The sequence below is a fragment of the Candidatus Culexmicrobium sp. genome (assembly GCF_058356305.1).
The window spans coordinates 57,672-115,342 of the sequence record NZ_JBTVBB010000012.1 but is presented as its reverse complement, the minus strand read 5'-3'; the positions used below and the strand labels follow the sequence as shown (position 1 = coordinate 115,342).

General features: G+C 35.0%; 60 protein-coding genes (2 of these 60 cut by a window edge). 26 read left to right on the top strand and 34 right to left on the bottom strand.

Annotated features, from left to right (window positions below):
- The 3 genes from ACW8TM_RS02935 to ACW8TM_RS02925 form a co-directional block, all read left to right on the top strand.
- Positions 1 to 1,230, top strand: the 3' portion of a protein-coding gene (locus tag ACW8TM_RS02935) for a TldD/PmbA family protein (RefSeq protein ID WP_491531876.1). The gene continues 102 nt to the left of window position 1, outside the view; 1,230 of the gene's 1,332 nt are visible here — the last part of the coding sequence; its start codon lies beyond the left edge, outside the window; the stop codon is at positions 1,228 to 1,230.
- Positions 1,231 to 1,355: 125 nt separating this feature from the next.
- Entirely contained in the window at positions 1,356 to 1,670 is a 315-nt protein-coding gene (locus ACW8TM_RS02930) for a DUF6364 family protein (protein ID WP_491531781.1), read from the top strand.
- 13 nt (positions 1,671 to 1,683) lie between these two features.
- A complete protein-coding gene (locus ACW8TM_RS02925; protein WP_491531780.1) occupies positions 1,684 to 2,364 on the top strand; it encodes a hypothetical protein in 681 nt (226 codons plus the stop codon).
- Here the strand turns inward: ACW8TM_RS02925 and ACW8TM_RS02920 are convergent.
- From ACW8TM_RS02920 to ACW8TM_RS02885, 8 genes are all read right to left on the bottom strand, one after another.
- A complete protein-coding gene (locus ACW8TM_RS02920) occupies positions 2,326 to 3,807 on the bottom strand; it encodes an acetate--CoA ligase family protein (RefSeq protein ID WP_491531779.1) in 1,482 nt (493 codons plus the stop codon). The genes ACW8TM_RS02925 and ACW8TM_RS02920 overlap by 39 nt on opposite strands.
- A 28-nt stretch (positions 3,808 to 3,835) precedes the next feature.
- A complete protein-coding gene (argH, locus tag ACW8TM_RS02915) occupies positions 3,836 to 5,221 on the bottom strand; it encodes an argininosuccinate lyase (protein ID WP_491531778.1) in 1,386 nt (461 codons plus the stop codon).
- 17 nt (positions 5,222 to 5,238) lie between these two features.
- Positions 5,239 to 6,453: an argininosuccinate synthase gene (locus ACW8TM_RS02910; RefSeq protein WP_491531777.1), complete on the bottom strand. Its 1,215-nt coding sequence runs from the start codon at positions 6,451 to 6,453 to the stop codon at positions 5,239 to 5,241.
- Between the two features lie 70 nt (positions 6,454 to 6,523).
- Positions 6,524 to 7,228: a DUF7523 family protein gene (locus ACW8TM_RS02905; RefSeq protein ID WP_491531776.1), complete on the bottom strand. Its 705-nt coding sequence runs from the start codon at positions 7,226 to 7,228 to the stop codon at positions 6,524 to 6,526.
- A 93-nt stretch (positions 7,229 to 7,321) separates the two neighbouring features.
- Entirely contained in the window at positions 7,322 to 7,573 is a 252-nt protein-coding gene (locus tag ACW8TM_RS02900; RefSeq protein ID WP_491531775.1) for a hypothetical protein, read from the bottom strand.
- 69 nt (positions 7,574 to 7,642) lie between these two features.
- Positions 7,643 to 9,577: a S9 family peptidase gene (locus ACW8TM_RS02895; protein WP_491531774.1), complete on the bottom strand. Its 1,935-nt coding sequence runs from the start codon at positions 9,575 to 9,577 to the stop codon at positions 7,643 to 7,645.
- Between the two features lie 229 nt (positions 9,578 to 9,806).
- Positions 9,807 to 10,124 (bottom strand): cupin domain-containing protein, encoded by a 318-nt coding sequence (locus ACW8TM_RS02890; protein ID WP_491531773.1) that lies wholly within the window; start codon positions 10,122 to 10,124, stop codon positions 9,807 to 9,809.
- Entirely contained in the window at positions 10,114 to 11,328 is a 1,215-nt protein-coding gene (locus ACW8TM_RS02885; protein WP_491531772.1) for a M20 family metallopeptidase, read from the bottom strand. Before ACW8TM_RS02885 ends, ACW8TM_RS02890 begins: the two co-directional genes overlap by 11 nt.
- Positions 11,329 to 11,508: 180 nt before the next feature.
- Here ACW8TM_RS02885 and speE point away from each other — a divergent pair, with 180 nt between their 5' ends.
- The 3 genes from speE to ACW8TM_RS02870 are packed head-to-tail and all read left to right on the top strand — an operon-like array spanning position 11,509 to position 14,347.
- Entirely contained in the window at positions 11,509 to 12,483 is a 975-nt protein-coding gene (gene speE, locus ACW8TM_RS02880; RefSeq protein WP_491531771.1) for a polyamine aminopropyltransferase, read from the top strand.
- Between the two features lie 58 nt (positions 12,484 to 12,541).
- Positions 12,542 to 13,837: a hypothetical protein gene (locus tag ACW8TM_RS02875; RefSeq protein WP_491531770.1), complete on the top strand. Its 1,296-nt coding sequence runs from the start codon at positions 12,542 to 12,544 to the stop codon at positions 13,835 to 13,837.
- Positions 13,838 to 13,858: 21 nt separating this feature from the next.
- On the top strand, positions 13,859 to 14,347 hold the full coding sequence (locus tag ACW8TM_RS02870) for a hypothetical protein (protein WP_491531769.1): 489 nt from the start codon (positions 13,859 to 13,861) through the stop codon (positions 14,345 to 14,347).
- A gap of 47 nt (positions 14,348 to 14,394) precedes the next feature.
- Here the strand turns inward: ACW8TM_RS02870 and ACW8TM_RS02865 are convergent, their stop codons facing one another.
- Positions 14,395 to 14,958, bottom strand: a complete 564-nt coding sequence (locus ACW8TM_RS02865; RefSeq protein WP_491531768.1) for a pyruvate kinase alpha/beta domain-containing protein — start codon at positions 14,956 to 14,958, stop codon at positions 14,395 to 14,397.
- Positions 14,959 to 15,024: 66 nt separating this feature from the next.
- On the opposite strand from ACW8TM_RS02865, the gene asnS reads away from it, so the two are divergent.
- Positions 15,025 to 16,338 (top strand): asparagine--tRNA ligase, encoded by a 1,314-nt coding sequence (asnS, locus tag ACW8TM_RS02860; RefSeq protein WP_491531875.1) that lies wholly within the window; start codon positions 15,025 to 15,027, stop codon positions 16,336 to 16,338.
- A gap of 12 nt (positions 16,339 to 16,350) precedes the next feature.
- Entirely contained in the window at positions 16,351 to 17,184 is an 834-nt protein-coding gene (gene udp / locus ACW8TM_RS02855; RefSeq protein ID WP_491531767.1) for a uridine phosphorylase, read from the top strand.
- 10 nt (positions 17,185 to 17,194) lie between these two features.
- On the opposite strand, the gene ACW8TM_RS02850 is transcribed toward udp, so the two are convergent.
- Both ACW8TM_RS02850 and ACW8TM_RS02845 read right to left on the bottom strand, forming a co-directional pair.
- On the bottom strand, positions 17,195 to 18,130 hold the full coding sequence (locus tag ACW8TM_RS02850; protein ID WP_491531766.1) for a branched-chain amino acid transaminase: 936 nt from the start codon (positions 18,128 to 18,130) through the stop codon (positions 17,195 to 17,197).
- Between the two features lie 55 nt (positions 18,131 to 18,185).
- Positions 18,186 to 21,041, bottom strand: a complete 2,856-nt coding sequence (locus ACW8TM_RS02845) for a M6 family metalloprotease domain-containing protein (RefSeq protein WP_491531765.1) — start codon at positions 21,039 to 21,041, stop codon at positions 18,186 to 18,188.
- A gap of 39 nt (positions 21,042 to 21,080) precedes the next feature.
- Here ACW8TM_RS02845 and ACW8TM_RS02840 point away from each other — a divergent pair, with 39 nt between their 5' ends.
- Positions 21,081 to 22,001 (top strand): D-aminoacyl-tRNA deacylase, encoded by a 921-nt coding sequence (locus ACW8TM_RS02840; RefSeq protein WP_491531764.1) that lies wholly within the window; start codon positions 21,081 to 21,083, stop codon positions 21,999 to 22,001.
- Positions 22,002 to 22,023: 22 nt separating this feature from the next.
- Here ACW8TM_RS02840 and ACW8TM_RS02835 read toward each other — a convergent pair whose 3' ends face one another.
- Both ACW8TM_RS02835 and ACW8TM_RS02830 read right to left on the bottom strand, forming a co-directional pair.
- Complete coding sequence (locus ACW8TM_RS02835) at positions 22,024 to 22,245, bottom strand: 4Fe-4S binding protein (RefSeq protein ID WP_491531763.1); 222 nt, start codon at positions 22,243 to 22,245, stop codon at positions 22,024 to 22,026.
- A 96-nt stretch (positions 22,246 to 22,341) separates the two neighbouring features.
- The gene (locus tag ACW8TM_RS02830; protein ID WP_491531762.1) at positions 22,342 to 22,782 is read right to left on the bottom strand and encodes a hypothetical protein; all 441 of its coding nucleotides are present in this window, start codon (positions 22,780 to 22,782) and stop codon (positions 22,342 to 22,344) included.
- Between the two features lie 143 nt (positions 22,783 to 22,925).
- Here ACW8TM_RS02830 and ppdK point away from each other — a divergent pair, with 143 nt between their 5' ends.
- On the top strand, positions 22,926 to 25,613 hold the full coding sequence (ppdK, locus tag ACW8TM_RS02825; protein ID WP_491531761.1) for a pyruvate, phosphate dikinase: 2,688 nt from the start codon (positions 22,926 to 22,928) through the stop codon (positions 25,611 to 25,613).
- 17 nt (positions 25,614 to 25,630) lie between these two features.
- On the opposite strand, the gene ACW8TM_RS02820 is transcribed toward ppdK, so the two are convergent.
- The 3 genes from ACW8TM_RS02820 to ACW8TM_RS02810 are packed head-to-tail and all read right to left on the bottom strand — an operon-like array spanning position 25,631 to position 26,969.
- Positions 25,631 to 25,990 (bottom strand): MGMT family protein, encoded by a 360-nt coding sequence (locus ACW8TM_RS02820; protein WP_491531760.1) that lies wholly within the window; start codon positions 25,988 to 25,990, stop codon positions 25,631 to 25,633.
- Positions 25,987 to 26,415 (bottom strand): 4Fe-4S ferredoxin, encoded by a 429-nt coding sequence (locus ACW8TM_RS02815; protein ID WP_491531759.1) that lies wholly within the window; start codon positions 26,413 to 26,415, stop codon positions 25,987 to 25,989. Before ACW8TM_RS02815 ends, ACW8TM_RS02820 begins: the two co-directional genes overlap by 4 nt.
- 32 nt (positions 26,416 to 26,447) lie before the next feature.
- Positions 26,448 to 26,969, bottom strand: coding sequence for a gamma carbonic anhydrase family protein (locus ACW8TM_RS02810; protein ID WP_491531758.1), 522 nt, complete (start codon positions 26,967 to 26,969; stop codon positions 26,448 to 26,450).
- Positions 26,970 to 27,081: 112 nt separating this feature from the next.
- On the opposite strand from ACW8TM_RS02810, the gene ACW8TM_RS02805 reads away from it, so the two are divergent.
- Genes ACW8TM_RS02805 through ACW8TM_RS02795 form a run of 3 tightly spaced genes read left to right on the top strand, consistent with a single transcriptional unit; the run spans position 27,082 to position 30,013 of the window.
- A complete protein-coding gene (locus ACW8TM_RS02805) occupies positions 27,082 to 27,615 on the top strand; it encodes a 4Fe-4S dicluster domain-containing protein (RefSeq protein WP_491531757.1) in 534 nt (177 codons plus the stop codon).
- Complete coding sequence (locus ACW8TM_RS02800; RefSeq protein WP_491531756.1) at positions 27,612 to 29,492, top strand: aldehyde ferredoxin oxidoreductase family protein; 1,881 nt, start codon at positions 27,612 to 27,614, stop codon at positions 29,490 to 29,492. Before ACW8TM_RS02805 ends, ACW8TM_RS02800 begins: the two co-directional genes overlap by 4 nt.
- Complete coding sequence (locus tag ACW8TM_RS02795) at positions 29,489 to 30,013, top strand: nitroreductase family protein (RefSeq protein ID WP_491531755.1); 525 nt, start codon at positions 29,489 to 29,491, stop codon at positions 30,011 to 30,013. The genes ACW8TM_RS02800 and ACW8TM_RS02795 overlap by 4 nt, the downstream gene beginning before the upstream one ends.
- Positions 30,014 to 30,562: 549 nt before the next feature.
- On the opposite strand, the gene ACW8TM_RS02790 is transcribed toward ACW8TM_RS02795, so the two are convergent.
- The 4 genes from ACW8TM_RS02790 to ACW8TM_RS02775 form a co-directional block, all read right to left on the bottom strand.
- On the bottom strand, positions 30,563 to 30,721 hold the full coding sequence (locus ACW8TM_RS02790) for a hypothetical protein (RefSeq protein ID WP_491531754.1): 159 nt from the start codon (positions 30,719 to 30,721) through the stop codon (positions 30,563 to 30,565).
- 19 nt (positions 30,722 to 30,740) lie between these two features.
- On the bottom strand, positions 30,741 to 31,019 hold the full coding sequence (locus tag ACW8TM_RS02785; protein WP_491531874.1) for a hypothetical protein: 279 nt from the start codon (positions 31,017 to 31,019) through the stop codon (positions 30,741 to 30,743).
- A gap of 136 nt (positions 31,020 to 31,155) precedes the next feature.
- Positions 31,156 to 31,599 carry a tRNA (N6-threonylcarbamoyladenosine(37)-N6)-methyltransferase TrmO gene (tsaA, locus tag ACW8TM_RS02780; protein ID WP_491531753.1) on the bottom strand — a complete coding sequence of 148 codons (444 nt, stop codon included), beginning with the start codon at positions 31,597 to 31,599 and terminating at the stop codon, positions 31,156 to 31,158.
- Between the two features lie 136 nt (positions 31,600 to 31,735).
- Positions 31,736 to 33,403: a thiamine pyrophosphate-binding protein gene (locus ACW8TM_RS02775; RefSeq protein ID WP_491531752.1), complete on the bottom strand. Its 1,668-nt coding sequence runs from the start codon at positions 33,401 to 33,403 to the stop codon at positions 31,736 to 31,738.
- Between the two features lie 141 nt (positions 33,404 to 33,544).
- Here ACW8TM_RS02775 and ACW8TM_RS02770 point away from each other — a divergent pair, with 141 nt between their 5' ends.
- Complete coding sequence (locus ACW8TM_RS02770) at positions 33,545 to 34,171, top strand: molybdenum cofactor guanylyltransferase (protein WP_491531751.1); 627 nt, start codon at positions 33,545 to 33,547, stop codon at positions 34,169 to 34,171.
- A 423-nt stretch (positions 34,172 to 34,594) separates the two neighbouring features.
- Here the strand turns inward: ACW8TM_RS02770 and ACW8TM_RS02765 are convergent, their stop codons facing one another.
- The 4 genes from ACW8TM_RS02765 to ACW8TM_RS02750 form a co-directional block, all read right to left on the bottom strand.
- Positions 34,595 to 34,867 carry a hypothetical protein gene (locus tag ACW8TM_RS02765; protein ID WP_491531750.1) on the bottom strand — a complete coding sequence of 91 codons (273 nt, stop codon included), beginning with the start codon at positions 34,865 to 34,867 and terminating at the stop codon, positions 34,595 to 34,597.
- A complete protein-coding gene (locus tag ACW8TM_RS02760) occupies positions 34,864 to 35,226 on the bottom strand; it encodes a hypothetical protein (protein WP_491531749.1) in 363 nt (120 codons plus the stop codon). The genes ACW8TM_RS02765 and ACW8TM_RS02760 overlap by 4 nt, the downstream gene beginning before the upstream one ends.
- Positions 35,223 to 35,624 (bottom strand): hypothetical protein, encoded by a 402-nt coding sequence (locus ACW8TM_RS02755; protein ID WP_491531748.1) that lies wholly within the window; start codon positions 35,622 to 35,624, stop codon positions 35,223 to 35,225. The genes ACW8TM_RS02760 and ACW8TM_RS02755 overlap by 4 nt, the downstream gene beginning before the upstream one ends.
- An 82-nt stretch (positions 35,625 to 35,706) precedes the next feature.
- Complete coding sequence (locus ACW8TM_RS02750; RefSeq protein WP_491531747.1) at positions 35,707 to 36,924, bottom strand: redox-regulated ATPase YchF; 1,218 nt, start codon at positions 36,922 to 36,924, stop codon at positions 35,707 to 35,709.
- 108 nt (positions 36,925 to 37,032) lie between these two features.
- On the opposite strand from ACW8TM_RS02750, the gene ACW8TM_RS02745 reads away from it, so the two are divergent.
- The gene (locus ACW8TM_RS02745) at positions 37,033 to 37,407 is read left to right on the top strand and encodes a hypothetical protein (protein ID WP_491531746.1); all 375 of its coding nucleotides are present in this window, start codon (positions 37,033 to 37,035) and stop codon (positions 37,405 to 37,407) included.
- A 5-nt stretch (positions 37,408 to 37,412) separates the two neighbouring features.
- Here the strand turns inward: ACW8TM_RS02745 and ACW8TM_RS02740 are convergent, their stop codons facing one another.
- Both ACW8TM_RS02740 and ACW8TM_RS02735 read right to left on the bottom strand, forming a co-directional pair.
- A complete protein-coding gene (locus tag ACW8TM_RS02740; RefSeq protein WP_491531745.1) occupies positions 37,413 to 38,033 on the bottom strand; it encodes a translin family protein in 621 nt (206 codons plus the stop codon).
- Positions 38,026 to 38,565, bottom strand: coding sequence for a hypothetical protein (locus tag ACW8TM_RS02735; RefSeq protein WP_491531744.1), 540 nt, complete (start codon positions 38,563 to 38,565; stop codon positions 38,026 to 38,028). Before ACW8TM_RS02735 ends, ACW8TM_RS02740 begins: the two co-directional genes overlap by 8 nt.
- 155 nt (positions 38,566 to 38,720) lie before the next feature.
- Here ACW8TM_RS02735 and ACW8TM_RS02730 point away from each other — a divergent pair, with 155 nt between their 5' ends.
- The 8 genes from ACW8TM_RS02730 (at position 38,721) to ACW8TM_RS02695 (ending at position 47,355) form a co-directional block, all read left to right on the top strand.
- Complete coding sequence (locus ACW8TM_RS02730; protein ID WP_491531743.1) at positions 38,721 to 39,887, top strand: ABC transporter permease; 1,167 nt, start codon at positions 38,721 to 38,723, stop codon at positions 39,885 to 39,887.
- The gene (locus tag ACW8TM_RS02725; RefSeq protein ID WP_491531742.1) at positions 39,880 to 40,761 is read left to right on the top strand and encodes an ABC transporter ATP-binding protein; all 882 of its coding nucleotides are present in this window, start codon (positions 39,880 to 39,882) and stop codon (positions 40,759 to 40,761) included. The genes ACW8TM_RS02730 and ACW8TM_RS02725 overlap by 8 nt, the downstream gene beginning before the upstream one ends.
- A gap of 1 nt (position 40,762) precedes the next feature.
- Positions 40,763 to 42,922, top strand: coding sequence for a hypothetical protein (locus ACW8TM_RS02720; RefSeq protein WP_491531741.1), 2,160 nt, complete (start codon positions 40,763 to 40,765; stop codon positions 42,920 to 42,922).
- A 50-nt stretch (positions 42,923 to 42,972) separates the two neighbouring features.
- Positions 42,973 to 44,247: an acyl-CoA dehydrogenase family protein gene (locus ACW8TM_RS02715; RefSeq protein ID WP_491531740.1), complete on the top strand. Its 1,275-nt coding sequence runs from the start codon at positions 42,973 to 42,975 to the stop codon at positions 44,245 to 44,247.
- 137 nt (positions 44,248 to 44,384) lie between these two features.
- Positions 44,385 to 45,203, top strand: a complete 819-nt coding sequence (locus tag ACW8TM_RS02710) for a DUF6754 domain-containing protein (RefSeq protein ID WP_491531739.1) — start codon at positions 44,385 to 44,387, stop codon at positions 45,201 to 45,203.
- Between the two features lie 2 nt (positions 45,204 to 45,205).
- A complete protein-coding gene (locus ACW8TM_RS02705) occupies positions 45,206 to 45,853 on the top strand; it encodes a hypothetical protein (RefSeq protein ID WP_491531738.1) in 648 nt (215 codons plus the stop codon).
- The gene (locus ACW8TM_RS02700; RefSeq protein WP_491531737.1) at positions 45,854 to 46,711 is read left to right on the top strand and encodes a hypothetical protein; all 858 of its coding nucleotides are present in this window, start codon (positions 45,854 to 45,856) and stop codon (positions 46,709 to 46,711) included. It begins immediately after the preceding gene.
- A gap of 5 nt (positions 46,712 to 46,716) precedes the next feature.
- The gene (locus tag ACW8TM_RS02695) at positions 46,717 to 47,355 is read left to right on the top strand and encodes a hypothetical protein (RefSeq protein ID WP_491531736.1); all 639 of its coding nucleotides are present in this window, start codon (positions 46,717 to 46,719) and stop codon (positions 47,353 to 47,355) included.
- Between the two features lie 39 nt (positions 47,356 to 47,394).
- Here the strand turns inward: ACW8TM_RS02695 and ACW8TM_RS02690 are convergent, their stop codons facing one another.
- Genes ACW8TM_RS02690 through ACW8TM_RS02675 form a run of 4 tightly spaced genes read right to left on the bottom strand, consistent with a single transcriptional unit; the run spans position 47,395 to position 50,788 of the window.
- Complete coding sequence (locus tag ACW8TM_RS02690; protein WP_491531735.1) at positions 47,395 to 48,267, bottom strand: hypothetical protein; 873 nt, start codon at positions 48,265 to 48,267, stop codon at positions 47,395 to 47,397.
- Position 48,268: 1 nt separating this feature from the next.
- The gene (locus ACW8TM_RS02685; protein ID WP_491531734.1) at positions 48,269 to 49,225 is read right to left on the bottom strand and encodes a TFIIB-type zinc ribbon-containing protein; all 957 of its coding nucleotides are present in this window, start codon (positions 49,223 to 49,225) and stop codon (positions 48,269 to 48,271) included.
- 11 nt (positions 49,226 to 49,236) lie between these two features.
- Positions 49,237 to 50,265 (bottom strand): SPFH domain-containing protein, encoded by a 1,029-nt coding sequence (locus ACW8TM_RS02680; RefSeq protein ID WP_491531733.1) that lies wholly within the window; start codon positions 50,263 to 50,265, stop codon positions 49,237 to 49,239.
- 22 nt (positions 50,266 to 50,287) lie between these two features.
- Positions 50,288 to 50,788, bottom strand: a complete 501-nt coding sequence (locus ACW8TM_RS02675) for a hypothetical protein (protein WP_491531732.1) — start codon at positions 50,786 to 50,788, stop codon at positions 50,288 to 50,290.
- 81 nt (positions 50,789 to 50,869) lie between these two features.
- Between ACW8TM_RS02675 and ACW8TM_RS02670 the strand changes: the two genes are divergently transcribed.
- Both ACW8TM_RS02670 and ACW8TM_RS02665 read left to right on the top strand, forming a co-directional pair.
- Positions 50,870 to 51,589, top strand: coding sequence for a 2-phosphosulfolactate phosphatase (locus ACW8TM_RS02670; RefSeq protein ID WP_491531731.1), 720 nt, complete (start codon positions 50,870 to 50,872; stop codon positions 51,587 to 51,589).
- Between the two features lie 69 nt (positions 51,590 to 51,658).
- Positions 51,659 to 52,099: a hypothetical protein gene (locus ACW8TM_RS02665; protein ID WP_491531730.1), complete on the top strand. Its 441-nt coding sequence runs from the start codon at positions 51,659 to 51,661 to the stop codon at positions 52,097 to 52,099.
- 1 nt (position 52,100) lies between these two features.
- Here the strand turns inward: ACW8TM_RS02665 and ACW8TM_RS02660 are convergent, their stop codons facing one another.
- From ACW8TM_RS02660 to ACW8TM_RS02645, 4 genes are read right to left on the bottom strand one after another with little or no spacing between them, the layout of a single operon-like run.
- Positions 52,101 to 53,027 (bottom strand): ABC transporter permease, encoded by a 927-nt coding sequence (locus tag ACW8TM_RS02660; RefSeq protein WP_491531729.1) that lies wholly within the window; start codon positions 53,025 to 53,027, stop codon positions 52,101 to 52,103.
- A complete protein-coding gene (locus ACW8TM_RS02655) occupies positions 53,027 to 54,097 on the bottom strand; it encodes an ABC transporter permease (protein WP_491531728.1) in 1,071 nt (356 codons plus the stop codon). The genes ACW8TM_RS02660 and ACW8TM_RS02655 overlap by 1 nt, the downstream gene beginning before the upstream one ends.
- A 3-nt stretch (positions 54,098 to 54,100) precedes the next feature.
- Positions 54,101 to 55,606: an ABC transporter ATP-binding protein gene (locus tag ACW8TM_RS02650; protein WP_491531727.1), complete on the bottom strand. Its 1,506-nt coding sequence runs from the start codon at positions 55,604 to 55,606 to the stop codon at positions 54,101 to 54,103.
- A gap of 42 nt (positions 55,607 to 55,648) precedes the next feature.
- Positions 55,649 to 56,872 carry a BMP family ABC transporter substrate-binding protein gene (locus ACW8TM_RS02645; RefSeq protein ID WP_491531726.1) on the bottom strand — a complete coding sequence of 408 codons (1,224 nt, stop codon included), beginning with the start codon at positions 56,870 to 56,872 and terminating at the stop codon, positions 55,649 to 55,651.
- A 160-nt stretch (positions 56,873 to 57,032) separates the two neighbouring features.
- Between ACW8TM_RS02645 and ACW8TM_RS02640 the strand changes: the two genes are divergently transcribed.
- Positions 57,033 to 57,671: the 5' portion of a 4Fe-4S binding protein gene (locus ACW8TM_RS02640; RefSeq protein ID WP_491531725.1), read on the top strand. 1,329 nt of this gene lie beyond the right edge of the window; 639 of the gene's 1,968 nt are visible here — the first part of the coding sequence; its start codon is at positions 57,033 to 57,035; its stop codon lies beyond the right edge, outside the window.

Genomic DNA, 57,671 nt, shown 5'->3' with positions numbered 1-57,671 from the left:
GGTAATTCTATTGAGGTTAATAAGTCAAAATCTAAAGTCTACGGTGTTCGAGTTATAATTGATGGGAAGTTAGGAATTGCTTCAAGTACTAAACCTGAACTTGAAAAATTAACTAAGCTGGCTATAAAATTAGCTAAACTAAATACTGAGTCTAGAATGATGGCTGAGGGAGCGGTAGCTAAAGGTAGATTTAGAATCCCGCAATTAAAACCGTTTTCTGAAGCATCAATCTATGACGTACTAGAATATATCAAAACATTTGCCGAAAGAGTAAGAGAAAAACTATCTAGGATAATAAAATACTTGGAAGTAATAGTAACATTGAGTAAAATTAAGAGGAGCATTTTCTCAAGTGAAGGAACAGATGCTATTGAAGAGAAATCTTTAATCGACTTTGCCGCTTCAACGATTGTTTCTGGTAATAAGGAGATTTCAAATATATCTTTCGGTGGAAGTGGAGGGTTAGAAGTATTATTCAGCAACAGTCCTGAATCTTTAGCGAGAGACCTAGCTAAAAGAAGTGTTGCGGGAGCAGTTTCAAAGAGAGTAAATCCCGCCTATAGAGGATTAAGTTTCCCAGTAATATTTGAAGGAAGGGTTGCAGCTGCCTTTTTCCATGAAACAATAGGTCATACTTTAGAGGCTGATGTAGCGCTTGAAAGAGGTAAACCTATAAAGTATGGAGCAAAAATTGCTTCCAAGGAATTAACAGTATTTGATGATCCATTAATACCAGGTGGTTATGGAAGTTTCTTCTTTGATGATGAAGGAATACTGGCAAGAAGAAAAACTTTAATCGAAGACGGTTTTATAGTCGACCTTATTCATAATAGATGGAGCGCTTACATGTATAATGTTGAACCATTGGGGAATGGTAGAGGATTATTCTTTCCACCAAAGGCTCTCATGAGTAACATTAGAGTTAAGTCGGGAGACTGGAATCTAAAAGAAATGATTAATGAAACTCGAAGAGGCTTTCTTGTTAAAGATGTAGTCAAAGCTGAATTAACTGAAATAGTTACAATAATACCTGAAGAGGCATGGCTAATTGATCGAGGCGAAATCAAAGAGCCAGTTCAAATAAGGGAAATAAAGCTACCACTAAAAAGATCCTTAATGAAAATTGACGCAATTGGAAGAGAAATAGAATCAAGATTTACAATTGAAAAGGGACTTTCAATTGGAGAGTATAGTCCTCCAATTAGAATAACAGAAGCTTACATATTCTAATGTATAAAAGAATTACTAAGCACCACCCAAGTAATTTAATAAAATTCATGTAACGTCATTTTTGAGATAAGTTTAGAAACGTATAAGTATTTCCTTTTATGTATTAATATGTAAGAGGTAGTATAATGTCGAGAGTTAAATTGACTATTACCGTTAATAGGGATTTGTTGAATAATGTTAAAAGAAGAGTGAAGAATAAGGGAGTGACATTATCAAGGATAATTGAAAATTTCCTAGAATTCTATGTTAATCCTCATGTTTATTGTTTTAAATGTGGAGAGAGATTTCTTGTTGAAGATGCTGAAATATGTCCGAAATGTGGATGGTTAAAATGTGCAAACTGTAATTCATGTAGATGTGAATTAGATGATGAAACAGCTGCTGCAGTTTTCCATATGAGACGTGTTTATGAGGATTTGTTAATGAGGCGAATCAAATAGAAGGTGAAATTTAATGAATTGGAAAATGAATATGAGGAATATGAAGGTTTATAGAATATCTTTTATGGCTATGTTTTCAATAGTTTATGTTATTTGTTCTCTTATCCCTATTTCACCCTTTATTGGAGGACCTTCATTATTAACTTTGAATTTAATTATAGTTCCAACAGTTGGCTTGATTTTAAATCCTATTGAAGCATTTATTACATCTTTAATTGGAAGTCTAATAACTTTGTGGGTTGTTCCAATGGCTCTGGCTAATATTTTTGGTCCAACTGTCATTTTACTTCCAGTTTTAGGATCAGCCTTGGGGAGTCTTTCGAAATATAAAATTGGAAAAGTGGTTGTTAGTTTATATTTAGGTCTCTGTATTCTTGGCTTTGTGCTTGTGATTTCAGAATTTCCTTACTGGGTTATTCCCCATATATTAGCTCTTATATTATGTCCATTTTCCATGTTTTTCAAGAATCAAAAGATAAAAGTAGTTATAACCGCTTTTGTTTCAACTATGTGTGAGCAGGCAATAATGATGAACCTTGCAGTATATCAAGTTCAATTGCCTTGGCAAGTTTTCGCAACCGCTTTTCCATTTATGATTTATGAAAGAATTTTAGCAACAATTGGAGGTTCAATGTTAACTCTTACTCTAAGTAAACTACCCTCTTTGAAGGAGCGTTTTACATTTCCTTTCTAAATATGTGTCATAAACACCAGCCTTAACTAGATATTTTCCATACTTTATAAGTCCTATCATTGATTTAGCCGCTCTTTCAGGTGTAGGGTAAGCTGGTATACCAAATTTATCAAATTTTGCTCTAACCATTTTAGCCATTTCAGCTTCACCAACGTCACATGCAACTACTGGTTTCACACATTTCTTAATAGCTTCAACTATTCTCTCTACATAATCTGCTTCTAATGTAGGAATGTGATGTAACGGAAACAATAATATACCATCAATTTCATCTGCTTGACCGACAATTTCAATAGATCTTGCAAACATTTCGGCAGTAGCAATTCCAGTTACATCTATTGGGTTACTTATTGCTGCAAATTCTGGAAGGACACCAGTTTCCTTTAATTTATTTAGTTCTGCTAGAATTTTGTCAGAAAATTTTTCTATTTTCCCACCTAGTCTTTCAATTGCATCGGCAGCCATGACTCCAAGTCCTCCTCCATCTGTTATTATAGCTATTCTCTCGCCTTTAGCTGGAAGTTGATTGGCAAAGACCTTTGCCAAGTCCATGAATTCATCAGTGTCTTCAGCTCTTATTATTCCCGATTGCTTGAAGGCTGCATCAAAGATTTCATCTGATCCTGCAAGTGCACCGGTATGGGATGCCGCTGCTCTAGCTCCTGCACTTGTTCTTCCAACCTTTAATGCTACGATGGGTTTAATTTTTGTGACTTCTTTTGCTACTTCAAAGAATTCTCTTCCACGCTTAATGCTTTCCATATAAATTAGTATTACTTCGGTTTGTTCATCCTTTGCTAAATAGCGGATTAAATCTACTTCATCTACGTCACATCTATTTCCATGACTTACAAACTTGCTTATTCCAAGTCCACTTCCCGCCATGTAGTCTAGAATTGTTGCTCCAAAGGCTCCACTTTGTGTTATTAATGCGATTTTGCCTGGTTTAGGTCTAGGTGTGGCTAATACTGGGGCTCCCTCAACCATCCTTGAAACTTCAAGGAAAATTGTATCTACCCCACTATATGCATCGTAGATTCCTACACAGTTTGGACCAATAATCCTAATTCCATATTTACGGGCAATGTTCACAAGTTTGTTTTCAAGTTTGACATTTCCAATTTCACTAAAGCCACTACTTATGATGATTGCGCCTCTCACACCTGCTCTTCCACTTTCCTCTAAAACTTTTGGCACAATATGTGCTGGCACTGCAATTACTGCTAAATCTACTTTATCTTTCAATTCTAATATACTTGCATAGCATGGCATTCCAAGAATTCTCTCAGCCCTCGGATTTATTGGATAAACTTCACCTTTAAATTGTCCGGCAATTAAATTCTCAAGGAAATTTCTAAATATTACATGTCCTGGTTTTCTCCTTTCTCGTGAAGCTCCAATCACCGCCACTCCCTTTGGATTGAAGAAGTAGTCTAGAGTCATATGAATATCTCCCGACCATCTTTACACTTTATTTATATGTTAAATAAGATTTCTTTTTCCTCATTATACTTTCATGAATTTCTAGTTTTTTAATGGCTTTCTCTATCATTGCTTCCACTCGTCTAATACTTGGTGAACCTTTCGTCTTCTTTAATTCAAGTATTTCTTCTATTTTTTGTGGAAATTGTATTTTTACATTTAATTTGGCAGATAAAAATTCTAACATTTCATTGAATTCATGCTTATTTTTAATTGCTTCAGCTACTAGTTGATGCATTGTTCTATATGGTATTTTGAGTCTAATTGATAATATTTCAGCTAAATCTGTAGTTAAGAGCATGAATTTTCCAATATCTTTTCTCATAGTTTCCGCGTTGATTTCCATTCTTTCTATGAAATCTGCTAATATTTTTATTCCAGAAATTACTTTTCCAAAAATACTCCAACAGTTTCTAGTTATCTCCTGTAAATCAAGATTATAACCTGATGGTAAACCTTTTATTATAGTGAAAACACTTACTAGATGCCCAATTACTTCTCCTGAATGAGCTCTTAATATCTCCATTGTTACGGGATTCTTCTTGTGAGGCATGATGCTACTCGTAGATAAGTGGTGGTAGTGTGGTTTAATATAATTGAATTGAGGAGTACTCCAGATTATGAAGTCCTCTGCTATTCGACTCATAGTTATCATTAGAGACACCGCCATTGAGCAGGATATTGAGATGAAGCTTCTAGAACTCGTAGAAGTTAAAGTATTTAAAATGACCTTCTCCATGTTGATCTTCTTTGCTAATTCATTTCTGTCTAAAGGAATTGTTGACCCTGATAGAGCTGCTGATCCTAACGGTGACTTATTAACTATTTCTTCCAAGACATATAAAAATAATTCAAAATAATCTGCTAATTCTTCTTCAAAGTGAAGTAAATAATGAGCGAAGGTTATTGGTTGAGCTGGTTGTAAATGTGTGTAACCTGCCATTATGGTTGAGATATGTTTCTTAGATTTTCTAATTATTTTTCTTCTAAGTTTTAACATCTCATCCATTAGTTCTAGGATTTTTCTTCTAAGGTGTAGTCTTAATGCTGCAGCTACATGGTCATTTCTACTTTTAGCAAGGCTTATCCATCCAAATTTTTCTCCTAATTTTTGTTTTAAATATATTTCAATAGCTTCATGAATGTCTTCAGCCTCAACTTGAAATAGAGGTGTAGGATCATCTATTAATCTTAAAATTACTTTTAATATTTCATTAGCATCATTGACTGGTATTATTTCCTTTTCCTTAAGATGAGTGATATGTGCTCTTAAAACATTTAGTACCTCCTTGACTATTTGTTTATCTTCATTTATGGAAGAAATGTATTGTACAATCCAAGATGGTTGAACACCTAAAAGTTTCTCTCTATACATCTCTGTTCCCAGTTTTCTTAGATTTTCTTATCTTTATTTATTTGTCTAATTTTTTCATGTGCAATTCTGGTTTGTAGTCCCCAAATTTCAATGAAGCCTAAAGATTGTTTTTGATCAAAGCTACTCCATGCTTCATATGTTGCTAGATTAGAATCATATAAGCTTAATGGAGATTTTCTTCCAACAATTTGGATTAAACCTTTATATAGCTTCAATTTTACCTCACCTTCTACTCTTCTCTGAGTTGACTCTATAAATGCTTCTAAATCGCTTCTTAGTGGCTCCATCCATAGTCCTGCATACACTAGATAAGTCCACTGTTGCTCAATTATTTTTTTAAAGAATACTTCATGTCTAGTTAACACCATTTTTTCGAGATCTCTATGGGCTTCTATCAGAGTTAATGCTGCTGGTGCTTCATATACCTCTCGAGATTTTATCCCTACAATCCTATCCTCAATATGATCTATTCTTCCAATACCATGTTCACCTGAAATTACATTCAAATTTTCTATTAATTCTACAAGTTTCATTTTTTTATTATTAATTTCAATTGGACATCCATCCTTAAATTTAATCGTTAAATATAATGGTTTATCAGGTGCATTTATAGGGTTAACAGTCCATTCAAATACTTCTTCAGGCGGTTCAACACTCGGATCTTCTAAAACGCCACACTCTATACTTCTACCCCACATATTTTCATCTATACTATATGGATTGTCATTGATTTTGACTAGAATCCCCTTTTTAATAGCATATTCAATCTCCCAGTCTCTCGTTAAGCCTAATTCCCTAACTGGAGCTATAACTTTAAGTGTAGGCTCGATAGATTTTATTGTTATTTCAAATCTAACTTGGTCATTACCCTTTCCTGTGCAGCCATGGGCTACGGCATCCGCATCTTCTTTCAAAGCTACTTCCACTAATTTTTCAGCGATTAATGGTCTTGAAAGCGCACTTGAGATTGGATATTTTTCTTCATATAGAGCATTGGCTTTTAAAGCTGAGAGAACATATTTCTCTGCAAATTCATTTTTTACGTCGAAAGTGTAGTGCTTAATAGCTCCTAATTTTTCAGATTTATTTGCTATTTCTTCGAAGTTCTTTTTCTGACCCAAATCTAAAGTTAGAGTTATAACTTCTGCTTTATACTTTTCTTGTAATATCTTCACTAACACTGATGTATCAAGACCACCAGAGAAAGCTAATACCACTCTATGAGATGTCATGATTCAAAACTGTAAATTATTTCTAGTTATATATTATGTAATATATGTTACCTTAACTTGGAACGAAGTTTCATTTATAACTTAATGTTAAAGATCTTAATTGAAGAATTATGTTCTCAATAAGTGAGAAAGCATTAGATGCATCTTCTCTATTAACAATTAAAATGGTATCTTCATGACATGAAATTATTTGAGTTATATTTATTCTATTTCTAGCTAGTAGGGATGTTATGAATGATACTACTCCAGGTACCTCAATAACCTCTTTGGGGCTAACAAGTATTATTGCTGATTGGTTATCAATTAAAATTTCAATGTTTTCTTCACCTATTATTTCTAAAACTTTAGGAAGAATCCTCTTATCAAAGAATAATGTGAATGTACGTAGTCCTTGAGTCAACTGAAAGAATCTCGCTCTAATAACATTCTCCATTAACTCATCAAGTTTATCTATTAATGCTTCTTGCTTAACTGTTAATACAATTATATCACTTTTAAGCTCTAATAAACTTTCACTAATAATCCTCATAATTTCTTTTTCCAAAATTTTATGCTTTCTCTTAATTTCTTCACCATATCTTATTAAAGCCATTTTAATAGCTTCCAATCTCACTTTATTTCTTCCAGTTATTTTGAGGACTTCTGAGTATATTTTTTCGGCCAGAGCTGAGTAGTTGACTATATTCATTTTTATTGCATCAAGCAACATAGGATGATTAGATACTATTCTTCTAACAGCTTCTGCCACTGAAATTATCCTTGTTTTATTGCTCATATTTCTACCTCTCCCATATCTCATATAGACAGATAGCATATGATTTTACTTTGTCTTCAAAGTATACGAGGTAAGGTTATTTGTAACTTATTATCATTGTGCTTCCATTTTCTTCATAAATTCCATTTTCCATTCTTCGAATTTTCTTTCATATTCTCTTCTTAGATTTTCTTCATACTCCTTTCTTTCATTTTCATACATTTCTTTCATCATTGACATTGCAAGTCTTCGAGCTTCTTCGAAGGCTTTAGTTTTCATTTTCTCTCTAGTTATACCATAGGTGAGGAATGCTCCTAAACTGAATGATAATGTAGCAATTAATACATCAGCTACCCAGTCAACCATCAATAATCCTCCATTTCTCTATTTTCTACTCCTATTTGTTTAATAGTTTTATCATAAGCTTGTTAAAATTCACTTTAAATACTTGTTAAACCATCGTATAGTATGCTTTAATCTTTTAATTCGATGTGAAGGGATTCCTGATCTACTAAATACATGGTTACCTTTCATGAAAAGGATTAATTCAACCTCTTTACCTAAATACTTTAGAGCTGTATAAAATAGTAAAGCTTGATCAAGCCAGCATCTATAATCTTCAACACTATGAATTATCATTAATGGTGTATCAATTTTATCTGCATATGTCAATGGTGATTTCCCAATATATGCTTCCCTATTCTTCCAATAATCTCCTCCTATTTGATCTGGTACAAAGTGAAATCCTATATCAGCCGTACCAAATTCAGCTGTCCAACTAGAGATCCCATTTAATGAAACTGCAGCTTTAAATCTATTAGTTTGAGTTATAATCCAGTTTGTCATAAATCCTCCATATGAAATACCTGTTACTCCAAGCTTATTGGAATTTATAAACCTATACTTTGAAGTGACATACTCAATCGCTTCCATTAAGTCCATATAATCCCTTTCACCATAATGCCCCCTGATGTCTGCAAATTCTTCACTATAACCATCACTACCACGTGGATTAACATAAATGACAACATATCCATTAGCAGCTAAAATTTGATTTTCGAACATAAATGCATATCCAAAAGCACTTTTAGGTCCACCATGAATATTAAGTATGGCTGGATATTTTTCATGCTCTTTAAACTCAACTGGTTTCATTATCCATCCTTCAATGACAACACCATCTGATGCATTATACTCAAATCTCTCAGGCTTAGAAAGCTTCACACTTCTTAGAAATTCTCCATTAAAATCAGTTAGCTTTACATGTTTTCCATTCCGATAGATCCAAATCTCAGCGGGTTCAACCTCAGTTACTTTAGTATATGCAATGACTCCTCCTTTAATTGTAAAATTGTCAATGAGAAAGTCTCCTGAAATTACAGGCTCAATATTTCTATTTTCAATATTTAATCTATAAACATTTATCCTCCCACCAGTTGAAATGGGAAAGTATATGTATTCATCCTCCCATAGTGGTGGTTGATCAACATTATATGGTCCACGAACATCATAGTAGACTCTCTTACTTGATCCCCTATCAAGCTTCTCCGTTAAGTTTTCAATTTCACCATCGCCAATATTAATAATCCATATATTTTCATGTGTTGCGTATCCTCTATGTAAATCACTTCCCCTAAAGACGATATATTTATCATCAGGACTCCAATTCAATGGACCAATAAACATATCTTTCTTACTAATTTTTCTAGGTTCTCCGCCTTCAACAGGAATTATAAATAGATGATGTCTCCTAGGCTTCATGTCATCAACTTTAGCTGAAAAACATATTTTGTCTCCTCTATTAGAAAAAGAAGCATAGAGTACATCAAAATCTCCAGAAGTCAATTGATTAACATTTCCAGAGAAAACATCTACGACAAATAAATGCCTCCTAAAATAATGTATGTATCCAACGCCATTAAACCAAACTGGAATACGCTTAATTATATGAACGTCTTTTTCAAAGTCTTCATCAATAACCTTTGAAATAAAGAGTATCTTCCTACCATTGGGTGACCATTGTGCAAGCTCAATACCCTCACCGCGTTTACAAATAAGTCTCGGCTCACCACCACCCATATTTAAAATCCAAAGTTCTCCTCCCTTCTCTTCTTCTCCCAAAATTCTCTTAGAAATAAATAAGAGCTGTCTCCCATCAGGAGACCATCTAGGCCAATAATCTCTATTTCCTCTAGTGAACAGTATTACTTCACCATTTTCACTGCTGATAACCCAAATATTCATCGCATAAATGTCCTTGATATTGTCTACTTTTGTCGTAACAAAGGCTATCTTGTCACTTAAAGGTGAAAGCTGTGGGTCAACAATACTAATAATCCTGTTATAATCCTCAAAGTTCAAAACATACATAAAATCACCAAGTATAATTAAAAGCTTAAACTATATTACAATAACTAAGGCCATAGATGGATAACTAGCTATTATAGAGTGAAAGAATAATCTTTTTCTATATATAGATGTAGTGGTCTTAAATTTGATGTCTTCTTGGTGAGATGCATTAATTCTGAGATTTATCAATACACCTAACACTTCTTTTAAGGTGAACAATATTCTGTTCTAAGTCTTCAGTCTTTTGCTATTATGGTTTTTCGGGGAAGATTGCTATCATTTTAAGAGGCTTTGTACCTACCTTTTCAATGTATTGAATAGTTTCTGGTGGGATTACTATTATTGACCCTTTACTTATCTTAACGGTTTTTTCTTTACAGTGAAATTTACCTTCACCTTCTAAGACATAGAGTACTTCTCCATGTGGATGTTTATGTGGGCTTACTTTGCTTTCAACTTCAACATATCTTATAGTTAGTTTTACACTGTCTTGTGGTGTTATCAATGTTTTTCTTCTACCATAGCTTGTTTTCTCCCAGCTAATTTCATTAAAATTTTTAACTGACATTTTTTTCTACCTTCTTTTTATATTCTTTCTTCACCTTTTCAATTAGTTTAGGATTCAAATATAGGTCCATTGTAGTTCTGACTAATGTTCTAGTTGCTTTAATAGTGGCTTCCTTCCCTTCTTCACTTATTGTTGCTTCAGCAAATTCTCTCGTATGTAATGATATTCTTTTTTCCATTATTGGTATTCCAGCCGAAATTGCTGGTACTACCTGGGTTACATTTCCAAAGTCCGTTGAAGCTAGTGGTCCAACCTTAATTACTTCAATTGGATCGACAAGTTTGAAGCCTTCTTCTTTAAGGTTTTCTTCAAGTATTTCCGCAAGTGTTTCATAGATTATCTTCTCTCTATAAAGGGGCATTAGAGGCTCTATTTCAGCTTTAGCACCTGTCATTAATGCTGCTCCTTTAACACAGTTAAAGACTTTCTCTTTAAGTTCATTTAAGTACTTCAAGTCAGCTGCTCTTATAGTGGTTACTGCTTCTGCATAATCTGGAATTACATTAGCTGCTTCTCCTCCTTTAACTATTATCCCATGAATTCTAGCATTTTTTCTTATATGTTGTCTCAAACAGTCAATTCCATGGAACATGAGCATTACTGCATTGAGAGCATTTATGCCGAGATGAGGGGCCGCTGATGCGTGTGCAGTTTTTCCTCTGAAAACTATTTTAAATGATTGAACTGCAAGTGCCCCTTGTCTACAACCTGCCTTTCCGCCAGATAGAGGATGCATAGTTAATACGATATCAATATCATTAAATGCTCCTTTTTCAACCATTACAACTTTACTTCCACCATATGGTCCATGTCCTTCTTCTGCTGGTGTTCCGATGACTATCACTTCCCCATCTATTTTAGGTAGAACTTTTGATACTGCTAGTGCAGCTCCAACTGTTGTTGCTGCGATGATATTATGTCCACATCCATGCCCTATCTCTGGTAATGCATCGTATTCAGCTAGAAAGGCAATTTTTGGTTTATCTTTTGCGCCCTTAAATGAAGCCTTAAATGCTGTCTTCATATCCATGAACTCTCTCTTAACTGTAAAGCCATGCTTCTCTAGAATTGAGGTTAATAGTTCACAAGCCTTAAATTCCTCACTACCCAGCTCTGGATTTTCATAGAGAAATCTACTTATCTCTAAAATTTCACTTCTTAATTTTTCAACCCAATTTAAAGCTTCACATTTCAAGTTGTACATAACAATCACTGTTGATGGTTATGATTGCTTTAGGTATTAAAAACTAAGCATTAATTACCATGATATTTTATCGAGATTATCATTGGTTTGTAGGTTATCATAATGATTTACTTAATATTTTAAGCTGACTTCCTATAGGTAAGTTTATTTTTACCTATCTACAAGTTATTTTGACCTGATATGAAGAGGACCTTTAGCTATTTGAATGCTGAAAGGGTCTTTATTGAAGTTCTAGCGCCAAATTATTTTCATGGTTTTTCATTTTCCGAATTAATTTACATGGAGAAAACTAAGTATCAATTAATTGAATTGTATAAACATAAGGTATTTGGAAAAACTCTCATCTTGGATGGTAGACCTCAACTCTCATCTTTAGACGAACATATTTACCATGAAATCCTAGTTCATCCAGCAATGATTGCACATCCTAATCCTAGACAAGTAGCTATATTGGGTGGCGGTGATGGTTGTGCTCTGAGGGAAGTTTTAAAGTATTCATCAGTAGAAAATGTTTTTCTGGTCGATATGGATGAGCGAGTTGTTGAAGTATGCAAAAGCTATCTTTCGGAAATAAATCAGAACTCATTTGATGACCCGAGAGTTAATTTGATGTTCATGGATGCTCACAAGTTTATTGAAGAATGGAATGGTTCTCTGTTTGATGTAATTATAATGGATTTAACTGATCCAATAAGTCTTATTTCAGCTAAATTATATACCCAAAAGTTCTTCAATCTTGTTTCCTTGAAACTTTCGAGGAACGGCATATTATCTATTCAATGTGAATCACCAACAACTTCAAAATGGTTATTTCCAATTCATTTTGCAAATATAGCAGCTACTTTGAAGTCAGTATTTAGATATGTGATTCATGCCAGGGAGTATATTTTCAGTTATGGTTCAGATTGGGGTTTCAGCTATGCTTCCCAATCAATAAATTTGAAAATGTTATCAAGAGACATAATTGACAAAAGATTGAAAGAAAGAGGAATAAAGACAAGATATTATTGTGGTGAAACACATGAGTCAATAACTAGGCTTCCCTTAAACATTAAAAATGAAATTGCCTATGAAAAACCAATTAAAATGGAGGACGCAATAAGACATGTCAAGGAATATCTGGACTTAAAGAGCAAACTTGAAGAAATATTATAAGCTAGTAGATGTAGAATTAAATAGCTTGACTTGCACATAATACTATTTTGAGAAGAAAGTGATTAGAAGAAGTGAAAAAATGAATATTGACGTTAGAAAATACTATGAAAACTTTATAGTTCAAAGGGAGATTGCTGATTTCTGTAGAAATAGGTGGGTTGCAATTCACTGTCAAGAAAGAACTAGTAATAATCGTCCTCTACTAGTTAGATATGAAAGAAATTATCCTCTCACAATTAAATCAGTTAATGATGTATCAAGGTTGCTGAAACGTTTTGGCGGTCTACGTCCTAGAACTTTCTATGCAACTGCAAGTCTATATGAGAGACTGGAAACCAAAAATGATGCCTTCAATTATTATGAGAATGTCTATGCAAGAACGCCAACATGGGATATTGACAGTAGACCTGAATGGTGGCAAGCTACAATTGAAGTTATCAAGATTATTGTAAATACATTAAATGATGAAGGTGTATCTAAATCAATTTATATTAAGTGGAGTGGTAGGGGAGCACATATACATATTCACGAAAATGCTATTTCAAGGAAAATATATGAAAAAATTAAGCCAATTGATGTTGCCTACTGCATAGTGGAATATATTATCAGTAAAATTAAGCCTTCTATTCTGAAGGTTAACTCAACATTAAATGTTGGAATTAAAGTTGAAAATTTGATGGATTCCCAAAGAGTTTTCACGGCGCCATTAAGTTTACATAAACAATTAGATGTAGCTTGTATAGTTCTTAAGCCATATGAAATCGATGATTTCGACTTTAATTGGACTAATCCAAGCAATTTTAAACATAATCCTAATTGGCGTGAGTTCATTGATGGAGAGGCAGATGCCTTAGCTAAAAAAGCATTGAAAGCTATAGGTCCATATCCAAAGGAATCAAAGAAAGATCATAGGCAATTAAAGCTAATTAAAATTCAGCAACAAAAGGAATTAAATTTCTTTATTAAGCCTCCCATAAAGCTTCCATCAAAAATACAATTAAGCTTATCATTTTTACGCTTCAATCCTAATCCTCCTCCAATAAGTAAGGGGAGAAAATTTAGTCGAGGAGTTAAAGAAGCCCTTTTAAAAGTTGAAGATATTCTGAGTCATTTTGCTTTGGGTAATGTTGATTTAGAATATGCAATTAAAACTTTAAATTATGCGAAAAACGCTATAATTCCATTTCAAAATTATAGTGCTGAGGATATTAACAAGCTTATCAATATCTATGATGATGCAATTAAACTTTTATTACGCTTGAAGGAGCCTATTGAAGTTAAAAAGTGGCTATTATCTCATGGGCCTCCTAGAGTAACCCATATTAAGCTCGAAGAGTTCTTTAAACAAGACTAACAGTCTAGTTAGGTGACTATTATGGGTAATGTTCAATTATTAATTGAAAATGTAAAGAATTGGCATAACTTTCTAAAGGAATTTGAAAAATTTGTAAATAGCCAGGAATTCCTTGAAGCTGTGGATGGTAAAAGAATCACACTTAAACGACGTTTTCATGGAACAATAATGGTTGAAGTAGAGGGAGTAGTGAGTGTCGGAGATTTTGAAAACTGGAATATTATCTGTAATGATCAACGTATAGGCTCCCTGGAAGTATGCTATATGGATCAGCACTTCTTTGTCTTATCTGTTGAAGTTATAGATGCACTACTTAGTGATGATGAACTTAAAACGTTAATGCTTAGTGGTAGTACTTGGGCAACTCCTCTTCAACCAATTAAAATTTCCATTAAAGCTAAAGATGAAGAAAAACTAAAAAATGCCTTGACTAAATTTGTAACTAACTACTCTGATGACTACCCGAACCCTATAGCTAGAAAATTTGCTCCTAAAGCTAGAGTGCTCTGATTCCATTTAAATGGAATATACGCGCTATCTATAATGATTTTGGTTATTTATCTAGGCATTGCTATAACTTCTCTTACTTTCAATTGCGTGAAATTTCTAGTGAATGCTGTTTTTATTATAAGCGCAGTGTCTGCCCCCTTTCCCGTTCCTGCAATAGCAATTATTTCTTCTTCTGGTGGAATGAGGGCGGCATCTGTAGCCATTAAAGCTATTTCAATTGCGACTTTTACACCTTGGCTGAATCTTCTATATGCCTCAGCGATTACTCTATCAACAGTAAATCCTTGATATTTCTTTCTTAATGCGTCACCAACACCCCAACCTAGCACATGAGGACATATTAAGACTTTCGCCCAGCTCTCCTTCAACTTCTCCAAGGTTTCCTTGTCATATTCTGTTGCACCAGCATGAGTGACAACTATTAATTCAATTTTACTCTTCAAATTGTCAAAATATTCTAGTGCTTTAAATGCAGTTTCTCCCCTTGTCGATGCTACAACAACATATTTTAATCCAAGCTCAATTAATCTCTCTTTAACTATTTCCAGGACCTTATCTGTGTTTTGTGGTCCAGCTTCCTCAAAATAATAGACTTTTCTTTCAACAACCATTATACTTCCTCCAAAACTAATATGTTCAAGTTGTGTTTAAATGATTATTGTTAAAGATACAACTATATCTTAAAGTGTAACTTCAAATACTATGTGGAGGCTAAAATTGATATGAAAGATATTAACTTGTCAGAGCTTAAGGGATGGGTCTTTAAAAAAAGGGTTCATGGAAAAATAATCTTTATAGATTTACGTACCTCAAAGGGAATAATTCAGTGTGTTGTTAGAAAGAATAAGGTTTCTGATAAAACCTGGAATACTGCTGAGAAAATCACTCAAGAGTCAAGTGTCGTTTTAAAGGGTTCATGGAAGGATGAGCCAAGAGCACCTGGTGGGAGAGAATTTCATGTTGAAGACTTAATTGTTGTTCATATGGCTGAATCTCCATACCCTTTAGGAAAGAAGTCGCATTCACCTGAAGTCTTAATGGAGAAACGCCACTTGGCTGTGAGGGGTATACGTTATCAAGCTATTTCTAAGGTTAGACATGAAATCTTACGTGCGGGTAGAGAATTCTTTATTGAAAATGGATGGTATGAAGTTTCCCCACCTATAATTGTAGCAACTGCTTGTGAAGGTGGAGCCACCCTCTTTAAGATGAAATTTTTTGATATTGACGCATTTCTAACTCAAAGTTCTCAGCTTTACTTAGAAATAATGATTTTTAGTTTGGAGAAGGTTTGGTGTTTAGCTCCATCTTTTAGAGCAGAGAAATCTAGAACACGTAGACATTTATGTGAGTTCTGGCATTTGGAAGCTGAAGCTGCATGGATGGACTTAAATGGATTAATGAAATTAGAAGAGAATTTAGTCTCGCATATTTGTAGTTGTGTCATAGATAACTGTAAACGTGAACTTGAAATACTAAATAGAGACATTGATGCATTAAAGAAAGTTAAGCCCCCCTTTGAACGAATCACATATGATGAATGTATTAATAGGTTGAGAGCCCTTGGAAAGGATATTAACTGGGGAGATGATATTGGCGGTGATGAAGAATGGCTTTTAACAAAGGATTTAGAAAAACCAATTTTCATTGTAGGTTATCCTCTACATCTAAAGGCGTTTTATGTGAAGGAGGATCCAAATCAACCAGGAATGGGTTTAACTGTTGATTTACTTGCTCCTGAAGGTTATGGTGAAATAGCTACTGGTGGTGAAAGAGAGGATGATTTAGAGAAATTGATTAAACGAATTAAAGCTGAGGGATTTGACCCATCTTCATATGATTGGTATTTAGATTTAAGACGTTACGGATCAGTCCCTCATTCTGGTTTCGGAATTGGAATTGACCGTCTAACTTGGTGGATCTGTGGGCTAGAACATATACGTGATGCATTACCATTTCCAAGGCTTGCTAGAACAATGAAGTTTATTTAGAGGTGTGATAAAATGATGAGGTTGACTTCAGCAGCTAAACCTGAAACCAAAGAGGGTAAACAATATCACATTGAATGTGGACCTGGAGACGTTGCTCCATATGTGTTACTGCCCGGTGATCCTGAAAGGGTCATAAGAATAGCTAAGCACTGGGATTATTATGAATTGAAAGCAAAGCATAGAGAATATGTTACTTGTACTGGAAAATTTAAGGGTGTTCCTATTTCAGCTACTAGTACTGGTATTGGAAGTGAATCTACTGCAATTGCCATTGAGGAGCTTCTTCGAATTGGAGCAAATACTTTCATTAGAGTTGGAACAACTGGGGCCATCGTTAAGGAAATTAATGTTGGAGACCTTATAATTTCAACAGCAGCAGTTAGATTAGAGGGTACAAGTAATCAATATGTAATAAAGGAATATCCTGCATCTGCAAGTTATGAAGTTATCTTAGCTTTAATTGAGGCAGCTGAATTATTAAATGTAAAATATCATGTTGGAATAACTGCTTCAACTTCATCTTTCTATGTAGGTCAAGGACGACCTGGATTTAAAGATTATCTTCCAAGCTGGTCTAAGACGTTGTTAGATGATTTAAAGTTAGTTAATGTTTTAAATTTTGAGATGGAGGCGTCAACTATTTTTACTTTAGCTAATATTTATAATGCAAGAGCTGGTGCGATATGCGCGGTATTAGCAAATAGAGTTACCGACGAATTCATTACTGATGCGGGCGTCGAAGATGCAATTAAAGTTGCAAATGAAGCTGTAAGAATTTTACATCAATGGGATAAGCTTAAGGAAGAATCTGGAAAGAAATACTTCTTTCCCTCACTACTTGAATAGTTTAATTTAATTAAATAGATACCCTAGTCAGCCACTCTTTATACTTTCCAACTTTGCCTTTAACAACTCGATGGTAATATTGTGCTATTTTCCTAGTTATCGGACCAGGCTTTCCCCCATTATAAACTATACCATCTATTTCAGATATTGGTGTTATTTCCGCCATGGTTCCACATAAAAATACTTCATGAGCAGAATATAATTCAGTTCTATTAAAGTCTCGAATCTCCACCTTTACTCTTAAATCCTCTGAAATTTTGATTATAGTGTCTCTAGTTATACCTGCAAGAATTGAAGCATAGAGTGGTGGAGTTATAAGTTTTCCATTTTTAATCATGAAAATGTTTGCCCCTGTACTCTCACTTATAAATCCTCTATGATCCATCATTATTGCTCCATCGTATCCTGCTTCATATGCCTCTATCATGGCAAGCGCACTATTTGCATAGTTTGCCGCACATTTCACATATATTGGAAGCGAGTCTGGTGATGGTCTTCTCCATGAAACAACCTTATACTTCCTATATTCTTCAAATTCCTCCTCATTATCTAACTTGCTTCCAACTATTCTTAATGCTATAGCCATTTGGGTTGGAGCTGCAATAGCTACATGTAAAGTTGATTTCTCCTTTGGAAGTCCTCTGAAAACTATTGGTCTAATATATAAATGTGTTCTAACCTTATTTGTTTTTATCAATTTTACTATTGCTTCCTCTATCTCTTTAATATTAAAATTAATTTTTAATCTATAAATCTTCGCTGAATAGAACAGTCTCTTTATATGGTCTTCTAATCTGAATATTAACCATTCGTTATCGTCGAAGTATGCTCTAATTCCTTCAAAGACAGCTATTCCATAATGAAGTGCAGGGGTCATTATATGGATTTGTGCTTCATTATATTCGATAATCTCTCCATTCATCCAGACATATTTAATTATATCCAATTATAGCTCCCCCTTTTATATAAAGGTGGGATGGATGAGCTATTTAATATTTTATTTATTCAATTGCTGGTATTCTTATTCTTGGCATTATTTTTTCTCCTCGTTTCACCTTTATAAAATAAAACACTATTGCTCCAATTGCAACTATAGTTACGATATAGAATACTAGGTTGCCAATAGCATAGACACTTGTTTTTTCTATAATTAAGCTAAATCCTTCTTTCTCTAATTTCGCTTCAATGCCATAGATTATTCCCCAACCTTCAAAGGTCACAGTATATACGCCAGGTTCACTTTCACTTGCCCTTAGATTATTTATTCTTACAATTGCATCTTTTACAGGTTCATCATCGGACATATATTTTGCCTTAACTAGAACTGTTATAGTTCCAGGCGTCAATGTATAGCTTTCTATTAAAACTTCAATTCTATCCCATATTATGTACGACTTAACTGTTTGGTTAAAGCTAACTATATTAGATGGCGCGTCTACTTCCTCTACTTCTAAATCTACTTTCACTAAGCTCTCCCTTAAAATACTTGTAAATCCCCATCCATCTTCTTTTATCACAATTTCTTCACCACTAAGCGTTACTATCGCCCCCTCGGCTGGAGTTGTATTATGAGCCCAAATTGCATGGACTCCTATCTTTACAGTTTTTCCTACCTCTACTCTGGTATTGACTGGAGAAATTTCGTCAATGATTATTTGTGTTACAATGATTTTTATTGTTTCAATATTATATGGAAGTGTAACTGCTTTTCCATCTGTTAATCCTTTAATTGTTAAGGTAAATGCTCCAACTTCTTCTGGTGCAGTTAGAGTAAATATTGCGCTTCCATCCAGTGAGGTATATGCTTCTCGACTGTCTAACTGAACTCTTCCTCCTAGTATTGGTTTACCATCACTTGCATACGTTAAGTTAACTATTATTTGAAATGTTTCTCCTGGATTATAGAGGATTCTCTCTGTTAATACTTCAACTTTTAGGGAGTCATAGATTACCTTTACAATATTTGCTTCAAATTCTGTCAACCCATATTTATAATCCTCTATACTCTCAACTGTAAACCATCTCTCGCCCAGATAAGGCCAAATAGTACTACCATTAAGGTGGATTCTGCCTTTAAATGCAGTATTATCATAAGCATATCTTCCCATGAAAATTATGGTGGCATTAGATCCAACATTGACTCTCATTTTATTAACTGGAACTATGAGCTCAATTACAACTTTATCCCATATTATCTCAGGATCCTCCACCTCCTTGATGACTACGACTGGAGTATTATCAATATAAGCTTTCGTTATAGTGTAAACTGTTTTTCCAACTATGTCAGAAGTTACTTGAAATGTTGCCCATCCACTTGCATTCGTATAAGCATATAATGTTCCATTTAATTCTAATTTGACTTCACTTGCATCTATTCCAGTTGAATTCCACTTTGCATGGAACCATATTTTCTGTGTAGATTTCACATCTACCCTTGTATTGTTTATGATTACATTGTCAATGACAATTTTATCTCCATATGTAACTGTAACTTTGAACGCTGATCCCACTTCACTTTCAACTCGTATTGAGAGTTTATATTTTGAATTAATCCATGAATCACCCACCTTGAAGTATGCATCATTTAGGGATGTTGTATCTGGCTTTGCATCAATTAATCTAACTGGCCCTTCACCTGGACCAAGAGTTTCATTTACAAATAATATGAGGACCCCTTCGCCAGGCAGATATAAATCATATCCCGTTTTTCTCCTCACCTCAACTAAATAATATACCTCGTCTGATACTGGTATCTTTATAACTCTAATTCCACTAGAACTTTCTAATGGTTTTAATTCAACTGTAATAGTACTTCCATAATTAACCTCTACAATGTCATCGTCGCTTAACCATCCTAAACTAATTTTACAGGCAGATGATGGGTGGGCTGGGGAGCTTCCAGCAGGATCACCATTCCAATTTCCCTTAGCCATTAAATCCCATTTACCCATGTACTCTCTCATACTGCTTGGATCATATAAGTCTGGTAGGCCTAGCATGTGTCCCATTTCATGTACATAGACTCCTAGTGGATCATATTCTGATACAACTGCAATTGAAAGCCACTTACCTCCTTCCTCAGTTGTAATGAATGTTTCTCCTAGAAAAGCATAGGACCAAATGTCACTTTCATTATGAGTTATAGCTTCATCTCTTCCAGCATGAACTATCACTATCCTGTAGTATATGTTGAAGTCTATATGGGGATCCGCTAATGCAATAGCGTCATTCACTAATGCTTGTTGTGTTGTGCTGTTATCTGCAGAGTAGTATGACATAGGTTTCGGCATTTCAAACCAACCGGCAACATTTGTATCGTCAAACCATGTTAAGTCGTATGAAACTGCAGTATAATAATCAACGGCGGCTTCACTAAAGATTTGCATAATTTCAGATTTACTCTTGGACTGAGGCATGTCTGTGAAGTTTACTAAAATGACATATGTTCTCTGTCTACCTAATGGTGAATTATGTAATGATTCAGCAATTGATGATGAGTATCCAGTGTCGCCTTTTAATATCCTGATAGATATCACTTCGATCTTTCTATCTTTTGCATTGATGATTCCATAGACTTCGATTTCTCGTCTTAGTAAAGTATATAGATTGCCTTGGTATGTTATTTCAAGGACGTTTTTTCCGTCTGTTAATATATATTTGATTTCTTTTAATGATATTATGCATCCTAGATATCCCTTGACGGTAATAGGGTTTCCATCAATTTCATTTATGTTTTCGAGAGCTTCTTGTATACTTAGAACTAGACTCTCTGCTTTTACAATGTTATGTTGAGTTAATACTGGTGTTAACATTAACGGTAAAATTAACATAAGGTAAAGTGAAATCGTCTTCTTCAACTACTTCACCTCGTTTAAGCCAAATAATATAATGATTTAATGTGTAAATTAACACTTTTGCTAGAAGAGAAATTAATATACTATGAAGTAATTCATTTTATTTCGATTGGAATGGTAGTCAGCAAGGTGCATGGTGAAGTAGTTATTTTTACTCCAAAGATTGACATTGCATCTCAAAATATTAAACGTAAACTACTAGAAAATTATGATTTTACTTTGAAAAGAGATGGAAGTCTAACTTTTCATTCAAATGATCTTGGAATCTTAATAGTTGACTGTGAATGCGATTCAATTTATGCTGACTATGTTGAAAATTTGTTTGAAGCAAAACTATTTATTTTCGCTACAAGACATTCAGCTAAAAGTGGAATTCCTGCTCTTCTAACCCACACACCTGGAAATTGGACTTCTAGGACTTTATATGGAGGTAAGCCGCGTTCACTATGTATTGCACCTGCTTCAAGCCTAAAAATAGCATTAATTGAGTTGTACAATGCTGTTGAGGAGTATAGTTTAGAGAATTGGAAAGTTGGCCTCGAAGTTACTCATCATGGTCCATATATCAATAATATTCCTACAATGTTCATTGAGCTAGGAAGCAATGAAAAATATTGGAGAAATGAAACTGCTGCTAAGGCTATTGCACAAGTAATAATGAAGGTTGCAGAGGCTGAAGCATTGTCTCGTGAATTTAACTTTAAGTTTAGTGTTGGTTTTGGTGGTCCACATTATGCTCCAAGATTTACCAAATTAGTTTATGAAACTGACATTGCGATAGGACATATAGTTCCTGAATATGTTTTTGATGAAATTTCGAGAAATGAAATAGTTTCTGCAATTACACGTACTAGAGAGAAAATTGACTTTGCATTAATTGAATGGAAAGGGTTGAAAAAACGTCATAGAGACTTTTTAATCCCTATTCTAGATGATTTGAATTTAACTTGGATGCGTACTTAGTTTAATGTTAAGCTGCACTATCTTAACATGAACTATGCTTTATTGCATTATTTGGACATGCAACTACACATGCACAACATTGTATACATTGATCTACATTTGGGGCAGTGGTTTTTCCCTCAACTAGTTCATAAACACCTACTGGACAAACGTTCACACATTCACCAACACCAGTGCATTTATCATAATCTATCTCGATAACTACACCGAGCGCTTCACTTTTCCAAACCTTAACATTTGACAAATTATCACCTCGAAAACTATTAACAGTATTATACTATTTTTATATTTCTATTAACCTCCTTTAAGTTTAATATTAATTAAATTGGTTGAAATGAAATTATATTGGAAATTTAAATTTCTCTCTTACAATTTTTTCTAACCTTATAATCTGTTCTCTTCTAAACCCAATGTATATTCCGCCAATTTTACCTCCAACCCAAGTCTTTGTCTCTCCATCTAGAATTTCAGTTAGTATCGGATGAATAATCTTTATAGCGTAAACATTGACTTTTTCATTATTTACTCGAATGGTTTTTTCCTGTTCTAAATCTATTCTAATTCCATTTTTCAGTTTTCTTATAACTAGAGGTTTACCTCTTCTAGGTGGAATAATGTTGTCTAGAATGTCATGTTCTATATCTAAGTGTGTAACTTTCGCTAAAGCGTATCCTTTAACATGAATGTATACTTCGCCTTTCAATCTTATTGATCCTAAATTGGTTAATAGTAGAATTTCTGCATTTTCTAATAGTATTTTACCTTTAGCAGGTCCCGTCATTTTTATCATCATTACTTTAGTTAGATTATCCTACTTATGATATTGCTTTATTCATTGTAATTTAATTTTCTCTTATGGTAAAATTTTTAACATAGTCCTTCCTTTGTAGATAAGTCGAATATTTTGTTGAAAGAGGTGGAGTAATGTCAGTCTCCAATCATAGTCACCAAATGGTTTACACTTTCAGTGAAGGCGACTATAAGAATGTCAAGTTACTAGGTGGAAAAGGTGCAGGTTTATGTATGATGACACAACTTGGGCTTCCAGTTCCACCTGGTATTGTAATTACAACTGAGGTCTGCAGAGAATATTATGCGCTTGGTAAAAAGCTACCTAAAGGGTTAATGGATGTAGTTCGAGAGAAAATGAAGTATATAGAAGAGCGAACTGGAAAGAAATTTGGTGATCCAAATAATCCATTACTAGTATCTGTACGATCAGGTGCACCTGTTTCAATGCCTGGAATGATGGACACAGTACTAAATCTAGGCATTAATGATGAAATAGTTAAAGGACTTGCAAAGCAGATGAATGATGAACGAGCTGCATATGATGCTTATAGACGATTTTTACAAATGTTCGGTAAAATAGTTTTAAAGATTGATGAAAAATTATTTGATGAAGCATTTGAAGAGATTAAAAGGAAGTATGGAGCAAAGACAGATACTGAACTAAATGCAGAAGCGTTAAAAGAGATTGTTGAACGATTTAAAAGAATTATAAAAGAACATTATGGAAAAATAATTGATGACCCATGGAAACAATTAGAATTAGCCATTAAAGCAGTATTTGAATCATGGAATACTCCTAGAGCTATCTTCTATAGGAAGGCTAATAATATAACACCGGACATAGCTGATGGAACAGCAGTAAATATCGTTGCAATGGTATTTGGAAATATTGGAATGAATTCTGGAACTGGTGTTGTCTTCACTAGAAATCCAGCCAATGGAGAAAATGAGCTTTATGGTGAATTTTTACTTATGGCTCAAGGAGAAGATGTAGTTGCGGGAATTAGAACTCCGAGACCCATTAAGGAACTTGAAAAAATTAATCCGGCATTATATAAGCAACTATATGAAAGTTCAAAATTATTAGAGAGAATCAAGAAGGAAGTTCAAGATATTGAATTTACAATTGAACGTGGAAAATTATACTTCCTACAAACAAGGAATGGCAAGATGACTCCTCTAGCTAGAGTTAAAACTGTAGTGGATATGACTAAAGAAGGAATACTGACGAAGGAAGAAGCTTTACTGAGGGTCACTCCTGAACATATTCAACAACTATTATACCCGAGAGTAGATCCAAACGTTAAAGCAACACCTGTTGCTACTGGCCTTGCCTCTTCTCCTGGAGCAGTAGCAGGTATGGTAGTATTGAATGCAGATGATGCAGTCAAATGGAGTGAAGAAGGAAAACCAGTTATATTAGTAAGGGAAGAAACAAAGCCAGACGACGTACATGGAATGTATGCCTCTGTAGGTATCTTAACAAGTAGAGGTGGAATGACAAGTCACGCAGCAGTTGTTGCTCGAGCCATTGGAAAACCATGTGTAGTAGGATGTGAAGATATTGTAATCGACTATGAAGAGAAGCTTTTCAAAGTTAAAGGTACTGATATAGTTGTAAAAGAAGGCGATTGGATTACAATTGACGGCTTCACAGGCCATGTATATGTAGGTAAGGTACCTACAATTAAACCAGAACTCCCCCCAGAATTCTATGAATTACTTTCATGGGCTGATGAATTTAGAGTTCTTGGTGTTAGGGCAAATGCTGACATTCCAGAGGATGCAGAGATAGCTAGAAAATTTGGAGCTGAAGGTATAGGTTTACTTAGAACTGAAAGAATGTTTAGAGCACCTGAGAGACTTGAAATCTTCAGAAAAGTCATAATGTCTAATACAACTGAGGAAAGAAAAATGAACCTTGAAAATTTAATTCCACTATTAAAGAATGACTTTAAAGAGATACTAAAAGTAATGGAAGGATTACCTGTAATAATTAGGTTATTTGATCCTCCACTGCATGAATTTCTTCCAAGCGAAGTTGAACTTGTCACAGAAATCATTGAACTAAGACGAAAAGGTGAAAAGGAAAAGCTTAAGGAGAAGGAGGAACTTCTAAGAAGGGTTAGAGCTCTTCGAGAAGCAAATCCAATGATGGGCCATAGGGGTGTAAGAGTTGGAGTAACCTATCCAGAAATATATGCAGCTCAAGTTAAAGCAATCCTAGAAGCAACAGCAGAGCTAATTAAGGAAGGTTTAGACATTAAAGTATCTATAATGATTCCACAAGTCTGTGATGTAAAGGAATTAGAATATGTTAAAAAGTATGCTGTAGATCCAGTAGCAAGGGAGGTTGAACAGAAATATGGTATTAAGATACCTTTCAAATATGGGACAATGATAGAAGTAGTGAGGGCATGCTTAACTGCAGATGAAATTGCAAAGGTAGCTGAATTCTTTAGCTTTGGAACAAATGACCTTACGCAAGCAACTTTCACTTTCAGTAGAGATGATGTTGAAGGAAAATTCCTACCAAGATACATTGAGCTAGGAATACTGAAGGAGAATCCATTTAAAACCATTGACATCAAGGGTGTGGGTAAGTTAATGAAGATATGTGTTGAACTGGCCAGAAAGACTAGGAAAGATATTGAAATAGGAATTTGTGGAGAGCAGGGTGGAGACCCCAAAAGCATTGAATTTTGCCATTCAATACGATTATCCTATGTAAGTGCTTCTCCCTATAGAATTCCAGTGGCAAGACTAGTAGCAGCTCAAGCAGCAATAAAGGAGAAGGGTCTTGAACTAGCAAAATATTAAATCTACCCTCAACATTTTCATATGTAGAATCTCTTTAGAGAGATCATTGATTCTTCAGCCACACAGTATTTGCTTTTAAATTTAACTCCCTCCAACATCAATATTTTTCTCTTAATTTCAATTCCACCCTTTACACTGTATCCTCCAATATGTCCATTAGACTTGACGACTCTATGACAGGGTATTATTGGTGCTTCATTATTCATAGACATGAGCCTACCAACTAATTTTGGACTCACCTTTAATATCAAAGCTAATTCTTTATAAGACACAACCTTACCTATCGGGATTAATAGGAGCAGTGCCTTTACTATCTCTAATAAATCTTTAGTATTGGCTTTTCTCAACTTATCCTCCTCGTATATTAATACTGTCATTTATTTTTCACCATGAGTCTTTGAATTTTAGTTAAATACCTTGCAACTTTAATGCATTGAGGGTCAACTTCAATATCCTTTCCTTCCTCTATAACTACATGCCTAATTTTCACTTTCACTTTTTCTCCCATAATCTTCCCAACTTCTTCCATCATCATATGAAGTTGTATACAGTGTGGTGACCCATCTACAGTTAAAATTACAATTTCATCTAAGTCTAGTCTAGCTAACATTGACGTTATCTTGAATCCAACCATATTCATATGCTCTCTTTCTAGGCATACTTTAAGAGGCACTCTCTCCTGACTATACTTCTTATAAAATTCTGGGTATTCAAATTCAATACATGATCCGTAAATGAGAATTTTCTTCTTTCTCCTTATTTCTCGACTAGCTACATTTATGCTAAGAACGTCAAAACCCATTTAAACCTCCCCCTATTACCGCAATGAATTTTCTAGTAAATCAATACTTCTCCAAGATATTTCTTACGTAGAATTTGATAATTATTGATGGCCCTCTTTATCATTTCTAAATGTTTTTCTTTAATTTGACCTATAATTCTTGCAGGTATTCCAACTACGATAGAGTTGTCAGGTATTACCATAGACTCTTTGACAACTGCTCCAGCCCCTATTATGCAATTTCTCCCAATTCTTGCACAATCTAAAATTATAGCTCCAATACCAATCATCGTTTCATCATCAATTGTTGCACCTTCAATTATTGCTCCATGACCGATTACAACTCTATTACCAATAATTGTCTTACCTCTAGGAGTCGGATGAATTACTACATTGTCTTGAATAGATGTCTCTTTTCCGATTTCTATGGCGTTTAAATCTCCTCTAAGTGTGGCTCCAAATAAGATTATGGTTTTCTCATCTATTCTAACATCTCCAATTATATACGAGGTTGGGGAAATGTAGACTCCCTCTCCAATAATAGGCTTTCTTCCATTAATTTCAATTAAAGGCATAGTAAACTTTAGATAAGTTTATTCTTAAATTACTTATCAATCATTCGGGCTCATAAAGTCTTAAGTAATCTATCTTCACATAATATTTAACAGCATTTTAGGGTGAATAGTCATGGCTGGGAATGATGGTCCCATATGGATTATGAGAGACTTCATTAAATGTAGTGGCTGTAGATTATGTGAGATTGCATGCTCTCTGGCGCATGAAGGAAAAATATGGCCTGAAGCGTCAAGAATAAGGATATTTATGCTTGTACCAGGTGTTGAAATACCACATCTATGTACACAATGTCAAGACTATCCATGTGTCAATGCATGTCCAGTTAAAGCATTAAGTGTAAATGAAAAAACAGGAGCAGTAATTGTTGATAAGGAGAAATGTACAGCATGCGGTGCATGTATAGAAGTATGTCCAGGAAAAATACCTCATCTACATCCTTCAGGAAACTATATTCTAATCTGTGACTTATGTGATGGTAATCCTCAATGCGTAAGAGTTTGTCAAATGGGCAAATGGAATGCCCTATGGATAGTACCTAGATCAACAGTGGAAAAACAGTGTAAACTATATGCTCGCACCCCTGAGGAAATGACCAAAGAGCTCACAATTAACTTATATGGGAAATTTGGGGAGGAATTTCTATGAAAGGTAGAGGATATACTGGAAAATTCTTAGAGGTAAACTTAAGCACAGAAAGGATAACTGAATTAGCCTTTGAAGAAGAAGTTTTAAGACAATATATCGGAGGAAGAGGATTAGCTGCAAAGATATTATGGGATCGACTTGGAAGCAAATGGGAAGAAATTGATCCACTAGGACCAGAAAACATACTTCTCCTCCTAACTGGTCCATTAACAGGTTTCTATCCTGGAGCAAGAATATGCGTCTCAGGAAAATCACCACAAAGCAATGGAATTGTAGGCTCAACAGTAGGAGGAGAATTCCCAATAGAACTTAAATGTGCAGGATATGATGGTATCATAATTACTGGTGCAGCAAAAAGTCCAGTCTACCTCTTCATCAAGGACAGTGAAGTAGAAATCCGGGATGCCTCACATATTTGGGGAAGAGATGGCAAAGAAACCATTAAAATACTTAATAGGGAAATTAGGAGCGAGTTAGAAAGTAAGTATAGAAGATTTGGAAAGTGGAAAGAGCCAGGAATACTTTACATTGGACCGGGTGGAGAAACTAAATCTAGAATGGCTGTAGTAATGTGTAAATGGACACATGCAGCAGGATATGGCGGCTATGGTGCAGTTATGGGTTCAAAAAACCTTAAAGCAGTAGTAGTCAAGGGAACTGGTCCCCTACCAGAAGTCTACAACCCTCTAAGAATGCACTTCCTGTTAGATGAAGTTTATCGAGTATATATAGCACGTGATGGAATGCGAAGATGGGGTACTGGAAGTGGCGGATACGCAGTAGGCTATATTTCAAGTGCAGAGCCAGTCAGAAATTGGCAAGATGAATGGCATGATGAAAAAAGCTTTGGTGTAGACAAATTTGAAAGAAAAGTATGGGTTAAACGTTACTGGGGAGATTATGGATGCCCTACTACATGCCTAAAAATAGCAGTTGTCAAGACAGGTCCATACGCAGGCGCCATAACGGACAATCCTGATTATGAACTTCAAGCCTACTTAGGAACAAATCTAGGAATATTCACACCTGAAGAAAATGTTTACTTATCAGCATTAATTGATGATGTAGGTCTATGTGGAATAAACGCTGGTAACGTGCTTGGATTTGCAGCTGAGCTTTACCAACGTGGAATACTGACAAAAGAAGACTTGAACGGAATAGAGTTAAAATGGGGAGATGCTAAAGCCTTTGCAGAGTTAATAAAATTAATTGTAAAAAGAGAGGGGATAGGCGACATATTGGCTGAAGGAACCTTCAGGGCAGCCATTAAAATTAGTGAAATGAAAGGCATAGATGTCATGAAATATGCAGTACAAGCAAAGGGTATAGCTATTGGTGCACATGGAATAAGAAGTAGATTAGATTACACAACTCCAATATCCTATGTATGCTCAGTTCAAGGGGGTGATCACACTTCAGTTGCAAGAATACCTATAGAATCGCATGGAAGCGAAGTAGTCCGTACAATGCTAGACTCAGCTGTAATATGCACATTTAATTACTTTGGAAATCCAAAACTCTTCTGGAACTTCTTCGAGGCTGTAACAGGGTGGCATGAAACTCCTAAAACTTGGGCTGCTGAAAATGGACTAAAAATAATACAAATTCAAAGAGCAGCACTCCTATTAGGTGGACCAGACTTTTCATGGGACCCAAAAATACATGATGCAAATCCACCGAGATTCTATGAACCACTACCAACAGGCCCATGTGCAGGTCAAGCAGCAGACCCAGAAGAAGTTGAAAAAATGAAGAAAGAGTACTACAAGTTAGTTGGATGGGATGAAAATGGAATACCTAAAAGCGAAATACTATTAAAATTAGGTCTAAAAAGTGTTGATGAAGCATTAGACAAGGTTAGGAGGAAATATAAATGAGTGTATATGAAGCAATTCTAAAGAGAAGAAGTATTCGAGCATTCAAAAAAGCCAAACTAGACAATGAAACAATCTTTAAGCTATTAAATGCCGCAAGATGGGCTCCAAGTGCTGGTAATAGACAGCCATGGCATTTTATCATTGTTCTAAATGAAGAGTTAAAAGAAAAATTAGTACCAATATGTAGAAACCAACTATTCATTGCAGATGCAGCATGCATAATTGTAGGTCTAGCCAATATTAAAAAGTCACCTAAATGGGCAATAGTTGACACTACAATTGCGTTAGAACACATAGTATTAGAAGCATGTGAATTAGGCTTAGGCTCATGCTGGATAGGTGCATTTGATGAGAATGAAGTCAAGAAGCTACTTAAAATTCCAGAAGAATACAGAGTAGTAGCACTAGTACCCATAGGATATCCAAATGAAAGTCCTCCACCAAGATCTAGAAAGAAAATCCATGAAATATATTCAATAGACACATTTGAAAACCAAGAGAAATTCAAATTTAAACAATAAACTTTATTACTCATTCATCCTTAATAATCGAGATGAAACATCAAACTTTAATTGGGAAAATTGAAGCTGCCATAAAACAATACAATTAAAGTAGAGTTTACTGGTTCAATGATCTCAAATACGAGTTAATGGACTTCATCAGAAAGAAAGTTAAAATAGTTGATTTAAGGGGATTAGAAGATAAAGGGAAATTTATCGCCATATTCGAGATAAGGATTTAAATAAATATAGGAGAAACTAAAAGCAGTTTCTTAGAATATTACTTTAGTAACTGTTTATCGCTAGGTTACTATTAAATATGTCTCAAAGTGTTGAGATTAACTAATCCAATTTTCTATTTTAATACCTTAAATTAGAGAAAGCTCTGAACTACTTACCATAATGATTCTTCCAGCACCATTACTAAAGTTTTCATTTTTCATAATCTTCATGATTCCTCTTTTAGCAGTAATATTGGTGCAGTGGCATGGTGAAACTAGTTTGACGCCTATTTTTGGAGGCTCTTCGCTATTCGAATACTCTTGTCTATGTCAGATATATGAAAACCACCTATAACTCCATATACCCTATTAACTCCTGAAACTTTTTTGCACAATTAATAATATTTATGATTCCGGGATGACTACATCCAGTTAAAACAATTAATCCTCTTTCTTTTAGATTTATTAACAATGAATGTTCATCTATCCATCCCATCCATTTTCTCATTCTTCCAGTAGGTATAATTCTATCCATATTTTTTGTGGATTCTGAACAAATAATGGGGATTCCATATGTTTTTAATTATTTCGATTTCATGTCTATTTTCTGATGGAACATATACTGGAGTTGGCTTGCCTATAATGGGTAAAATGTGATTTAGAGAGCCATAATGATCTCCATGCCAGTGAGAGATGGATATGACTTCAATTTCTGAGAGATTTATATTGAGTAGTGAGGTGTTATGAAGAAAAATGGTGAAGGATCCATTTGTATCCATTAAAATAGCATGTCGTTTTCCTCTTATAAATCCCTCTATATAGAATGAAAGACCCCAAGAAGATTTCAGCTCTTCTCTTCATACGTCATTATCCACTAATGTTATTATTCTAATGGCATTCACTTCTTTCACTTCTTATATCCGCCTATTTTTCTTATTACTCTTATATGGTAGGGCCACGTAACGTCCAGGTTGGAACACGTGCATTCGGAATAGCATCTGCTCTTGGTAAATAGGGCTTGATATCAATAATTGGGGAACCTTCAAATGCGTCTAAACCTTTTACATATAAGGTGCAGTCTTTGATTTTTATGAGTTCGACGACACAAAGTCCAATAGGATTTGGTCTGCTAGGGCTACGAGAAGCAAACACACCTACCCGAGGAGCTCCTGAATGTCTTCTTGGAATAACTTGCAGTACTCTTCTTTCCTTCTCATTGTCTCTTAGATGAAACCAATAGAGAATTATAATATGGGAGAAATCTTCAAGTCCGTAGAGACCTTTACAGTATTCTTTATAAATTCTCACCTTTGAAGTTTCATTTGAACTCTCCACTTCTCCAATAAATTTAAGTTCTCCTCTTCTTTTCATCATTTTCCTTCTCATATGATATCACTTTGACTTAAAATTTATTATTAAGATTTTGAGTCTCTCATCTCAATTATGAATTTTATATAAGTAATTACAACTCGACATTTGATGATCTAGTATATACTATACATTAAAGGGATGAGATATTCCCTTATAATCTATACTTGTAGAAGTCATATCTAAAGTCAACTAAAACTTCAACTAATACTGGTTTGTTTATTGAGAATGCTTTTTCTAATGTAGCTTGAAGCTCATTGGGCTCTTCAACTCGGATTCCCTTGATGCCAAATGACTTTGCACACTCTGAAAAATTAGGTGGAAATGTGTCAACTGCGATAAATTTGCTTTCATGATATCTCTGTTGAAGCTTCCATATCATACCATACTTTGCATCATTAAACACGATTATGGTTAAATTTAATTTTAATTCTGAAAGAGTGGAGAGTTCACTTAGTGTCATTAATAACCCGCCATCCCCCATTACAGATACAACCTGTCTATCAGGGTTGATTTTCTTAGCCACTATACCTGCTGGCAGTGAGAAACCCATACTACCATATCTGCCAGGCATTATGAAGGTGTTAGGTAAATAAGGCCTAAAGTAGACTTCCATCCAAGAGTTATGACTACCTATATCAGAAGTTATAATGGCATCTTCATCTACAGCCTTTCTTATGCAATTGCATATGAATGCTGGATGTACAGGTTTAACCTTCGACATTTCATCTGCAAATTTTTCCAGTTCACTTTCAATTGCATTTTTAATATGAGAAATTTCTCTCTCCAAACTTCTCCAACTACTTTTAACTTTTCCCTTAAACTTACTATTTAGCTTCCTTATGAAATGTGGTAGATTTGGTGTATTTACTTCTATTACATCTCCTTTCACAAGTATTTTTGTTATACAGTCCTCTTGGTATATGTGGATTACATTTTTATTAAGCTCTTTAAAGAATCTACTTGATCTAGAACCTAAACTTAACCCTATAGTCAATATTAAATCACTTTCTTGGAATAACTCTTGAACTAATGGATGTGTTCCTCTACCAAAGGCTACACCTATAAAGTATCCTACGTTTAGTGGAGTGTTGAATGGTATTGCACTTTTACCTTCACGTACATGAAATATTGGTGCATAAATGATTTGTGACAAATTTATAACTTCATTCCAACACATATTCCTTAAAATTCCTCTACCAACAATTACAACTGGTTTTTCAGAAGATGAGATGATCTCGTAAACCATTTTAATACTAGTGTCGTCTATGTGTTCCTCTACTTTTTCCCAAGATTTAATTTCTATTTCTTCATTAAGTTCAGCTCTCAATACATCGGTGGGCAAGCTGATATGGACTGGTCCCTTTCTTCCACTACTAGCTAATTGAAATGCTTTGTTAATCGTTTCAGGAATTTTATTTGGATCCTCAATTGTTATACTCCACTTAGTTATTGACCTAAATATTTTCTCTAGGAAATACCAGTCATCGACTCCATGGAAAGGTTGAATTCTATCTATAGTAGAGCATTGACCAGAAAGATGAATCATTGGCGACGACTCTGCAAAGGCTCCTGCAACACCTGTAACTGAGTTTGATGCACCTGGACCAGCAGTAACCAAACATACCCCAGGCTCTCCAGTTAATCTACCATACACATCAGCCATAACTGCAGCTGCATTTTCATGTCTAACTAAGACGTGCTCAATACTGCTTTCTTTCAAGAAATCATAGATATCCAAAATATTATATCCTGGTAATCCAAAAATTAATGAGACTTCATTAACCTCTAACATTCTTACAAGCAATTCTGCAGCTTTCAAAACCCTCCCTCACAGTCAAGGAATATTAAACTTATTTTCTCTACTCTTATATACTCTCCTATAACTAACCATTTAAAATTCTCCATCTAATCACAATTGAGAATAATGCTTATTTCAATTTACTCTCTAAACCTTTAATGTATGTCATTTATGGATTCCATAGTACTAGCAGGTGGGGAATCAAAAAGATTTGGGAAACAAAAATTTATGGTAAAATTGGGGAATAAACCTTTAATTCTACATGTAATTGAGAAGCTCTATAGAATTTCATCTAGAATTATTATTTCAATTAGATCAAATTATCAGGAAAAAGCCATTAAGAATATTCTTTCATCCTATAGTTTCACGGAGAAAATTGTTTTTGCAATAGATGACCCTGACATTCCAGGCATACTAGGTGGTGTTAAATCAGCTTTATTACAATGTAGCAAAGATTTAACTTTCATTACTGGGTGCGACTTACCGTTCATTTCAACTAAAACAATTAGATGGATGGCAGAGAAAATTGACCATTATGACGCCATAGTACCATTATGGAGAAATGGCTTCATAGAACCATTATACTCAATTTACAGAGTCAACCCAACCCTTAATGCTATTAAAAAGACCTTGATGAACAATAATCTTTCTCTGAGAGGTGTATTAAATCGAATCTCCGTAAAATATGTATCAGCTGAATACTTGGAAGAGCTAGCCAACAGCCCAATATTTTTCAACATCAATTCTAAAAAAGATTTAATAAAAGCGAAAAAATTAATTTTAATTTAAATAATTTTGAGATAATTCTTAATATGATCACTTTAAATTAGGAATTTAATTCTTTACTTTACACTCATAATGTGTGTCGCTTATTCTAAAGATCTTTACGTTATATCCCATATAATTAGACACAACAGAGTTCTTAAAATAACCCCAATAATAGTTAACATTATGCATGAGATCTTTCCATTCAAATACGTATGTACCTGATGGTGACGTAGCATTTTTATTAAATTTAACTTGAGAATAAGCTTTCTCACTTGAAGTCCAAGATAACCATTCTTCATATTTATATGAATTTACTGAAACATACCAATAATGTGTATTTGTCGCTGAATTCTTTATTGTAAAATAATAAAATTTCCCAATACCGGCTGAACCAAAATATATAGTTTTAAAACTTCATCAGCTACAGAATAGTAAAACTTATTTTCATAGGTAAATTGATCTAACCCTCTTTCTACGTAATCCAACCTCAATAGATTGGTCGCTTTCCTTAAAGACACAAATGTGCGACCAAATAACTTGTCCAACCTCTATTGAAACACCATACACTGCTCCTTTTCCAAACACGCCTTTATTATTCTTATCAAATGAGTAAGTGTCATCAAAGTCGTCATGTGGACTATTTGCATAGACTTTAAAGCTAATAGACCATAGTAAACAAATTGTCAAAGATAATAATAGAGCTAAATGCTTTTTCAAATTCCCCACCTTAAGGTCTCAGCTATTCTACATAACTCGTCAAGCAACATTAAGCCCTTCAATTTAATCTCTACCTTAGGTGTAATTATTAGAATGAAGCTTGGAAGTTCATAAGTATATCCTTGAGGATTGGTTACATTACTGTAATGCCAAGAGTATACTGGCCAATTGTTAATTATTCTCTTTTCTATTTTAATTCCCTTCCATCCTTCCTTCTTTATCCTACTGTTATCAAAACCAATTTTCCAGTCAATATATTTGTCAACATTTCGTCTGAATTTATCTAAATTTCCATTAAATTGAGCATTAAAACCGTATGTATATCCTTCTCCAAGCTTGCCGAAAGTAATATATATCATGAGCTTAGGCCCTTCTTCTGAAGGCATGTCAATGCAACTTTTTTATAGCTTTCATCATCAGTGTCCATAACTCCAATTTTTGAGTCTGAATATAAGAAGTATATTTGTCGAGGCCCAAATTGAATGATATATCTTAACTCATAATTTTTAGGAAGGTATGTTGGTGGCTTGAATTCAAGACCTTTCTCCATTATGAAGGTTACCGCGTTATTTAAATCTAATAATTTGCCTGGAAGCCATTGACTTGTTATTAAAATTCGATTATCTTCTTCATTACTTTTTTCTGGTGATTTAATTTGCATGAAATAATTGTAACTTAAAGCGAATGCTATCATAAATGTGAAGAAGCCAGGGTATAATAACTTTAATGTTGTTGATATATTGTTTTCATTCTTCATAATATTTCTCATGTTATTTTTATATATATTTAAACTTTTCGTTAAAATTAGATTAAGAAATTGCTTAATAAAGGGACATTAATTATCTTCTTTTTCTTGTTGCTGATACTATGCTTATTACATCTCTATCTCTTAGGACATAGTCTTTTGGAAGTCTTATTCCTGATCTCACGTCTATTGCGTATATGAAGCCCTTTGCTAGGTCGCTGTGTATTTCTCTTGCTAGGTCTAACACTGTTGATTTTGGTGGCATTAGAAATGCATCTGGTAGAATGTTTCCATGTTTATCTGATAGTTTTATTGGGTCTTCAACTGGATATATAACGCTCATTTCCAATAGTTTGAATACGGCTGTGTTTAATGCTTGTTGGACTCCTGTTCTGAAAATTCTTCCCATGACCCTTTTCTGGACATATTCTAGAGCCCACTTTTGTTTAGGAGTTAATTTTTCTTCGTTAATTACTTTGAATATTTCTGTTCCTGGAGTATATTCTATTAAGCCTGTTTTTTCAGCTCTTCTTAATGCTAATTCAGCTTCTGCTGAGCATGGAACAACAAATTGTCTTCCGAATTCTTCGATTAATTTTTCAAAGTTTTCTTCAGCTGGCCCTAGATCCATTTTATTTGCTACTATCAATGTTGGCTTTGATCTTACCCTTAATTCTAAGGCCATTTTTTCATAATCTTGTTCACTCCAGCTTCCAATAGGTTTATTTTCTATTCCACTTGCTTGAAGTGACTCGATTATGTGATTCTTAGTTACCTTCATTCCTGAAAGAGTTGAATATAATGCTTCGACAATATCATATCTACCGCTTTTTGTCATCCTTTCAATCTTATTGCTATTTGTTTTTAGAATTCTCTTATACCATTGAACTAGTTCATATTCAACCTCATAGAAGTCTGCTATTGGATTTCCCAGTCCCGGTTCACATATTCTTCCTTCTGCATCTATACTTCCGGAGACATCGACTACATGTAACAATGCATCAGCTTGCATTGCTACAGTTAAAAATTGATTTCCAAGACCTCTTCCAAGGTATGCTCCCTTAATTAATCCTGGTAAGTCTATTAGTTCTATAGGGAGAAATCTCCATCCATTTATACAGACAGAATTTTTAGGATTGTCTTTTACTCTAAATTCTTTGCATACGCATAAGGTTTGAACATATGCAACACCTATATTAGGCTGTTTTGTTGTGAAGGGATATGTTGAAATTTCAGCGCTCAGAAGTGTTGCAGCATTAAAAAATGTTGTTTTTCCAGTATTCGTTTTGCCTATTAATCCTATTCTAATCAATTCAATCTCCTTATTTTACTTTGTATGTCCATAAATTTTAAGTTATATGGTGTCTGGAGGTAAGAATTAAATATCATATTTGTTTATAGGGATTGATAGTGGTAATGGATGGGAATTAAAAGGACATTAATTGGAATTGGTGTAGGGGTACTATCAGCCCTTATTTTCTCTCAGGTAAAATACCCGGAGGAATTTGAATTTTTAGCTATTATCATACCTCCATTACTAGCTGGAGCTGTAGCTAAATCTACAATAGGTGGTGCCTTTGCAGGTTTCTTTTCACATGTAATCACAGTGTCTGGTATAAGTTCCCTACTGCTTTTTATTGGATTTGCTAGTGAGGCTCTACCTATTCCAGTAATGTTACTTCCAATGATAGGTATTGGGTTAAATGTGATAGGAATTCTTTTAGGTGGTTTTGGAGCAGTTTTGGGAATTATTGGAAGTGGTATAAGTAACATTATTTTTCCTGAAAAAGAATAGTCTACTTATTTCCCTTTTTCTAGAGATTTTCTCAATTTAATACTTATAATAGAGTATACGATGATTCTCCTCGTATCCTCAATTAACCTCCTCATGACATCTAATTTTCCTCTTAAACCTGGAACTAGGGTTCTTGGATATTCAAGTTGTTGAAGTAGAATATGTATTCTCTCCATCAATTCTAAGGTTTTTTCAGCTTCAATAATTAAATCATCTTTTAATAAGTCAATTGCCCTTCTTCTCAACTCACCTATTAAGTCAGCTAGTCCCAGAGCATATGATTGTTCTGGAACTCTAAGTTCAGTTATTAATGGAATTCTATCTCTCATTACTATTTGAGTTAATGCCATTGCCTCTACATACTCTTGAAATGCTGTTAACGTATTTTTAATTAAGCCTGGATCCATTTGAGTTTGACTTCGAACTTTATTGAAGACCTCTTCTGCTAATTTAAGTTTCTTTAATGCTTCATTAAACTTCTTTCTGTGCACTAGAGAAATAGCTTCTCCACATAATCTTTGTGCTTCTTTTGAAAGCAATTGTATGTTTTCCTTTACTTTGTATTTTTCACTAAGCCTCCTAGCAATACTTTCTATTTCTTCTGTAAGTTGCTCTATATTACTCATGTAATCCACCTAGACATATCCGATTTATTTCTTCATCCTGTCTTTCCTCGATAATCCCTACTATTTTTTTAACTTTTCTTTCATCTAGAAATGGTATTGAAGTTATAAGTGATGCAAGAATTTCTGCATTTTCAATTGGTATTTCAAATGTAATTGCATTATATTCTCTGTCAGATATGGCTTTACCTTCCATGACTTTCCAGTAAAGTTCTTTAAAGTCTTCAATTTCCATGAGACTTAATAATATTACTTTCTTTTTTACTATTGCATTAACAAGATTTCTTAATTGCTTATCTAAAGGTGGGATTAAAATCTTCAGATTTGAATGCTTTTTATATTGACGGATTTTAATTGACATTACTGCAATTGGGACAAATACCTCAACTCTTGCATAGGCTTCCACAGGTTTATTTACATTAAACTTTATTTTTGAATATAATACTATGAATGGTTCATCATTAAAATTGACTCCGAAGATATAGACTGTCTTTGCATTCTTGATGATTTTTTCAATTTTAGCTAAACTTTTCATGCATATACTTCCAAATTAGTCTTAATATTTAATTGGCTAACTAATGTTTATCTTTATCGCTTTAAATATTATTTCAAGTGGCTGATAAATACGCTTCTACTCATATATAACTTCTAGTTTATATATCTGACAGTTATATATTCTCAACGATGAATATGAGATCTACCGAATTTAAAGTATGCCTAATTTATGCTTTGAAGGATCTAACTTCCAGGAAGACGCGTACTGCATTCACTATTCTGGGCATTGTTGTAGGTATCGCTGCTATGACCTCTCTTATGACTATTGGCACTGGTATGAAGGTTCAAATTGAACGTGAAGTAACGGAACTTCTGGGTTCATCTATTCTCCTTAGAGATAGAGAGCAAGGTCCAATACCAATGTATGTCGCATTTGTTGTCAGTCAAATACCTGGTGTAAATGAAACTATTCCACTAGTTTTGGGTGTTGGCTCAACTAACGGTAATCCAACTATAATTTTCGGTGTTCCTCCACATAGAATTTCAGTGTACGCACCTATAACTGCTGGTAGAAATATTGCATCTGACTTTGCATTTGAAGCACTTATTACAACTGATACAGCTAAAAAGTTGAAGATAGGTGTAGGAGATAAAGTTACTATAACTACCTCTTCTTCTCCAACTCCTAAGATTTTCACACTGGTTGGAATTGTTTCGCAGGGAAGTCTTCTCCAAATGGCTCTTGCAGGTAGAATGCCAGTTGTAGTGGTAAGCTTAGCTCAAGCACAACAATTATTAAATTTACGTGGATCAGTGTCAATGATAGTTATCAGAGTTTCCAGTCCCACACTTATTAATTCTGTGGTTGAAAATATAAGAGAATATTATCCAGTTATTGAAGTTATAACACAGGAGGATATTCTACGGACTGTTAGCTCGATAATTAACACTATAAATGCGGTTCTCTTAGCTATTGCTTCTTTAAGCTTAATTGTTGCGGCACTTGGCATTATTAATACCATGACTATGACTGTAAGAGAGAAAACGCGTGAAATTGGAATTATAAAGGCTATTGGTGCTGAAAGATGGCATGTCTTTACAATATTTATTGGTCAGGCAATAGTTATGGGAATTTTGGGTGGTATTATAGGTGTGACCTCAGGTTTTATTGGTGCATATGGCATAATCGAGTATTATTTGCCTAGAATAATTAAAGTACCTTTACAAATACCCTTCGTAGTCTCTACTGATATTGCAATTGAAGGGGTAATTTTAGCATTAATTGTAAGTGCTGTTTCAGCGTTTCTTCCAAGTTGGAAGGCTGCAAATATAAGACCTGTGGAGGCTTTAAGATATGAGTAAAAATGAAGTTATAATCAAACTGGAAAATGTAAGAAAGATTTACACTTTAACAAAGGAAATTCAAGTTCACGCACTCAAAGGTGTAAATCTCCAGGTAATGGAAGGAGAATTGCTTATTATTATGGGGCCATCTGGTTCAGGTAAAACGACATTATTGCAAATAATTGGTACATTAGATAAACCTACAAGTGGGAGAGTCATAATTGATGGAATTGATATAACCGATTTTAATGAGAATCAGCTTGCAAGGTTTAGAAGAGAGAAAATTGGATTTGTTTTTCAATTTTTCAATTTAATCCCCACATTAACTGCTATTGAAAACGTAGTGTTCCCCATGTTACTAGCTGAAAAATACACTAAGCAAGAAGCTTTAAGGCGTGCTCAACTTCTCTTAACAGTTGTTGGGCTAGAAAAGGAGAGATGGATGAATACACCCAGGAAGCTTAGTGGAGGTCAGCAGCAAAAGGTTGCCATTGCAAGAGCGTTAGCTAATAATCCAAAATATGTTCTAATGGATGAACCTACGGGTAATTTAGATGTCTACTCTTCGGCTAGAGTTCTAGACACTGTTAAATGGTTAAATCAATTCTATGATCAGACCTTTATTATTGTAACACACAATCCTGAAGTGGCAGAGATGGGTTCACGTATAATATATATTCGAGATGGAAAAATAATGGAATCTCCTAAAACGCTAATAAGACTTGACACACTTCAATTATCGAAGGATGAAGTTAAGATGAGGTTAAAAGCACAAGTTGATCTACTTAAAATTGAACTTACATCAGCTAAGAGGAGGAATGTTGATTCAAGAGTTATTGATGAAATTGAAGAAAAAATTTCCTTAACAGAAGAAAAGTTGAGGGGATTGTAAATTGAATTTGAAGTTCAAGTCGACTATGTCACTATTATTCTTGATTCTTCTTCAATTATTCTCAGTTAAATATTCTATAGTTTTAAATGCCTATCAACTCGAGGATAACATTGATGTAAATAAAACTGCATATTATACAATTGAATATGATCCTATACTTAATATAACGCGTTTAAGTTATACTTCAATCTTAGAAATTGATAATGATGGATATGAATCTGTAAACATTGAAATTCTTGATTTCGCTTTAAATATTAACTCGTCTACTATTCAGCTACTGCCTGGTACTCCAAGATATTATTTCCTTGAAACAATCGGGCCAATAACCATAATTGGATGGAGAATTTCCATCAACCCAGGTACTACATATATAAAGTATTCTGCTAATGCTCTAAGTTCCCCGTTATTAGTTAGTGAGAAAATACTTGTGAATAAAACTGATGCTGAGCTTGCTGAATTTATGGGTATAACTTATGTTGTTGCTGGTGTAGGCTCAGAAATCACTTGGAATATTACTCTAACTAATAATTTACAGGAAGTAGGTGTCGACCGAATAGTTAAACCTCCCATATACTGCACACTTTCATTTAAAATTGATACTAGATATTTAGAGACCATTGAAGTTACTCCTGAATCAAATGCCTCTTCAGCAAGCGGGGATTATATTGAGTATAGTTGGAACTTGTTATTTGAAAATACGTCAAGCATCGTTGTGAATGCAAGAGTCATCGACACGACAGTTTGGGGTACGATTCCTGTAGAGTCAATAACCATTCAAGCTGCTGCCTGTCCAGAAGATGTTTTTAAGATGATAGAATCCCAGCTATCATCTTTATCTTCAATGATCTCTGCGGTGAATTCCACCTACACTTTATATAAGAATCTTAGCGATGGGCTTCTAAATATGTCTGAGAAATTAAGTATGATGGCTATTGGTGCTAATGAATCAAGCCAAGCTTTGTATGCTATTGGGAATGAAATGATATCGCAGGGACAATTAGCCTCCTACTATATCTCTTCATTAAAAGAGATTGAACCTCTCCTTAGAAGAGCTTATTGGGAAATATCTATGATTAATGCTAGCGGGATTACTCAAGAATTAAATCAAACCTTAGAATCTCTTCATAATGATATCCAGAACACAATATATCAGCTTGAAAGTGTTGCTAATTTACTTGTAGAAGTAAATGATACTCTAACTGAGTTATTAAATCAAACGCAGAATCCAAATCAAAGACAATTAATATTAAATGCAATTGAAAATATCGATCAAGCATATCAGATAATTACTAGTATAATGGAGGCTTTAGAGTCAACATTACAGTTAATTGAAATGTTACAAGATTCTATTGCTTTTCTCGAACCACAAATAACTGAAACTCAAAGTGCAATTTTAGAAGCAATTGAAGTCATGCTTGAAACATTAATCCGCCTTGAAGGTATACCCTCTGCTATGATTGAGGTTGGAAACGCTATCGTAAGAATCGCTGAAGGAAATGCTGAAATGAGTGAGGGATTAGCTTATGCTGCTAATGCATCAAGTTATATGGCCAACACAACTCTGAATGCTTCACTAGAATTGAAGTCAAAGCTTGATGATCTAATAAGAATTCATGAGGGACTAGAAAGACAATATAACGCATTAAAGACATATAGAGAAATGCTAAATTCAATTTCAGCTTCAATTAATCCTGTTGAGTTAAAGCCATCGATTCTTAGTTTAAATCCTCTCAGATTAGATCTAGATGATGTTGAAGATGTTCGGTTGATAATAATTGAGGGAGTTACTGTAGTAAATATGACTAATTTCAAGTCACAATTAATCTATGCTGATGCCAGAAATGTGATAATACTAGCACCAAACATTATCAATCAAACAGTCTACAGCTTCTATAATAAAGAAATTAACCTTAAAGAGTTAAGTCCAAATGTTAGGATTAGATTGATTTCATCCAGAATAACCAAGTATCAGATTTATTCATTTATTGCTGTTTATCAGCCAACTTTAGCAAAGGAATTTAAGGCTGTTAACGTTACTCTTCCTCCACCAACTCCACCTACAACCGAGTTACACTACACCCCATATATTCAAGGTATAGCGCTTATTTTGATAATTATAGTTGGAGTGATAGTGATTTTTAGGAAAATAAAGCTTAGATAAATCCAAAATCCTTTTTAATGTTATATTTTCGATTTACATTGGGGGTTTAAATGGCTGAACTTCCTATAAGCTATGCTAAGGATCCAGTAATAAGCTTTAATGAAGAAGAAAAATTATTCAGAGATGTTGTTAGAGAGTTTTGTCAACGACATATAGCTCCCAAGTGGATTGATATTGATGAAAGAGCAGAAAAAGATCCAATGAACATTCCTTTAGATTTAATTAAAAGGATGGGTGAACAAGGCCTCTTTGCTATTCCATGTGATCCAAAGTATGGTGGTCAAGGTGGAACCTACACCATGGCTGTAATTGCAGTTGAAGAGATAGCGTATGCCGATCCTGCAGTTGCAATAGCTGTTTATGCTCTACTAAATAATGGCTGGCCCTTCGCATTACAACAGTTTGCAAGAGAAGAAGTATGTGAGGAAATTATCTCTGAAGTTGCCAAGGGAAATGCTTTCTTTGGTATTGCAACTACAGAGCCGCAAGGAGGCTCAGACATAGCTGGGATTAAAATGACCGCAACAAAGAAACATGGGAAATACGTTGTTAATGGAGAGAAATGCTACATTAGTGGAGTTGGAGAAGTCACTAAGCTTCCTTGGGGTGGAGGATGGTTTTTAGTAGCTAGAACAGGTGGAGCTGGACATAGAGGTTTATCTGCTTTTGCATTTTTAGCTAGAAAGAATGGCATCTTAAAGGATGGTTTTAACCCCACTATATATCCCGACATTGGTAGACATGGTTTAACTACTGGTGGTTTTATTTGTGAAAATGTAGAAGTCGATGAAGTATACTTGATAGGGGAAGAGAATCGAGGTTTCTATTATGTGATGGAGGGCTTTAATCTAGCAAGAATAGTTGTGGCTGCAGCGTGTATCGGTGCGACAAGATGGTTACTAGAGCAAGCTGCATCTTGGTTTAAGCAGAGAACACTTTTTGAAGGAAGATATATATCCTCATTTCAAGGAGTTAACTTCAAGTTTGCAGAGTTATATGCAAGATTTGAGGCTGCAAGATACTTTGTCTATAGGGCTGCGAGATTAGCTGACAAGATATATGTTGAAAAGGATCCTACTTTAAATCCTAAAGACCTTAATGTTCCAGTGGCACTAGCTAAAATGTGGGCTCCTGAAACAGCAGTGGATACTGCAGAAGAAGTAATGAAATGGCATGGAGCTTTCGCATATACTAAGGAATGCCCTGTATATAGAGCATGGCTAGGTTTGTTTTCATATGTTATTGGCGCAGAGGGGGCTCAAAATATTATGCGGTACATAATTGCTAGAGACACGTTAGGCAGTAAATATGTAAGACCTCGATAATTTTTCCTTTTTATACTTTTCTCTTTTTGGGTTGTATTTCAAATAGAGAGGAGCAAAATACTTTTAAGCGCTTCAAACCCTAAAAGTAGTCTAACAAGCTATTCAAATAAATTATATTTGAAAAGGAGGATATACGTGTGATTGCACCTATGAATCTATATGTTGAATTCATAGCAAAGGGTAGAGGATTCCAGTTCTTTGTACTAGTACTATCCGCCATTCTTCTATATGTTGCATACAAAATGGTCAAATCAGGTAAAGAAATCTACTTAAGAAGATTACCTGCTATTGATGCAATAGAAGAAGCTATTGGTAGAGCGGCAGAAATGGGTAAGCCAGCTCACTATACATACGGTGCAGGTGGAGGCTGGGGTGGAGGCTTAGCCTCACACCAAGGACCCCAAGTTGTTGCTTCATCGTCAGTATTAAGCTATGTCGCACAATTGTGCGCAAGATATGATGTAAGACTAATAGTGAATATGATGCAAGCCGACGCTATTCCATTGACGGAAGAGGTCATTCGACTTGCATATTTAAGAGAAGGTAAACCAGAAAAATTCGACCCAAAAATAATCAACTATTTCCCAGGTCAATCTCCAATGGTAACTGGGATCCTAGGCACATTCCAGAGAGAAAGACCTGCAGCAAGCTTCCATATTGGAGGCCTATATTATGAGTCAGTGGTCATAGGAGAAGCAGCAAAATTCGTTGGTGCCTTCTTAGTTGCTGGAACCGCAAATACTCACCAGCTACCATTCATTGTGGCAACTAGTGACTATGTATTAATCGGTGAAGAATTGTATGCTGCAGCTGCATATATTTCAAGGGAGCCCATTCAAGTCTCCAGCATAGCTAGTGAAGATTGGGTTAAATTTATACTGCTAGGAATCACGTTACTCGGAATACTTCTAGAGTCTGCTGGGATCAAGGTTATAAGTAATCTCTTGAGGTGGTAAGTATGGCAGCTGCATGGAGAAGACCTGAAATATTTATTTTCATAGCTGGATTTGTAATGGGAATCTCCTGGTTAGGATACTTCTTTGCAATACCTGAAGTGGAGGAAGCCGTCAGACTAGCTCAAACATGGGCTGTAGGAATAGCAACTTTCGCTTTAGCCATAGGATTTCTAACTGCCGCAAGAATTCATTTATACCATATTAAGAGAAGAACTCCAGGTATGTGGCCCTTTAGCGCTTGGCTTTTCCTTTTCACTGCTGTAGCTACAATTGCCGGCTTAATAAGTGAAACAACTGGTTTCTATGATTGGCAGTTCAGATGGATCTATACTCCACTCGGTGCAACACTATATGCAACTACTGGCTTCTATATTTGTTCAGCAGCCTATAGAGCCTTTAGAGCTAGAACACTTGAAGCAACAGTTTTATTGGTGGCAGGCATACTTGTGATGCTTGGAAATTGCACTATTGGAGAAGTAATATGGCCTAGCATACCTATTATAAATGAATGGCTACAAATTCACGGGCAAGCACCCTTCATTAGGACGATCATGGTCACTGCCGCATTGGGAATGATGATTTATGCATTAAAGGTAATGGCTGGAATAGAGAAAGGCTATCTTGGTGCTATTGGAGGGGAGGGATCCTAAATGGGTGAAGAAAGCTTCTGGATTAAATTAGCTGCAATTGACCGAAGAATTCTCTACTGGACACTATTCTTACTATTGGCGGTACCCTTCATACATCCATTAATGCTTCCAGTCTCTATATCAGAAACAACATATTCACTTTATAACTTCATTGAAACACTAGGCCCAGACGATATTGCAGTTATTGGAATTCAGTATGGTGTTAGCGCATGGCCTGAATGTTTACCTGGAATGGTTGCAGTAGTGAAGCATCTAGTTTCAAGAGGTGTAAAGTTAATTTTCTGGGGATTCTACACCGACGTTGACATGACAATGAGTGCAATTAAGTCAAGAGTTCCACAATTAAAAGGACCTGGGGAAAGTGCTGGTCCTGGAGACTATAAGTATGGGGAAGACTGGGTGTATGTGGGATTGATAGCAGGAGGAGAGCCATCAGTTGCAGCTTTAGCAGACGATTTACATGCTGTAATTAAAGCAGATAAGTATGGTACTCCAGCTACTCAATTACCTCTACTTGCTAGAGTTACAGGTGCAAAGGATATTGCATTAGTTATTACCGGAGATACTGGTGATTATGGCTGGTTCTATGTTAGACAATGGAATGCACGATATGGTACACCAGTAGCAGAAATTGGAATCGCAATGATTTACTCTGAGTTTATACCATACTATCAAGCTGGACAAATCATTGGACTATTAAAGGGTGTTAGAGGCGGCGCAGAATATGAAACCCTAATTAAATCTCCAGGAGAGGCAATAATGAGGATGGATGCATTAAATGTATCGCACCTGTTGACAATATTCTTTATTGTTCTTGGAAATCTTGGATATTTTGCTACGAGGGGGAAGAGGAGGTAGAAAACATGCCTTATCCAACTGATCCATTAGGAATTTTAGGGGCATGGGTGGGAGCCCTTCTAACAATATTTATCTATAGCTATATTTTATGGAGAGAAAACCTTGCTTTCAGATGGGCCGAACACACTTACATTGCTGCAACATTCTCAGTAGCCATAGTACAGGCTATAAGGCTAATTAGATTGAACATTCTAACCCCACTAATACAAGGAGATATAAGATACTTAATTCCAGTAATTCTAGGATTAATGTTCTATACACTGCCCTTCAAGAGATATAGGTGGATTAGTAGATATACAGTGTCTTTCCTAGTAGGCATTGGCTTCGGAGTATCAGTTAGAGGTGCATTAAGTGCAGATATCGTCAAACAGATATTAGCCTCAGTTGAAGCTCCAATAGGCGGAGCATCAATGGACTGGTTTAACTTCCTATGGACAAGCCTAGGCTTTGTATTAATAACTTCATACTTTACATTTACTAAGGAGCATACCGGATGGTACTACTATCCAACTAAGATTGGAAGGTACATCTTAATGCTAGGACTGGGAGTATACTTCGGAAACACCGTTCAATTCAGAATGACAATGCTTGGAGGAAGAGTACAATACCTACTACAAGTATTTAGGATAATTCCATGGCCATAGTTCAGATTGCCCTAAACTTCATTTTTTATTTAAATTTATTTACTCGTGAATTCTTGGTCTATATACTTGTTTCCTAAATGCAGATTTAGTTAAAGGTGGAATGGCACCTGCAATTCCAGTTATTAATCCCCCAATTGTACTTGTCATAACTGTTTTTAGAAGTAGTCCAACACTAATGCCTAGTATTAATCCCCCTATAATCATTCCAGTTGCTAATCCCAGTGCAAGAGTTCGATGAAAAGTAGACATGGGATACTCTGCATAAAATACTTCTCCGCATACTGCATCTACAATTCCCTTAAACTTCTCATTACGATATGAATATTCTAATTCCCATATAGGGTAATGAACTAATCCTTCATATTCACAATTAATTTTAATTGGTGCACCTGGACAAGCTAATTTTACTTCACCTAAAAGCCTATAATATACTCTTTGTTTAGCTATTTTTTCAGCTTCTTCTTTAGACAAAGTTGGTGAGTAATACTTTCCCGCTTCCATTAGAGATGGTTTAAAGTATATTCTCCCCCTTACGGGAAATCGATATTTAGATGGTATTTCTAATGGTAAGAATTTTAATGCTGGAATTGCAACACTTTCCGTTTCCATTACTTCTGATTTTTCACATAATGCATATCCCTCAACAAAGAACACATAAAGTGGAAGGAAATATAATTGGCGAAAAGTTAGACTTGAAGCTTTACTTAGATCTGCTGGGGCTCCAAATTGTCTTGATACAATGGCTTTAAGTTTATTGTATGCTCTACTTGTATCATAAAGTACTGGAAATACATAATGCTCTGCTTCAATCTCTTTTGTTTCTAGATTTATGGTTGTTCCACAATAAGGACATACTGCTACTGTAACTCCACTAGGCACATCAAATTCTGCTCCACAATGAGTACATTTCATTTTATCCTCTCTCCACTCTTACATCAGAGACAGTTTTTCTACCTAAAGCATAACTCAAACCAGATGCAAATATTAAGGCTCCCAAAGCTATCCTTATATCCCTCAAGTATGCAAATCCAATCGCCCCTATAGCGCAGCTTGCTAAAACACCTATAAAGTATAATACGCGGTGATATATCATGACTGGTTCCTGAATAGCTAATAAATGGCAACTCCACCCTGCATATGCCGCTTTATATTGAGCCCTTCCATAATTGTAAATTAAATACCAGTATGGAACAAGTATCAATGGAGAAACATCCACTATTCTAGTTCTACATTGAAATTCAGTTAATTCATCAACTTTTGATTTAGCTCTCTCTCTTATTCTATCTCCAGCTTCATCTCTAGCAATGTTCTCTGCTTCTTCAGATGAAATTTCAGCATTTAAAACTGGAAGCTTTATTTTCTCCCAATCAACTTCTTCAATTTTAATTAACTCAGGTTTCGAGTGTCTGAAATGTTCTGCTAATTCAAAAATAGAGAAGTCCTCCGCACTTCTCCTTGCAAGTACTGGTATTCTTATGGTGGATTTTAATGTTCCACTCACTCTCTCACGTTTAATGACTGTTCTTGCATGTTTCCCTGTTCCAACTCTTTCTATTTTCTTTTTGAATCCTTCATATTTAGCTTCAACTCTAACAGTAATAAAGTAAAATGGAACATAGACGCCATTCACTTCCACAATTGAAATTTTATCCTTAATTCTTCTTAAATCGAAATCCTCGGCAATTCGTTTTCTAAATACTTTCTCAATGTCATTTCTGCTTAAAGAGGGAACTATGCATACTTCTTCTCTTATTTCGGTCATCCAATTAGGCGTTCCGCAATATTCACAGATAACTACTATAGACTCAGGTGTGACTTCTAAAGGGCCGCCACATTTTTCGCATCTATAGGCTTGAACGTTTTCAGCCATAGATTTTTCGCCTATTTTATTGGCTCTCCACAAATAGAACAGAACTTAGCCTCAAAAGGTACAAGATGTCCCTTAGAACACCATTTTACTTGTTTACCACAATATGGACAGAATTTTGCTCCTGATGGTACTGGCTGACCACAATATGGACATCTTGGAGTGTATGTGGGGGGAACAGCAGCTGTGGGAGCTGCAGTTGAAGTTGGTTGAGGTTGTGGTGGAGGTGGCTGAATTAATGGAGGTATCATAACCATACCCGTCCCAATTGCTGCACCAGGACTCTTACCCAATTCTTTTGCAACTTCCTTAGCTGTTTCCATTTGAAGTACATATCCTGTTTGGACTCCTCCCTTCATAATCCAGAATAATCTATCTCTCCATTCTCCTTCAGTATCCACTCCTTCAAAGACTATTTTCTCAAGGGCTATTCCGAGTTCCCTGAAATCCTTACGGAGAAGTATAGTTACTTTTTCAGTTACTTCTGCTTGTTTAACGTATACGTCCTGTATGCTATGCTTGCTTAAATAGGCCATTACCTTTTCATTAAAGTATCCGCGAAGATATTTATTTAATTCATCTGTTGTATAGGCACTTTGAGGTCCCACAACTTTATTGACGAACATTGACGGATCTTCTATTCTAAAGTAAAAGCTTCCATGAAATAGTAAAGGTGCCAATTCAATCGTCTGTGTTCTTCCCCCGAATTTACCTTGAAATCTCCTTAATGAAACGTATATAACCATTGACTTAAATATACTTTCTCCATATAATCCTTCAACTAAGCCCTTTAAAAATGGAACATTTTGAGTATCTAGCACGTGTCTTCCAGCACCCAATACACCATAAACCTTCCCATCCCTATAAAATATTGCCTTCTCAAACTCCTTTACTATGACAACACTTCCCCAAGGAATAACTTCATCCGGATACTTCCAAACTATTTCATCTTCTCCAGGATTAACCCATTCAATAACCTTAGGTTGAAGCCCAGTAACTTTTCTAGTCACTTTACCAATTCCCTTTCCAATGATATCTATCATTAATTTCACCTACCCATTCTACTTATGCACTCCATCCTCTTAATACTTTTAGTCGCTCTTCTAATGTTTTTTCAATCTTCCCTATCTCTTCGATTATCTGAGTTATTTTTTCTTTGGGAATCTCAGTTACATTTACTATTCTTGCAATTTCAAAAGCTAATTCTTTCACCTTTTCAGCTGAACTTATAAGACCATTATCTATCTCCTTTAATTTTTCAAGCGTATTCAATTCAATTTTAACAATATTGTAATGCGGTGCATATCCTGATTCAGCAAATTTAACCTTATCTGCAATATAACTTAATGTTGAAGACAAATTATTAAGACGCTTAGCAGTTTCAAAACTAAATTCGACTATTGATGCAGCTGCTTCTTCAACTTTAATTTTAGCATCTGTTAACGTCTTAACCACGTAGTCTCTAATTAAACGATCATCCTCTCTTGCAAGTTCCCTTTTTTTGTAACCGCTAAAACCTGGAATAATGGTCTCTAACTTCTCAATCCAAGTTAATTTTTTAGACATTATACAATCACCATTTATAAATACTACTTGGCAATTACTTAATAAGCTTCCTAAAATTAACTTTTCGCTGAAGGTGATAATATGGACGTGAATATCGATTTCGGCGTAAAAGGCGCCCGAGAAGCCTCCTCTAGAGGGGATATAATTGTGGTTGTTGATGTCCTTCGTGCTTCAAGCACCATTTCAACAGCCCTTAAAAATGGGGCTAAAGAAGTTATAGTAGTAAAGGAAATCGAAGATGCACTAAAATTATCGGAAAAATATAAAGATTGTATATTAGCTGGAGAAAGAGGAGGAATTAAAATTAGTGGTTTCAAATTAGGCAATTCTCCACTAGAGTTTTCAAGCGATGTCGTTTCAAATAAAACCATAATTTTTACTAGTAGTAATTGTGCACCTATAGTTGATGCAGCTAAAAATGCTCCCATAGTTATTCTAAGTTGTTTTTTAAATCTCTCAAGTACTGTCTCTTATCTAATAGGTTTATCTGAGAAATATAATAAGCCAATAAGCATTATTTATGCAGGAAGATATGGAATGCCATGCTCAGATGATTTGTTCTGCTCTGAAATATTGCTCGGATTAATTAAAGGAGAAATGTCAAAGCCACCTTTATCCGCAATAATTAAAAGTTTTCTCCAGTTAACTCCTTCAGGTCGATACTTAATCAGCATAGGTCATTTCGAAGACGTATTGTATTGTGGTGAGGTTGATAAAATTGATGTTGTCCCGGTAAAGCTGGAAAATAATGCTGGATTTAGAGTGCTACACTTAGACGAAGTCATTGAAACTTTAGTTTAGAAGTGAAAGCTTATTATCTAAGTAAATTCATAAATATTTACAAGGCTAATTGTTTCGGAGAAATAAACTATGTTTAATCCATACCCTTATGTTCTTGCTTATAGATTTGAGAGTGTTTTTCTTCTCTCTATAGTCTCGTTAGCTGTTAAACTAGTGTTTTTATTGTTACTATTTGGAAAGCCTGTGCGAAACTTGAAATTTATAATTGGAAGTGGATTAACTTTCCTTTCTTCTTCTCTTTTCTTCATCCTTTTATCCTACATCTTTATAAATTTGACACCTTGGCTTATTTTTACCATCTACTACGCTTCTCCTTATATTTTTCTTCTTTTTATAGCATTAACGTACATTGGTGGATCAGTTTTCATTGAGTTTTTTATGTATTTCTATATTGTTTTGAAGGGTCGTATTAGTAGAGGCGATTTAATAGCAACTTTAATGTTGGCAAATCTTTTTGGCTATTTGTTCATATTTGAATTTGGGCTGATTTCACCATTCTTTGGACTTTAGCCTAGTATTTTTCCTCTCTAATATATGGTTTCCCCAGGGCTGATGGTGCACCTATACGTTTTCTAATTGTTTCCTTTGCTCCAATTGATAAAACTATTATGGTTGAGGCGTATGGTAGCATTGCCAAAAGATTTGGAGATATTCCTAGAGGTTGTAGTCTAAATTGAAGTGCTCTTATTCCTCCAAAGAAGTAGGAGCCCCACATAGCTCTAAGTGGATTCCATAATGAAAAAATTGTTAATCCAATTACTATCCAGCCAATGCCTGCAGTTAGATTTTCAATCCATGCAGGAGTATATGATTCTGAGAGATATGCTCCAGCTAGTCCCGACAGAATTCCACCAATTAGTACGCATAAATATCTTATCGCAAACACATTTATTCCTGCTGAGTCGGCTGCTGCTGGATTTTCACCTACAGCTCTAATTTTCATCCCAAAACTTGTCTTAAATAGGATTACCCATAAAATGACGGCAAGTATCATTGAAATGTATACTAAGGGATCTTGTTTAAAGAGTGATGGACCAATTATTGGAATTTCACTTATAATTGGAATTTTAATGGGGATTATAGTTACTGGTAGAGATATGCCAACATATTTCTGTCCAATTATTGAACTTAATCCTAGTCCAAGCATGGTTAAGGATAGGCCTGAAACAACTTGGTTAACCTTTAATGTTATGCTGAGGAATGCATGTATTAGGGAAATTAATCCGCCAACTGACATTGCTACTAAAATTCCAAGCCAAGGATTCTTAAATGTGAATGTTACTATATATCCTGTAACTGCTCCCATAATCATCATACCTTCGACTCCTAAATTTATAACACCTGATTTCTCAGCATAGATTTCCCCTAATGTAGCTATTAATATGGGTGTGCCTGCTCTTATTGCTGAATGTAACAATGCTTCAATATATTCTTGCATCATTTAACACCTATTCTCAACTTATATTGAGATAAAATGCCGCCTATTAAAATGAACATTAAGGTTATTCCATTAAAGACATAAACCACTGCGACAGGCAATCCTAAAATTATTTTCATAACGTAGCCACCAACAAGTAAGCCTCCAAAAAATATAGAGGCGATTATAATTGCAATGGGATTAAGTCTACCGAGCCAAGCTACAATAATAGATGTAAATCCATATCCCATAGAAATACTCTCGGGATATCTCAATCTATAATGTATTCCTGCGATTTCACCTACACCAGCAATTCCAGCTAATCCACCACTAATAATCATTGAGAAAACTGCTATTTTCAAATAACTTATTCCCGCATACTTTGCAGCCTCAGGATTTTCTCCAGTTACTCTAACTTCATATCCTATTGTAGTGTACATTATAATTAAGTAAACTATAAATGCAACTGAAATTGCAATTAAGAGTGTAGGTACGTGTATCCTTGTTCCAGGAATAGTTACGAGTTTTGCTGCACTTGGTATTTCATCTGTTATTGGATAGCCCCACTCTTTAGCTCCACGCCAGGGACCATAAATTAGATATCTAACAAGTTCAATAGCTATATAATTCATCATCATAGTTGTAATTACTTCATTTACATTGAGTAAAACTTTTAATACTGCTGGAATTATAGCCCATATAGCTCCAGCAATAAACCCCCCTAAAAACATTGCTGGAATTATGAAAGGTTCAGGTATGTGAGTGAATAGAGCTATTCCAGTGGCTGCTATTGCACCTAGAAGTAACTGGCCTTCAGCGCCTATATTCCACATTTCAGCTTTAAATGCTAATGATAAGCCAACTCCGCATAGTATCAGTGGGATTGCCTTAACTATTGTCTCACATATTCCAGATTGACTGCCATATACATGAGTGAGTATTACATTGTATGCCAGTACTGGATTTATTCCATAGACTTGAAAAATAAATCCGCTTACAAAAAAGGCAAATAACATGGAAATAGATATATAAATGATAGAGAGGTATTTTGGAGGAGAGATTCTTCTTTCGAATTTAATTTTAATGGTCATTAGCTATCCATCCCTAATTCCAGTCATCATTAATCCTAATCTCTCAATACTAACTTTTTCAGCATTAATTTCGCCAATTATTTCTCCTTCAAACATAACTGCAATTCTATCGCTTAGAGCTAATATTTCATCTAGATCTTCAGATATAAGAAGTATTCCTGAACCTTCATTTCTCCGCTTCAACAGAAGTCTCCTAACATATTCAGTTGATCCAACATCTAACCCATAGGTTGGATGAACAGCTATTATAAGTTTTCTTCCAATTGAAAGTTCTCTAGCTAATATCATCCTCTGTAGATTACCGCCTGAAAGTAGTTTTGCCATTATTTCTTCATTAGGTGTAATTATGTTATATTCATCGATTAATTTCTTAGCATAATTTTTAATTGCGTTATAGTTTAGAAACATCCATCTTGAGAATGGAGATTTGTTATAATTTCTTAAAATTAAATTTTCAGCTATACTCATATTTGGAATATATCCCATCCTTCTATCTTCTGGTATGAAAGCTATTTTCATTTCACTTAGATTTCTAGGATTCAATTTTTCTATTTCAACTCCATTTATGAATATTTTTCCTGAAATTTTTCTTCTAAGTCCAACAATTGCTTCAACAAGTTCTTTTTGACCATTTCCTGCAACTCCAGCTATACCATAGATTTCTCCACTATAAACTGTAAACGATACATCCTTAACCGCCAGCACGCCTCTATCATTCAGAACTCTAAGACCTTCAACTTTTAGTATTGGGTCTCCGATTAGACTTGGCGTCTTCTCTAATTCAAAGATTATATCTCTTCCAACCATCATTTTTGCCAGCATACGTTCATTTGTCTCATTTGTCTTTAGTGTTGCAACTACTTTTCCTCTTCTTAAGACGGTTACTCTATCACTGACTTCCATTACCTCCTTCAACTTATGGGTGACAAATATTATGGCTTTTCCTTCACTGGCTATCTTCCTTAAGAATTTGAATAGCTCCTTTGTTTCAGTAGGGGTTAAAACGGAGGTTGGTTCATCTAGGATTAAAATCCGAGCACCTCTACAAATTATTTTAATTATTTCTACTCTCTGTTTTTCACCTGTAGATAACTGCCATATTTTAGCATCTAAATCAACCTTTAACCCATACTTTTCCATAACATTTTCAACTTTAGCTCTTACTTTGTCAAGTGGATTCCAAAATGGTATTTCAAGTGATAAAGCTATGTTTTCAAGCACTGATAACGTATCTATGAGCATAAAGTGTTGATGAACCATACCTATTCCGAGGCTTATAGCATCTCTTGGTGATGATATATTCACCTTTTTACCATCAATATATATTTCACCTTCGTCTGCAGTGTAGATTCCATAAAGAATATTCATGAGAGTTGTTTTTCCAGCTCCATTTTCACCTAAAAGTGCATGGACTTCACCTGCTTTAACCTTTAAAGTTACATGGTCATTTGCCAATACTTCAGGAAAACGCTTTACAATGTTTCTCATTTCAACAATATATTTCCCCATGTTCTAGTTCTCCTAAAAATAGAATATGGATTGGAGCGTAATTTACTTTGGAATACTCCCTACAATGTTGTCCACAAACCAATTCATCGTCCATAATTCATCGTGGCTTGCACGTTGTCCGGGCGGAATTCGTAGATTGCCTTCTTGATCGTAGATTGGACCTGTAAATGGATCGAATATCACTGTTGGTTCACTCATTTGTTGCAATCGCTTCATAACTAAGTCATAAACACTTATTTCACCAAATTCAGGGTGATCTATTTTCTTCTCTTTTAGTACTGTTTCAAACTTCGGATTGATAGGTACACCAAAGTCGGCTCCAAGTTCAACTGCTCCTTCACGTAGCATCCACCAATAATCAACATTTTCCAGATTTGTTGTGTTATATGCCCCTGCATATATTTTTGCGAGAATGTCTTCGTAGATCTTCTCCCATTTAACTAATTGTCCACTAACACATACATCTGGACCATAGGAAAGCATTGGGCTATAATGGGCGAAAGCATATATTGGTTTTCCAGTATCATAATACTCTTGAGCAACTTCAACTACTGTCGGAGAATCCTCAGTAAACGCCAATACATCACATCCTTCACCTATTAATGATTCTGCTGCTTGCCTAGCCAATTGGGGATCATACCAAGTGTTAATCCACACTACATGGACTGTTGCATTCGGATTAACTTCCTTCACTCCTAATGCAAAGGCGTTAATATGCCGAATTACTTCTGGTATTGGATGTGCTGCTACATATCCTACCTTATTTGTTTGTGTTAATGCGCCCGCCATTAATCCATTTAAATAGTATAGCTGATAGAATTCTGCGAAGTATGTACCCACGTTAGGGGCTCGCCTATACCCTGAGCAATGGAAGAATATTATGTTTGGATACTTTTTGGCCGAGTCAATTGTAGGATTCATAAATTCAAAGCTTGTAGTGAAAATAACTGTATAGCCTTGATCTACGAGCATGTCCACGTATGTTTCAACTTCGCCCGCACTTACACTTTCAATATATGTTGTTTCTAGCCATGGAAACTTATTTTCAACATATCTTCTGCCAACATCATGTGCATGGGTCCAACCTAAATCTCCTATGGGACCAACGTATATCCATGCCGCCTTTATTTTCCTTTCTACTGGTACTTCAACTTCCACTTCCTTTTCAATTATTTTTGGTGGAATTAGAGCATAGGTTAGTCCTGCTCCAATAATTAGGCAGACTATAGCTACCCCTATAAGGCTAGCATACTTATTTGTGGACATATAGTCACCATGAAAAACTTTGTTACAAGTACATTTTAAATATTATTTTACATGTCCATTTAAAATTTACATAACTGATTAAAAAATTTATATCCCCCACTATCCAGCATTAAAGGTAAAACCACACACCGTAGAATTTATTAAAATATTTAGGGTATCATTGAGCGTTAGAGGGATGTACTTGAAAGTTGGTGTCTATGTTTGTCATTGCGGAAAAAATATTGCTGATATAATTGATATAAATAAAGTAGTTGATGCAATTTCAAAAGTAAATTATGTCTCACTAATTAAGCATTATCCATTCATGTGCTCTGAACTTGGACAAAAAATGATTATTGATGATCTTAAAAAGGGAGAGATTGATAGAGTTGTTGTAGCAGCATGCTCTCCTAGAATGCATGAGGAGACATTTAGAAAAACACTGGAGGAGGCGAATATAAATCCATTTCTCCTTGAAATCGCTAATATTAGAGAACAGTGTTCTTGGGTTCACTATGATGATCCTGAAAAGGCAACATTAAAGGCCATCGACCTAATCAAAGCGGCCATAGCAAGGGTAATTAATTATCAACCAATAGAGAAGATTACACTTCCTGCTCGAAAAGAAGTCCTGGTTATTGGCGGAGGTATAGCTGGTATTAGAGCTTCTCTTGACCTCGCTAAGGCTGGATTTAAAGTTTACTTAGTTGAGCGTGAACCCAGTATTGGGGGTCAAATGGCTAAATTAGATAAGACATTCCCCACATTAGACTGTTCTCTTTGTATTCTCACTCCTTTAATGAATGAAGTTGCTAGAGAT

Excerpts from the sequence above, each read along its gene's own strand:
- ACW8TM_RS02645 (WP_491531726.1), bottom strand. The coding sequence starts at position 56,872 with ATGTCCACAAATAAGTATGCTAGCCTTATAGGGGTAGCTATAGTCTGC.
- ACW8TM_RS02800 (WP_491531756.1), top strand. The coding sequence starts at position 27,612 with ATGAAAGGTAGAGGATATACTGGAAAATTCTTAGAGGTAAACTTAAGC.
- ACW8TM_RS02730 (WP_491531743.1), top strand. The coding sequence starts at position 38,721 with ATGAGATCTACCGAATTTAAAGTATGCCTAATTTATGCTTTGAAGGAT.
- ACW8TM_RS02680 (WP_491531733.1), bottom strand. The coding sequence starts at position 50,265 with ATGATAGATATCATTGGAAAGGGAATTGGTAAAGTGACTAGAAAAGTT.
- ACW8TM_RS02870 (WP_491531769.1), top strand. The coding sequence starts at position 13,859 with ATGGGTAATGTTCAATTATTAATTGAAAATGTAAAGAATTGGCATAAC.
- ACW8TM_RS02815 (WP_491531759.1), bottom strand. The coding sequence starts at position 26,415 with ATGGGTTTTGACGTTCTTAGCATAAATGTAGCTAGTCGAGAAATAAGG.
- udp (WP_491531767.1), top strand. The coding sequence starts at position 16,351 with ATGATGAGGTTGACTTCAGCAGCTAAACCTGAAACCAAAGAGGGTAAA.
- ACW8TM_RS02665 (WP_491531730.1), top strand. The coding sequence starts at position 51,659 with ATGTTTAATCCATACCCTTATGTTCTTGCTTATAGATTTGAGAGTGTT.
- ACW8TM_RS02910 (WP_491531777.1), bottom strand. The coding sequence starts at position 6,453 with ATGACATCTCATAGAGTGGTATTAGCTTTCTCTGGTGGTCTTGATACA.
- ppdK (WP_491531761.1), top strand. The coding sequence starts at position 22,926 with ATGTCAGTCTCCAATCATAGTCACCAAATGGTTTACACTTTCAGTGAA.
- ACW8TM_RS02745 (WP_491531746.1), top strand. The coding sequence starts at position 37,033 with ATGGGAATTAAAAGGACATTAATTGGAATTGGTGTAGGGGTACTATCA.
- ACW8TM_RS02770 (WP_491531751.1), top strand. The coding sequence starts at position 33,545 with ATGTCATTTATGGATTCCATAGTACTAGCAGGTGGGGAATCAAAAAGA.
- ACW8TM_RS02820 (WP_491531760.1), bottom strand. The coding sequence starts at position 25,990 with ATGACAGTATTAATATACGAGGAGGATAAGTTGAGAAAAGCCAATACT.
- ACW8TM_RS02930 (WP_491531781.1), top strand. The coding sequence starts at position 1,356 with ATGTCGAGAGTTAAATTGACTATTACCGTTAATAGGGATTTGTTGAAT.
- ACW8TM_RS02810 (WP_491531758.1), bottom strand. The coding sequence starts at position 26,969 with ATGCCTTTAATTGAAATTAATGGAAGAAAGCCTATTATTGGAGAGGGA.
- ACW8TM_RS02920 (WP_491531779.1), bottom strand. The coding sequence starts at position 3,807 with ATGACTCTAGACTACTTCTTCAATCCAAAGGGAGTGGCGGTGATTGGA.
- ACW8TM_RS02660 (WP_491531729.1), bottom strand. The coding sequence starts at position 53,027 with ATGCAAGAATATATTGAAGCATTGTTACATTCAGCAATAAGAGCAGGC.
- ACW8TM_RS02895 (WP_491531774.1), bottom strand. The coding sequence starts at position 9,577 with ATGTATGTTTTGAACTTTGAGGATTATAACAGGATTATTAGTATTGTT.
- ACW8TM_RS02685 (WP_491531734.1), bottom strand. The coding sequence starts at position 49,225 with ATGGCTGAAAACGTTCAAGCCTATAGATGCGAAAAATGTGGCGGCCCT.
- ACW8TM_RS02695 (WP_491531736.1), top strand. The coding sequence starts at position 46,717 with ATGCCTTATCCAACTGATCCATTAGGAATTTTAGGGGCATGGGTGGGA.
- ACW8TM_RS02840 (WP_491531764.1), top strand. The coding sequence starts at position 21,081 with ATGTGTAAATTAACACTTTTGCTAGAAGAGAAATTAATATACTATGAA.
- ACW8TM_RS02675 (WP_491531732.1), bottom strand. The coding sequence starts at position 50,788 with ATGTCTAAAAAATTAACTTGGATTGAGAAGTTAGAGACCATTATTCCA.
- ACW8TM_RS02905 (WP_491531776.1), bottom strand. The coding sequence starts at position 7,228 with ATGAGCAATAAAACAAGGATAATTTCAGTGGCAGAAGCTGTTAGAAGA.
- ACW8TM_RS02885 (WP_491531772.1), bottom strand. The coding sequence starts at position 11,328 with ATGTACAACTTGAAATGTGAAGCTTTAAATTGGGTTGAAAAATTAAGA.
- ACW8TM_RS02650 (WP_491531727.1), bottom strand. The coding sequence starts at position 55,606 with ATGGGGAAATATATTGTTGAAATGAGAAACATTGTAAAGCGTTTTCCT.
- tsaA (WP_491531753.1), bottom strand. The coding sequence starts at position 31,599 with ATGAGAAGGAAAATGATGAAAAGAAGAGGAGAACTTAAATTTATTGGA.
- ACW8TM_RS02865 (WP_491531768.1), bottom strand. The coding sequence starts at position 14,958 with ATGGTTGTTGAAAGAAAAGTCTATTATTTTGAGGAAGCTGGACCACAA.
- ACW8TM_RS02700 (WP_491531737.1), top strand. The coding sequence starts at position 45,854 with ATGGGTGAAGAAAGCTTCTGGATTAAATTAGCTGCAATTGACCGAAGA.
- ACW8TM_RS02830 (WP_491531762.1), bottom strand. The coding sequence starts at position 22,782 with ATGACGGGACCTGCTAAAGGTAAAATACTATTAGAAAATGCAGAAATT.
- ACW8TM_RS02670 (WP_491531731.1), top strand. The coding sequence starts at position 50,870 with ATGGACGTGAATATCGATTTCGGCGTAAAAGGCGCCCGAGAAGCCTCC.
- ACW8TM_RS02705 (WP_491531738.1), top strand. The coding sequence starts at position 45,206 with ATGGCAGCTGCATGGAGAAGACCTGAAATATTTATTTTCATAGCTGGA.
- ACW8TM_RS02740 (WP_491531745.1), bottom strand. The coding sequence starts at position 38,033 with ATGAGTAATATAGAGCAACTTACAGAAGAAATAGAAAGTATTGCTAGG.
- ACW8TM_RS02655 (WP_491531728.1), bottom strand. The coding sequence starts at position 54,097 with ATGACCATTAAAATTAAATTCGAAAGAAGAATCTCTCCTCCAAAATAC.
- ACW8TM_RS02735 (WP_491531744.1), bottom strand. The coding sequence starts at position 38,565 with ATGAAAAGTTTAGCTAAAATTGAAAAAATCATCAAGAATGCAAAGACA.
- ACW8TM_RS02715 (WP_491531740.1), top strand. The coding sequence starts at position 42,973 with ATGGCTGAACTTCCTATAAGCTATGCTAAGGATCCAGTAATAAGCTTT.
- speE (WP_491531771.1), top strand. The coding sequence starts at position 11,509 with ATGAAGAGGACCTTTAGCTATTTGAATGCTGAAAGGGTCTTTATTGAA.
- ACW8TM_RS02890 (WP_491531773.1), bottom strand. The coding sequence starts at position 10,124 with ATGTCAGTTAAAAATTTTAATGAAATTAGCTGGGAGAAAACAAGCTAT.
- ACW8TM_RS02795 (WP_491531755.1), top strand. The coding sequence starts at position 29,489 with ATGAGTGTATATGAAGCAATTCTAAAGAGAAGAAGTATTCGAGCATTC.
- ACW8TM_RS02925 (WP_491531780.1), top strand. The coding sequence starts at position 1,684 with ATGAATTGGAAAATGAATATGAGGAATATGAAGGTTTATAGAATATCT.
- ACW8TM_RS02725 (WP_491531742.1), top strand. The coding sequence starts at position 39,880 with ATGAGTAAAAATGAAGTTATAATCAAACTGGAAAATGTAAGAAAGATT.
- ACW8TM_RS02805 (WP_491531757.1), top strand. The coding sequence starts at position 27,082 with ATGGCTGGGAATGATGGTCCCATATGGATTATGAGAGACTTCATTAAA.
- ACW8TM_RS02690 (WP_491531735.1), bottom strand. The coding sequence starts at position 48,267 with ATGAAATGTACTCATTGTGGAGCAGAATTTGATGTGCCTAGTGGAGTT.
- ACW8TM_RS02790 (WP_491531754.1), bottom strand. The coding sequence starts at position 30,721 with ATGAGAAAATGGATGGGATGGATAGATGAACATTCATTGTTAATAAAT.
- ACW8TM_RS02755 (WP_491531748.1), bottom strand. The coding sequence starts at position 35,624 with ATGAAGAATGAAAACAATATATCAACAACATTAAAGTTATTATACCCT.
- ACW8TM_RS02900 (WP_491531775.1), bottom strand. The coding sequence starts at position 7,573 with ATGGTTGACTGGGTAGCTGATGTATTAATTGCTACATTATCATTCAGT.
- ACW8TM_RS02760 (WP_491531749.1), bottom strand. The coding sequence starts at position 35,226 with ATGATATATATTACTTTCGGCAAGCTTGGAGAAGGATATACATACGGT.
- argH (WP_491531778.1), bottom strand. The coding sequence starts at position 5,221 with ATGTATAGAGAGAAACTTTTAGGTGTTCAACCATCTTGGATTGTACAA.